This window comes from Nocardioides bizhenqiangii (assembly GCF_034661235.1).
GTDB classification, from domain to species: Bacteria; Actinomycetota; Actinomycetes; order Propionibacteriales; family Nocardioidaceae; genus Nocardioides; species Nocardioides bizhenqiangii.
The window spans coordinates 1,129,312-1,186,982 of record NZ_CP141059.1; the positions used below are offsets into that span (position 1 = coordinate 1,129,312).

At 70.3% G+C, this 57,671-nt stretch carries 46 protein-coding genes and 4 tRNA genes (2 of these 50 only partly in view); 32 read left to right on the forward strand and 18 right to left on the reverse strand.

Annotation, left to right across the window (positions count from 1 at the left end):
• From SHK19_RS05630 to SHK19_RS05655, 6 genes are all read left to right on the forward strand, one after another.
• Positions 1-257: the 3' end of a response regulator gene (locus SHK19_RS05630; protein ID WP_322458250.1), read on the forward strand. The gene continues 433 nt to the left of window position 1, outside the view; the window shows 257 of its 690 coding nt (coding positions 434-690); the start codon falls outside the window, past its left edge; it ends in the stop codon at positions 255-257.
• Complete coding sequence (locus tag SHK19_RS05635; protein WP_322458251.1) at positions 254-829, forward strand: sugar O-acetyltransferase; 576 nt, start codon at positions 254-256, stop codon at positions 827-829. Before SHK19_RS05630 ends, SHK19_RS05635 begins: the two co-directional genes overlap by 4 nt.
• 83 nt (positions 830-912) lie before the next feature.
• A complete protein-coding gene (locus tag SHK19_RS05640) occupies positions 913-1,902 on the forward strand; it encodes an acyl-CoA desaturase (RefSeq protein WP_322458252.1) in 990 nt (329 codons plus the stop codon).
• Between the two features lie 60 nt (positions 1,903-1,962).
• A complete protein-coding gene (locus SHK19_RS05645) occupies positions 1,963-2,415 on the forward strand; it encodes a M67 family metallopeptidase (protein WP_322938072.1) in 453 nt (150 codons plus the stop codon).
• Positions 2,416-2,444: 29 nt separating this feature from the next.
• The gene (locus tag SHK19_RS05650; RefSeq protein WP_322458254.1) at positions 2,445-2,729 is read left to right on the forward strand and encodes a MoaD/ThiS family protein; all 285 of its coding nucleotides are present in this window, start codon (positions 2,445-2,447) and stop codon (positions 2,727-2,729) included.
• Positions 2,730-3,680, forward strand: a complete 951-nt coding sequence (locus SHK19_RS05655) for a PLP-dependent cysteine synthase family protein (RefSeq protein ID WP_322938073.1) — start codon at positions 2,730-2,732, stop codon at positions 3,678-3,680.
• 99 nt (positions 3,681-3,779) lie between these two features.
• Here the strand turns inward: SHK19_RS05655 and SHK19_RS05660 are convergent, their stop codons facing one another.
• Both SHK19_RS05660 and SHK19_RS05665 read right to left on the reverse strand, forming a co-directional pair.
• Entirely contained in the window at positions 3,780-4,076 is a 297-nt protein-coding gene (locus SHK19_RS05660) for a GIY-YIG nuclease family protein (protein ID WP_322938074.1), read from the reverse strand.
• 447 nt (positions 4,077-4,523) lie between these two features.
• Complete coding sequence (locus tag SHK19_RS05665) at positions 4,524-5,582, reverse strand: alkaline phosphatase family protein (RefSeq protein WP_322458256.1); 1,059 nt, start codon at positions 5,580-5,582, stop codon at positions 4,524-4,526.
• Between the two features lie 110 nt (positions 5,583-5,692).
• Here SHK19_RS05665 and murI point away from each other — a divergent pair, with 110 nt between their 5' ends.
• Positions 5,693-6,490, forward strand: coding sequence for a glutamate racemase (murI, locus tag SHK19_RS05670; protein WP_322938673.1), 798 nt, complete (start codon positions 5,693-5,695; stop codon positions 6,488-6,490).
• Positions 6,487-7,284 (forward strand): MBL fold metallo-hydrolase, encoded by a 798-nt coding sequence (locus SHK19_RS05675; RefSeq protein WP_322458257.1) that lies wholly within the window; start codon positions 6,487-6,489, stop codon positions 7,282-7,284. Before murI ends, SHK19_RS05675 begins: the two co-directional genes overlap by 4 nt.
• An 8-nt stretch (positions 7,285-7,292) precedes the next feature.
• Here SHK19_RS05675 and SHK19_RS05680 read toward each other — a convergent pair whose 3' ends face one another.
• Entirely contained in the window at positions 7,293-7,886 is a 594-nt protein-coding gene (locus SHK19_RS05680) for a response regulator (protein ID WP_405030485.1), read from the reverse strand.
• 74 nt (positions 7,887-7,960) lie between these two features.
• Positions 7,961-9,121 (reverse strand): sensor histidine kinase, encoded by a 1,161-nt coding sequence (locus SHK19_RS05685; protein ID WP_322938075.1) that lies wholly within the window; start codon positions 9,119-9,121, stop codon positions 7,961-7,963.
• Between the two features lie 132 nt (positions 9,122-9,253).
• Between SHK19_RS05685 and SHK19_RS05690 the strand changes: the two genes are divergently transcribed.
• The 5 genes from SHK19_RS05690 to rdgB all read left to right on the forward strand — a co-directional run bounded on the left by SHK19_RS05690 (position 9,254) and on the right by rdgB (position 13,383).
• Complete coding sequence (locus SHK19_RS05690; RefSeq protein ID WP_322458260.1) at positions 9,254-10,264, forward strand: ABC transporter ATP-binding protein; 1,011 nt, start codon at positions 9,254-9,256, stop codon at positions 10,262-10,264.
• A complete protein-coding gene (locus SHK19_RS05695) occupies positions 10,261-11,064 on the forward strand; it encodes an ABC transporter permease (RefSeq protein WP_322458261.1) in 804 nt (267 codons plus the stop codon). Before SHK19_RS05690 ends, SHK19_RS05695 begins: the two co-directional genes overlap by 4 nt.
• Positions 11,065-11,156: 92 nt before the next feature.
• Complete coding sequence (locus SHK19_RS05700) at positions 11,157-11,972, forward strand: SGNH/GDSL hydrolase family protein (RefSeq protein ID WP_322938076.1); 816 nt, start codon at positions 11,157-11,159, stop codon at positions 11,970-11,972.
• An 89-nt stretch (positions 11,973-12,061) separates the two neighbouring features.
• Positions 12,062-12,772 carry a ribonuclease PH gene (rph, locus tag SHK19_RS05705; RefSeq protein WP_322938077.1) on the forward strand — a complete coding sequence of 237 codons (711 nt, stop codon included), beginning with the start codon at positions 12,062-12,064 and terminating at the stop codon, positions 12,770-12,772.
• On the forward strand, positions 12,769-13,383 hold the full coding sequence (rdgB, locus tag SHK19_RS05710) for an RdgB/HAM1 family non-canonical purine NTP pyrophosphatase (RefSeq protein WP_322938078.1): 615 nt from the start codon (positions 12,769-12,771) through the stop codon (positions 13,381-13,383). Before rph ends, rdgB begins: the two co-directional genes overlap by 4 nt.
• A gap of 8 nt (positions 13,384-13,391) precedes the next feature.
• Here the strand turns inward: rdgB and SHK19_RS05715 are convergent.
• The 4 genes from SHK19_RS05715 to bcp all read right to left on the reverse strand — a co-directional run bounded on the left by SHK19_RS05715 (position 13,392) and on the right by bcp (position 15,860).
• Positions 13,392-13,473: transfer RNA gene (locus SHK19_RS05715), tRNA-Leu, on the reverse strand.
• Between the two features lie 14 nt (positions 13,474-13,487).
• Positions 13,488-13,997 (reverse strand): HNH endonuclease signature motif containing protein, encoded by a 510-nt coding sequence (locus tag SHK19_RS05720; RefSeq protein ID WP_322938079.1) that lies wholly within the window; start codon positions 13,995-13,997, stop codon positions 13,488-13,490.
• Positions 13,998-14,057: 60 nt separating this feature from the next.
• A complete protein-coding gene (locus tag SHK19_RS05725) occupies positions 14,058-15,350 on the reverse strand; it encodes a hypothetical protein (RefSeq protein WP_322938081.1) in 1,293 nt (430 codons plus the stop codon).
• Positions 15,351-15,377: 27 nt separating this feature from the next.
• Positions 15,378-15,860 carry a thioredoxin-dependent thiol peroxidase gene (gene bcp / locus SHK19_RS05730; protein ID WP_322938082.1) on the reverse strand — a complete coding sequence of 161 codons (483 nt, stop codon included), beginning with the start codon at positions 15,858-15,860 and terminating at the stop codon, positions 15,378-15,380.
• A 63-nt stretch (positions 15,861-15,923) separates the two neighbouring features.
• On the opposite strand from bcp, the gene SHK19_RS05735 reads away from it, so the two are divergent.
• The 7 genes from SHK19_RS05735 (at position 15,924) to SHK19_RS05765 (ending at position 22,610) form a co-directional block, all read left to right on the forward strand.
• On the forward strand, positions 15,924-17,042 hold the full coding sequence (locus tag SHK19_RS05735; RefSeq protein ID WP_322938083.1) for a Nickel transporter NicT: 1,119 nt from the start codon (positions 15,924-15,926) through the stop codon (positions 17,040-17,042).
• On the forward strand, positions 17,039-17,287 hold the full coding sequence (locus tag SHK19_RS05740) for a DUF3618 domain-containing protein (RefSeq protein ID WP_322458269.1): 249 nt from the start codon (positions 17,039-17,041) through the stop codon (positions 17,285-17,287). The genes SHK19_RS05735 and SHK19_RS05740 overlap by 4 nt, the downstream gene beginning before the upstream one ends.
• Before the next feature lie 7 nt (positions 17,288-17,294).
• The gene (locus SHK19_RS05745; RefSeq protein WP_322458270.1) at positions 17,295-17,627 is read left to right on the forward strand and encodes a GroES family chaperonin; all 333 of its coding nucleotides are present in this window, start codon (positions 17,295-17,297) and stop codon (positions 17,625-17,627) included.
• Between the two features lie 48 nt (positions 17,628-17,675).
• The gene (locus SHK19_RS05750) at positions 17,676-20,090 is read left to right on the forward strand and encodes a penicillin acylase family protein (RefSeq protein ID WP_322938084.1); all 2,415 of its coding nucleotides are present in this window, start codon (positions 17,676-17,678) and stop codon (positions 20,088-20,090) included.
• A gap of 149 nt (positions 20,091-20,239) precedes the next feature.
• A complete protein-coding gene (locus SHK19_RS05755) occupies positions 20,240-21,178 on the forward strand; it encodes a helix-turn-helix transcriptional regulator (protein ID WP_322938085.1) in 939 nt (312 codons plus the stop codon).
• Positions 21,179-21,180: 2 nt separating this feature from the next.
• Entirely contained in the window at positions 21,181-22,194 is a 1,014-nt protein-coding gene (locus SHK19_RS05760) for a helix-turn-helix transcriptional regulator (RefSeq protein ID WP_322458273.1), read from the forward strand.
• Positions 22,191-22,610, forward strand: coding sequence for a limonene-1,2-epoxide hydrolase family protein (locus SHK19_RS05765; protein ID WP_322458274.1), 420 nt, complete (start codon positions 22,191-22,193; stop codon positions 22,608-22,610). The genes SHK19_RS05760 and SHK19_RS05765 overlap by 4 nt, the downstream gene beginning before the upstream one ends.
• A gap of 6 nt (positions 22,611-22,616) precedes the next feature.
• On the opposite strand, the gene SHK19_RS05770 is transcribed toward SHK19_RS05765, so the two are convergent.
• Both SHK19_RS05770 and SHK19_RS05775 read right to left on the reverse strand, forming a co-directional pair.
• The gene (locus SHK19_RS05770; protein WP_322458275.1) at positions 22,617-23,912 is read right to left on the reverse strand and encodes a DUF2786 domain-containing protein; all 1,296 of its coding nucleotides are present in this window, start codon (positions 23,910-23,912) and stop codon (positions 22,617-22,619) included.
• Between the two features lie 73 nt (positions 23,913-23,985).
• Entirely contained in the window at positions 23,986-26,652 is a 2,667-nt protein-coding gene (locus SHK19_RS05775) for a DEAD/DEAH box helicase (RefSeq protein ID WP_322938086.1), read from the reverse strand.
• Positions 26,653-26,795: 143 nt separating this feature from the next.
• On the opposite strand from SHK19_RS05775, the gene SHK19_RS05780 reads away from it, so the two are divergent.
• The gene (locus SHK19_RS05780; protein WP_322458277.1) at positions 26,796-27,509 is read left to right on the forward strand and encodes a hypothetical protein; all 714 of its coding nucleotides are present in this window, start codon (positions 26,796-26,798) and stop codon (positions 27,507-27,509) included.
• A 180-nt stretch (positions 27,510-27,689) separates the two neighbouring features.
• Here SHK19_RS05780 and SHK19_RS05785 read toward each other — a convergent pair.
• Both SHK19_RS05785 and SHK19_RS05790 read right to left on the reverse strand, forming a co-directional pair.
• A tRNA-Lys gene (locus SHK19_RS05785) sits at positions 27,690-27,762 on the reverse strand.
• A 100-nt stretch (positions 27,763-27,862) separates the two neighbouring features.
• On the reverse strand, positions 27,863-29,431 hold the full coding sequence (locus SHK19_RS05790) for a phytoene desaturase family protein (protein WP_322938087.1): 1,569 nt from the start codon (positions 29,429-29,431) through the stop codon (positions 27,863-27,865).
• 97 nt (positions 29,432-29,528) lie between these two features.
• Between SHK19_RS05790 and SHK19_RS05795 the strand changes: the two genes are divergently transcribed.
• Together SHK19_RS05795 and SHK19_RS05800 are read left to right on the forward strand one after the other, a co-directional pair.
• A complete protein-coding gene (locus tag SHK19_RS05795) occupies positions 29,529-30,476 on the forward strand; it encodes a pirin family protein (RefSeq protein ID WP_322938088.1) in 948 nt (315 codons plus the stop codon).
• 146 nt (positions 30,477-30,622) lie between these two features.
• Complete coding sequence (locus SHK19_RS05800; RefSeq protein WP_322938089.1) at positions 30,623-32,590, forward strand: penicillin acylase family protein; 1,968 nt, start codon at positions 30,623-30,625, stop codon at positions 32,588-32,590.
• Here SHK19_RS05800 and SHK19_RS05805 read toward each other — a convergent pair.
• From SHK19_RS05805 to orn, 4 genes are all read right to left on the reverse strand, one after another.
• The gene (locus SHK19_RS05805; protein ID WP_322938090.1) at positions 32,571-33,476 is read right to left on the reverse strand and encodes a helix-turn-helix domain-containing GNAT family N-acetyltransferase; all 906 of its coding nucleotides are present in this window, start codon (positions 33,474-33,476) and stop codon (positions 32,571-32,573) included. The two genes, SHK19_RS05800 and SHK19_RS05805, sit on opposite strands and share 20 nt — an antisense overlap.
• A gap of 15 nt (positions 33,477-33,491) precedes the next feature.
• Positions 33,492-34,070 (reverse strand): histone deacetylase, encoded by a 579-nt coding sequence (locus tag SHK19_RS05810; RefSeq protein ID WP_322938091.1) that lies wholly within the window; start codon positions 34,068-34,070, stop codon positions 33,492-33,494.
• A gap of 231 nt (positions 34,071-34,301) precedes the next feature.
• A tRNA-His gene (locus SHK19_RS05815) sits at positions 34,302-34,377 on the reverse strand.
• Positions 34,378-34,412: 35 nt separating this feature from the next.
• Positions 34,413-35,039 (reverse strand): oligoribonuclease, encoded by a 627-nt coding sequence (orn, locus tag SHK19_RS05820; RefSeq protein ID WP_405030486.1) that lies wholly within the window; start codon positions 35,037-35,039, stop codon positions 34,413-34,415.
• 107 nt (positions 35,040-35,146) lie between these two features.
• On the opposite strand from orn, the gene SHK19_RS05825 reads away from it, so the two are divergent.
• The 4 genes from SHK19_RS05825 to SHK19_RS05840 all read left to right on the forward strand — a co-directional run bounded on the left by SHK19_RS05825 (position 35,147) and on the right by SHK19_RS05840 (position 49,073).
• Positions 35,147-35,662: a MauE/DoxX family redox-associated membrane protein gene (locus SHK19_RS05825; RefSeq protein ID WP_322458284.1), complete on the forward strand. Its 516-nt coding sequence runs from the start codon at positions 35,147-35,149 to the stop codon at positions 35,660-35,662.
• Positions 35,663-36,388: a DsbA family protein gene (locus tag SHK19_RS05830; RefSeq protein WP_322458285.1), complete on the forward strand. Its 726-nt coding sequence runs from the start codon at positions 35,663-35,665 to the stop codon at positions 36,386-36,388.
• Positions 36,385-37,416: an adenosine deaminase gene (locus SHK19_RS05835; RefSeq protein WP_322938093.1), complete on the forward strand. Its 1,032-nt coding sequence runs from the start codon at positions 36,385-36,387 to the stop codon at positions 37,414-37,416. The genes SHK19_RS05830 and SHK19_RS05835 overlap by 4 nt, the downstream gene beginning before the upstream one ends.
• Positions 37,417-37,769: 353 nt before the next feature.
• A complete protein-coding gene (locus SHK19_RS05840; RefSeq protein WP_322938094.1) occupies positions 37,770-49,073 on the forward strand; it encodes an Ig-like domain-containing protein in 11,304 nt (3,767 codons plus the stop codon).
• A gap of 266 nt (positions 49,074-49,339) precedes the next feature.
• Here SHK19_RS05840 and SHK19_RS05845 read toward each other — a convergent pair.
• Positions 49,340-49,412: transfer RNA gene (locus SHK19_RS05845), tRNA-Arg, on the reverse strand.
• A 214-nt stretch (positions 49,413-49,626) separates the two neighbouring features.
• Between SHK19_RS05845 and SHK19_RS05850 the strand changes: the two genes are divergently transcribed.
• Both SHK19_RS05850 and SHK19_RS05855 read left to right on the forward strand, forming a co-directional pair.
• Entirely contained in the window at positions 49,627-51,012 is a 1,386-nt protein-coding gene (locus tag SHK19_RS05850) for a serine/threonine-protein kinase (protein WP_322938095.1), read from the forward strand.
• Positions 51,012-52,022: a hypothetical protein gene (locus SHK19_RS05855; RefSeq protein WP_322938096.1), complete on the forward strand. Its 1,011-nt coding sequence runs from the start codon at positions 51,012-51,014 to the stop codon at positions 52,020-52,022. Before SHK19_RS05850 ends, SHK19_RS05855 begins: the two co-directional genes overlap by 1 nt.
• 8 nt (positions 52,023-52,030) lie before the next feature.
• Here SHK19_RS05855 and SHK19_RS05860 read toward each other — a convergent pair whose 3' ends face one another.
• Positions 52,031-53,443, reverse strand: a complete 1,413-nt coding sequence (locus SHK19_RS05860) for an aminopeptidase P family protein (protein ID WP_322458449.1) — start codon at positions 53,441-53,443, stop codon at positions 52,031-52,033.
• 72 nt (positions 53,444-53,515) lie between these two features.
• Here SHK19_RS05860 and SHK19_RS05865 point away from each other — a divergent pair, with 72 nt between their 5' ends.
• The 3 genes in view from SHK19_RS05865 to SHK19_RS05875 are tightly spaced (each overlapping or abutting the next) and all read left to right on the forward strand, a layout consistent with a single transcriptional unit that may run on beyond the window.
• Positions 53,516-54,637, forward strand: coding sequence for a PrsW family intramembrane metalloprotease (locus tag SHK19_RS05865; RefSeq protein ID WP_322458448.1), 1,122 nt, complete (start codon positions 53,516-53,518; stop codon positions 54,635-54,637).
• Positions 54,634-56,379: a dynamin family protein gene (locus SHK19_RS05870; protein WP_322938097.1), complete on the forward strand. Its 1,746-nt coding sequence runs from the start codon at positions 54,634-54,636 to the stop codon at positions 56,377-56,379. The genes SHK19_RS05865 and SHK19_RS05870 overlap by 4 nt, the downstream gene beginning before the upstream one ends.
• A protein-coding gene (locus SHK19_RS05875) for a GTPase (protein ID WP_322938098.1) crosses the window boundary here: on the forward strand, positions 56,376-57,671 show its 5' portion. Its footprint extends 327 nt past the window's final position; 1,296 of the gene's 1,623 nt are visible here — the first part of the coding sequence; the start codon lies at positions 56,376-56,378; its stop codon lies off the right edge, out of view. Before SHK19_RS05870 ends, SHK19_RS05875 begins: the two co-directional genes overlap by 4 nt.

A 57,671-nucleotide genomic window follows, 5' to 3' on the forward strand; every position in this document is an offset into this window, starting at 1 on the left:
GCCGGTCCGCGGTCGACGTACCACCGGTGCTGCCGAAGGGACTCAGCCCCGAGACCGCCGACCTCGTCCTCGCCGCCGCCCGCGCCGCCGAGGAGATCTCCGCGTCCGAGGCCGCGGAGGCGCTCGGGCTCTCGCGGGTCACCGCCCGGCGCTATCTCGAGCACTTCGTCGACACCGGCGCGGCCGAGGTGCGGCTGCAGTACGGCGGGACCGGGCGACCGGAGCGTCGCTACCGTGTCCGGGTGATGACGCGATGACCGCTGCGGGTGACGAGCGCAGCATGAAGGAGCGGATGCTCGCGGGTGACCTCTACATCACCGACGCCGAGATCCTCGCCGACCAGGTCCTGTCGCAGGACCTGATGGCGGCGTACAACGCGACCGCGCCCGGCGAGGGCGACCGTCGCCGGCAGCTGCTCGAGGAGCTGCTCGGTTCGGTGGGGGAGCAGGTCGAGATCCGACCGCCGTTCTACATCGACTACGGCTCCCGGATCACGATCGGCAGCCGTTGCTTCGCCAACTTCGGCCTGACCGCTCTCGACGTCGCACCGATCACGATCGGCGACGACGTCCAGATCGGGCCCTACGTCCAGCTGCTCACGCCGACCCACCCGGTCGACGCCGAGCAGCGGCGCGACAAGTGGGAGAGCGCCCAGCCGATCACGATCGGCGACAACGTGTGGCTCGGCGGCGGAGTGATCGTGCTGCCCGGCGTCACGATCGGCGCCGACACGGTGGTCGGTGCCGGATCCGTCGTGACCAAGGACCTGCCGGCCGGCGTCCTCGCGCTCGGCAACCCCGCGCGAGTGATCCGCTCGCTGGACGACTGATCTGTTCACCAATGGTTACCTCCGGTGGAGGAGGGCGGGGCGTTAGGGTCGGGACATCAGCCGACTGCGTCACCGGGAGAGCCATGAGCGCGATCGACCAGGCAGACCAGGCGGACCGGGCAGACCGGGCAGACCAGAGGGCATCGACAGCCGCCGAGCGGGTGACGCTCGGCGAGGACGTACAGTCGCTGCGCGAGCGGATCGCGCTCGCGTCCTTCATCGGCCTGCCGTTCGTGGCGTTCCTGGTCGCGATCCCCGTCGCCTGGGGCGGGTGGCTCGGCTGGAGCGACGTCGTCATCACCGTCGTGATGTACGGGCTCACCCTGCACGGCGTCACCGTCGGCTACCACCGGCTCTTCACGCACAAGTCGTTCAAGCCCAACCGCCCCGTCAAGGTCGTGCTCGCGGTCCTCGGCTCGATGGCGATCGAAGGTCCCGTCATCCGGTGGGTCGCCGACCACCGCAAGCACCACAAGTTCTCCGACCGCGAGGGTGACCCGCACTCGCCGTGGCGCTACGGCACCTCGTTGCGCGGCCTCACCAAGGGCTTCCTGTGGGCGCACATGGGATGGCTGTTCGACGCCGAGCAGACCCCGATCGACAAGTACGCGCCCGACCTCGCCAAGGACCAGGACCTGGTCCGGATCTCCCGCATGTTCTGGATGTGGGTGATGGTCTCGATCCTGTTGCCGCCGGTCGCCGGCTTCCTGCTGACCTGGTCGTGGCAGGGCGCGGTGACGGCCTTCTTCTGGGGCACGGTGGTCCGGATCGGACTGCTCCACCACGTCACGTGGTCGATCAACTCGATCTGCCACGTCGTCGGCGAGCGGCCGTTCCGCTCACGCGACCGCTCCGGCAACGTCTGGTGGCTCGCGATCCCGTCCGGCGGCGAGTCGTGGCACAACCTCCACCACGCCGACCCCACCAGCGCCCGGCACGGCGTGAAGCGCTGGCAGCTCGACACCTCGGCGCGGATCATCTGGATCCTCGAGAAGCTCGGCTGGGTGCGCGAGGTGCGCTGGCCGTCGCCCGAGCGGCTGGCCGCCAAGGCCGTGCCCCCTCAGACCGGCTGAGCGGCGTCCGAGACCTGGCCGGGTGCCGGGGGCGGTGTCCTGAACACCTACCCTGGACCGGTGCTGACCATCGCCCAGGCGACGTACGACGCCATCGTCGCCCACGCCAAGCGGGACCACCCCGTCGAGGCGTGCGGCATCGTCGCCGGCCCGGAGGGGAGCGACCGGCCGGAGCGCTTCATCGAGATGGTGAACGCCGCCGGCAGCCCGACCTTCTACGAGTACGACTCGACCGACCTGCTCCAGCTCTACCGGGAGATGGACCAGCGCGGTGAGGAGCCGGTGGTGATCTACCACTCGCACTCCGCGACCGAGGCCTACCCGAGCGTCACCGACATCAACCTGGCCAGCGAGCCCGGCGCCCACTATGTGCTCGTCGGCACTCGCGAGCACGGGAATAACGAGGGTCCGGTGGAGTTCAGGTCCTACAGGATCGTCGACGGCCAGGTGACCGAGGAAGAGGTCGCGGTCGTCCCCACGCTCAGCGCCGAGGCCACCGAAGCCGCCGGCTGAGCACCACCAACCGAGGAGAGCTGCACGTCATGGCCATCGAGGTCCGGATCCCGACCATCCTGCGCACCTACACCGGCGGGGAGAAGGCGGTCACCGCCGAAGGTGCCAGCCTGAGCGCGCTGATCGACTCGCTCGAGTCCGACCACCCCGGCATCAAGGACCGGTTGGTCGAAGCCAAGGACGGCGCCGTCGACCTGCGCCGTTTCATCAACGTCTACGTCAACGACGAGGACGTGCGGTTCATCGGCGGTCTGGACGCCGAGATCAGCGACGGCGACCAGGTCGTCGTGCTCCCGGCTGTCGCCGGCGGATAGATGGTCCGCTACGACAGCCTCCTCGCGTCGGTCGGCAACACGCCGCTCGTCGGACTGCCAAGTCTGTCGCCGACCCCCGACGTACGGATCTGGGCCAAGCTCGAGGACCGCAACCCGACCGGATCGATCAAGGACCGCCCGGCCCTGCGCATGGTCGAGGACGCCGAGAAGGCCGGCACCCTCCGCCCCGGCTGCACGATCCTCGAGCCGACGTCCGGCAACACCGGCATCTCGCTGGCGATGGCGGCCAAGCTCAAGGGCTACCGGTGCGTCTTCGTGATGCCCGAGAACACGAGCGAGGAGCGGCGCCAGCTGCTGCGGATGTGGGGCGCGGAGATCGTCTCGAGCCCGGCTGCCGGCGGCTCCAACGAGGCGGTCCGCGTCGCCAAGCAGATCTCGTCGGAACACCCCGACTGGGTGATGCTCTACCAGTACGGCAACGACGCCAACGCGCTCGCGCACGAGGAGGGCACCGGCCCCGAGATCCTCGCCGACCTTCCCTCGATCACCCACTTCGTCGCCGGCCTCGGCACCACCGGCACCCTCATGGGTGTCTCGCGGTTCTTCCGCAAGGCCAAGCCCGAGGTCAAGATCGTCGCCGCCGAGCCGCGGTACGGCGAGCTGGTCTACGGCCTGCGCAACCTCGACGAGGGCTTCGTGCCCGAGCTCTACGACGAGACGCTGATCGACTCCCGGTTCTCGGTCGGACCACGCGACGCCGTACGCCGGGTCCGTGAGCTGCTCGAGCTCGAGGGCATCTTCGCCGGCATCTCGACCGGCGCGATCCTCCATGCCGCGCTCGGCCAGGCCGCCAAGGCGATCAAGGCCGGCGAGTCCGCCGACATCGCGTTCGTGGTCGCCGACGGCGGCTGGAAGTACCTCTCCACCGGCGCCTACGAAGGCACCATCGACGACGCCGAGGACCGGCTCGAGGGCCAGCTCTGGGCGTAGGGCGCCCGCCTGCCGGTACCGCACGCTCGTTTCGCACGCCGAGCTTGTCGAGGCGGTTTCGCACGCCGGTTTCGCACGCCGAGCTTGTCGAGGCGCAGGTCAGGTACGCAGGTCCGGACCGGTGCGGCACCTGGCTAGCTCTGGCAGGTCGCCGAACCGCCCCTCGACGAACGCCTTCTTCTTCGGATGGCTCCAGCCCTGAAGCTTCTTCTCCAGCAGGTAGGCGTCGCGGACGCTCGCGAACTCTGCGAACCAGATCAACCGGACCGGTCTGCGTCGGGCGGTATAGCGGGCTCCGGTGCCTTCGTTGTGCTGGACGAAGCGTCGTTCGAGGTTGAACGTGCTGCCGGTGTAGTAGGTGCCGTCGGAACATTCGAGAATGTAGAGGTAGGGCATGCGCGCAGACTGCGCACGAGCCTGGACACTGGCAGGAGGACGATGAACCCGCCTGTGGAACGCGATGCCGTGTCGAAGCTTTGTGGACGGTAGGTGGCCGTCGCCTCGACAAGCTCGGCGTGCGGGGCTCGCGGACGGTAGGTGGCCGTCGCCTCGACAAGCTCGGCGTGCGGGGCTCGCGGACGGTAGGTGGCCGTCGCCTCGACAAGCTCGGCGTGCGGGGCTCGCGGACGGTGGGCAGGCCGTCGCCTCGACAAGCTCGGCGTGCGGGCTCGTGGACGGTGGGCAGGCTGGCGCCCCGACAGGCTCGGCGTACGAACGGGGCTCGGCGAACGACGCTCGGCGCGTCGGGGTTCAGTGGTGCCAGATCCCGGCCCCCACCACCTTGGTGCCGCCCGCGGGATCCCGCCGACCAGTAGCGCCCACGCCCCGTACCCCCCGGGAAGCTCAGTTGTGCCAGGTCAGCGACTGGTCGAGGCCCCACAGGCTGCCCGGCACCGAGGTGAGGCCGAGCAGGTTGGCGGAGAGGTTCGCGAGGTCGCCGTTGCGGATCGGCTGCGGACTGGCGGCGAAGCCGGGCTGGGTGGTGCCGGGGTCGGCGTACGTGGGGTTCATCGCGTAGAGATCGCCGCGCTCGACGCCGGGGCCCCAGACCAGGAACGGGATACGGAAGTTGGCGTACTTCGTCGCGTCGTCGTGACGGGTCTCGCCAGCGGGACCACCGTGGTCGGCGGTCAGCACGATGGCGAGGTCGTGGAGACGGTTGTGCTCGCGGATGGCCTCGAGGAGGATGCCGAGCTGCGCGTCGACCAGCCTGGCTGCCCGCAGGTACGGACGTGAGAACCAGCCGTGCGCGTGGCCGGCTTCATCCATCGCCCCGAGGTGGAGGAACGTGAACCCCCGGTTGCGCCGCAGCAGGTCGCGGCGGGCGGCCACTGTCACGGCATGGTCGCCGTCCTGCACGATCGTCGACCGGTTGACCGCGCCCGGCCAGGACCGCTTGAAGAGAGAGAACTTCGACTCTGTCGCGAACAGTGCCGTGGTGCGGCCCGCGAGGTGCGCCTGGGTGAAGATCGAGAAGACGTCCTCGCCGGCCGCCGCCTGGATGGTGTCGGGGCGAATAGGCCGGTCGTCGTTCCAGGTGACGCCATGGCCGCCCTCGCCGCCGTCCGCGAAGATCCGTCGACCGGTCAGCTGGCTGGTGTGGTTGGGCAGGGTCACCGTCAGCTCGACCTGGGTACGGGCGTTCTTCGTGCTGGCGCCGTTCCGGAACAGGCGGTGCAGGTTGGGCGCGCCCCTTCTGCCGAGCTTCTTGAGCACATCGACGTTGAAGCCGTCGAGCGAGATCGCGAGCACCTGGCGCACCTCCCCGTGCCGGACCGTGGCGCCCGCGGGGACGGAGAGAGCGTCGGACGCCGGAGCAGGCGTCGGAGCGAACATGGCAGTGAGGGCGAGGCCGACCGAGACAACGGCGAGTCGGCGATCCCTGGGAGCTGAGGAGGTCACGGCGGCACGCTATCGCCGGACGTGACCTCCATCGCGAATCCGGCAAGAAGGGTGGGCGAACGCCTACCCTGTCAGTCGTGCCACCGCTGACCGCGCGCGACCCCGACGTCATGGATGCGCCGATCGGCATCTTCGACTCCGGGTTCGGGGGCCTCACGGTGGCCCGGTCGGTCATCGACCAGCTGCCGCACGAGTCGTTGCTGTACGTCGGCGACACCGCCCGCCAGCCCTACGGACCCAAGCCGATCGGCGAGGTCCGCGAGTATGCCCTCGAGTGCCTCGACCACCTCGTCGAGCAGGGTGTGAAGGCGCTGGTGATCGCCTGCAACTCCGCGAGCGCGGCGATGCTGCGCGACGCGCGCGAGCGGTACGACGTGCCGGTGGTCGAGGTGATCTACCCGGCGACCCGGCGCGCAGTGGCCGCGACCAAGAACGGCCGGATCGGCGTCATCTGCACCCGGTCCACCGCCGAGTCGATGGCCTACGACGACGCGTTCGCGGCGGCGCCGCACCTCGAGCTGACGACGCGGACGTGTCCGAGATTCGTCGACTTCGTCGAGCAGGGCGTCACCGGCGGCGACGAGCTGCTGGCGGTGGCGCACGAGTACCTCGACCCACTGACCGACCTCGGCGTCGACACGCTGATCCTGGGCTGCACCCACTATCCGCTGCTCACCGGCGTCATCTCCTACGTCATGGGTGGCGGGGTGACGCTCGTCAGCAGCGCGGAGGAGTGCGCCAAGGACGTCTACCGGATGCTCGCCGACACCGGCCTGATGCGCGAGGGCGGCGTGCCGTCGTACTCGTTCGTGACGACGGGCTCCCCGGCGGAGTTCGAGACCATCGGGCGGCGGTTCCTCGGTCCGGAGCTGGCAGCTGCTGACCAGTTCGCCGGTGGACTGGCATGATCGGCCAGATGGGGACGACGGCGTTCCGGATGACGGTGGTCGGGTGCTCGGGTTCGTACCCGGGCCCGGACTCGCCCGCGAGCTGCTACCTGGTCCAGGCCGAGGTGGGAGACCGCACCTGGAGCGTGGTGGTCGACCTCGGCAACGGCGCACTGGGCGCGCTGCAGCGGTACGTCGATCCGCTCGAGGTCGATGCCGTGCTCCTCAGTCATCTGCATGCCGACCACTGCGTCGACATGACGAGCTACTACGTGCTCCGGAAGTACCACCCGGTCGGAACCCAGCCGAAGATCCCCGTATGGGGGCCGAGTGGCACCGCGCTCCGGCTGGCCAACGCCTACGACCTGCCCACCTCGCCCGGCATGAGCGAGGAGTTCGAGTTCCACACCTACGACGCGCCGTTCACCGTCGGCCCGTTCGAGATCGAGGCTTTCGCTGTCGACCACCCGGTCGAGGCGTACGGGATGCGAATCTCGGCCACGACCGAGGAGGCGGGGCGTCGGACCCTCGCCTACAGCGGCGACACCGGCCCGACCCCGTCGCTGCTCGAGATCGCGGCCGACGCCGACCTGTTCCTCTGCGAGGCATCGTTTCGCGACGGCGACGACAACCCTCCGGGACTGCACCTCACGGGCGCGGAGTGCGGGGAGACCGCCGCGAAGTGCAAGGTCAAGCGGCTCGTGCTCACCCATGTGCCGCCCTGGCACGACGCCCAGGGGATGCTCGCGGAGTCGCTCGCGGTCTACGACGGACCGACGGAGCTCGCGGCCGCCGGCGCCGTCTACGCGGTCTGACCGCCGGCCTAGGCCAAGCCTGCGTCATGGACGCAGATCGCGATCTGGACCCGGTTGGTGACCGCCAGCTTGTCGAAGAGCCGGGAGACGTGCGCCTTCACGGTCGGGACCGAGAGGTAGAGCTCCGCGGCGATCTCGGCGTTGCTGAGCCCGCGGCCCACGCACAGAGCGACGTCCCGCTCCCGGGCGGTCAGTCCTTCGAGCCGCTCGAGCGCGGCCGACGCCCGGTCGTCGACGCTGCCGGCCCGGACCCGGTCGATCAGGGTGCGGGTGACCGACGGCGAGAGCATCGGGTCGCCGGACGCGACCGCGCGCAGTGCGCTGACGATCTCGGCCGGCGGCGTGTCCTTGAGGAGGAACCCTTCCGCTCCGGCGCCGAGCGCCGCGACCACGTGGTCGTCGGCGTCGAAGGTGGTCAGCACGATGACGCGCGGCGGGGTCGGGTCACTGTGCAGCTCCCGGGTCGCCGCGACTCCGTCGAGCCGCGGCATCCGGATGTCCATCAGCACCACATCGGGCCGGAGGTCGCGCACCATCGCGATCCCGGCGACCCCGTCGCCGGCCTCGCCGACCACCCGCACGTCCGGCTGGCCGCCGAGCATGAGCGTGAGGGCCGAGCGGACCAAGGGGTCGTCGTCGACGATCACGACGTCGATCGTCGTACCGTCGTCGGCGCTCACCCGCTCCACGGTAGCCACGCCCTCAGCACGAAGGTGCCGGACTCGATGCCGTGGGTGAGGCGGCCGCCCGCCAGCTCGGCGCGCTCGGCCAGGCCCACCAGGCCGAGGCCGGCTCCCGGGGTCGCAGTCGGGCCGAAGCCCAGGCCGTTGCGGATCTCGACCTCGACGCCATCGTCGAGGTCGCCGGCGATCCGGATCCGGATGGTCGCGCCGGGCGCGTGCTTGCGGGCGTTCGTCGTGCCCTCCTGGACGATGCGGAAGATGGTCCGGCCGACCGCCTGGGGCACCGCGACGTCCGGCGGGAGATCGCCGTCCACGGTGATCTGGGCTCCCTCGCCGCGGAGCTCCGCGACGAGTGCGCCGACGTCCTCGTACGTGGGCTGCGGGCCGGTCAGGATGGCGCCGGAGCCGTCGCGCAGCACCCCGAGCACGCCGCGCAGGTCGGTGAGGGCCTCGTGTGCCTTCTCCCGGATCACTCCCGCGCTGGCCCGCATCTCGTCGGCGGTGAGGTCGTCGCGGAAGGTCAGCGCGCCCGCGTGCATCGAGATCTGGGAGATCCGGTGGGCGAGCACGTCGTGCATCTCCCGCGCGATCCGCTCACGCTCGTTGGACCGCGCCTGCGATGCCCGGAGGTCGCGCTCGGCCTCGGCCTCCTCGGCGCGCTGCCGCAGGGTCCAGATCAGCTCGCGGCGGGATCCGATGAACATGCCCCAGCCCAGGGATGCTGCAACGGCCAACACGGAGAAGAGACTGACCAGCCACGCGGGGTCCGTGTCGCTCACGGGCTGGACCTGGTAGTACACCCACGTCATCACCAGGCTCAGCACCCCGATGACGACCACCTGCCACCAGCGACGGCGCGTCGCGAGCGACACCGTCGCGAGGGTAATGGCCCCGCCGGCCAGCGAGCTGAGCGGAGTGGCGAGCACGGCGAGAACAGCGATCGTCATGGGCCAACGGCGGCGCCACCACACCAGGACGAAGACGCCGATGCCGAGACCGAGGTCCAGCCAGAAGAGAGCGGGCGCGTCCTCCGACTGCGCCTCCATGACCGGGACCCACACGACGAGGCCGATGCCGACGGCCAGGACGTAGCGCCACAGATGGCTGTACCAGCGCAGCGGCGGCTGGTAGTCGACGGTCGGGGGATGTCCCACGAGTCGCGAGCGTAGGCCCCCGGCACCTCCGTCCGGCAGCGCCGTCGGTCGACAGCACCCCCTACTTTGGTCGGGCCGACCGCTACGCGCGTCCGATGTGCGACCTTGCCCGGATCGGGCAGGCTGGTGCCCATGATCACGGTTGATCGCCTCACCAAGGCCTACGGAAGCTTCCGGGCCGTCGACGACGTCAGCTTCGTGTGCCAGCAGGGACGGGTGACCGGCTTCCTCGGACCCAACGGCGCGGGCAAGACCACGACCATGCGCGTCATGGCCGGTCTCACGAACGCGACGAGCGGACGGGTCACCATCGGCGGTCTCGAGTACGCCGCCATCCCCAACCCCGGGCGGCACGTCGGCGTGCTGCTCGACGCATCCGCACAGCACGGCGGCCGGACCGGTCGCGAGATCCTCGCCCTCGGCGCCCTCGCCATGGGACTGCCCTCGGACCGCGTCGACGAGATGCTCGCCCTGGTCGGTCTCAGCGAGGTCGAGGCCAAGCGCCGGATGCGCAACTACTCGCTCGGCATGAAGCAGCGGCTCGGCATCGCGCACGCGCTGCTGGGCGATCCCGAGGTGCTGATCCTCGACGAGCCGGCCAACGGCCTCGACCCGGCCGGCATCCGCTGGATGCGCGGCCTGCTCAAGTCCTACGCCGACCGCGGCGGCACCGTGCTGCTCTCGAGCCACCTGCTCAACGAGGTCGAGCTGATCGCCGACGAGATGATCCTCATCGGGCACGGAAGGATCGTCGCCCAGGGCGACAAGAAGTCGCTCCTCGCCGGCGCGCAGGGCGCGGCCACGTCGCTGGTGATGTCGCTCGACAACACCGGTCTCGCGACCGAGCTCGCCCAGCGCGGCCACCTCGTCGACCCCGTCGGCGACGGGCTGAAGGTCAACGCGCCGACCGACGAGGTAGGCCGGGCGGCGCTCGCGGCCGGGATCGTGCTAACCGACCTCCGGACCGGCGGTGTCGGCCTCGAGGACCTGTTCCTCGAGCTGACCTCGGCCACGGCACGGGACGGAGCGGGCGCCGTACCACCGCCTCCGCCGCCGGCCACGCCCCACGGCGTGCACGTGCCCCCGACCGCGAACATGCCGCCCGTCGACTCCCCGCTCACTCCCCCCGGAGGACACCGATGACTTCCGCGACCGCCGCTCCCACCCTCGACATCTCGGGCACCCGGCCGATCCCGTTCTGGCGCCTGGTGGTCGTCGAGCTGCGCAAGTCCTACGACACCCGCGCCGGCTTCTGGCTGCTCGCGACGATCGCCATCCTGGTGGCGCTCGTCGAGGGCATCATCATGATCACCGCGCTCGTCAACGACGGCCTGATCTACTTCGAGGACTTCGCGGCCACCGCCGGTGGGATCACCTCGCTGCTGCTGCCGGTCCTCGGCATCGTCCTCGTCACCAGCGAGTGGGGCCAGCGCACCGGCATGGTGACGTTCGCCATCGAGCCGCGGCGGATGCGGGTCGTCATGGCGAAGCTCGTCGTCGGCGTCGTGGCCTCGGTCGCGACCGTCGCGGTGATGCTGGTGATCGGGACCCTCTGCACGCTCGTGTGCGAGCTCGTGCAGCCCGAGCTGACCATCTGGAACATGGAGTGGTGGCTCCCGCTCGCCTTCATCGTCACGATGACCCTGACCATGACCGTCGGGTTCTCGATGGCCGCGCTGCTGCTCAACACCCCCGCGGCGATCGTGGTGTTCTTCATGTACTGGTACGGGCTCGCGATCGTGCTGTTCGTGATCGCCGACCTGATCTCCGGGTTCTCCGACATCGCTCCGTGGATCAACTTCCAGGCCGCGCTCGACCCCGTCTGGAGCTGGTCCCTGGACTCGGCCGAGGAGGTGGGTCAGCTCGTGGTGTCGGCGCTGCTCTGGATCGTGGCGCCGCTGGGCTTCGGGCTGTGGCGGATCCTCTCGGCCGAGGTGAAGTAGGCCGCGCCTCGTCGCCAGCACTTCACCGAGGGTTGCGGAACACGTCATCGTGATGCGGGTCTTCCGTACCGTGATGGGTCAGCGTCAAGGGCGTGACCAGCCAGCGCGGCACCCGGTACCTCCGGTACGCCGCCCTCGGTGACAGCACGACCGTCGGCATCGGCGATCCGGTCCCGGGCATCGACGGGCGCCAGGCCAACCGGCAGCGCGGCGAGTGGCGCGGTTGGGCGAGACTGCTCGCCGAGTCGCTGGCCACGTCGTACGACGTCAGCTTCTGCAACGTCGCGATCTCCGGCGCGACCACCGCGACCGTCCGGGAGGCACAGCTCGCCGACGCGCTCGCGCACCGGCCCCAGCTCGCATCGCTGATCGTCGGAGTCAACGACACCATGCGCTCGACGTGGGACGCAGAGCGGGTGCGCGACGACCTGCTGACGATGGCGTCGCGGCTCGACGCGGTCGGCGCCACGCTGATGACGGTGCGCTTCCACGATCACGGCGCGGTGATCGGGCTGCCGAAGTGGCTCGGCCGCTCGATGGCCGCGCGGATCGACCACGTCAACGCGGTCTACGACGAGATCCACACCCGGTGGGGAGGGATCCAGGTCGACCTGTGCGAGCTCGCCGCGCTGCACCAGAGGGAGTGCTGGTCGATCGACCGCTTCCATCCGTCCGAGATCGGGCACCGTGCGCTTGCCCGGGCCATGGCGACGCGGCTCAACCAGCAGGGCTATGACTTCCCGCTGCCGAGCCCCTCGCCGGCCGGCGGTCTGCCGGCCAGCTGGAAGCGGGACCTGGGCTGGATGGTGGCCGAGGGCGCGCCCTGGATGGGCCGCCGGGCCAAGGACCTCGCTCCCTGGGTCGCGCGGCGGGCATGGGCCGAGGTGAGGGGCGCCCCGGTCGGCTGACTAGAGTCCCCGGACATGAACTCACCCCACGACGTTCTTCGTCTCCCCCGCTTCGCTCCTCCGCCGAACAACGCCGCGGGGACCCCGAGGTGACCCGTGAGGACGGTCGCGCCGACGACGAGCTGCGGTCCATCAAGATCACCCGCGACTGGCTGGACCACCCGGCCGGGTCGGTGCTGATCGAGTTCGGCAGGACCCGGGTCCTGTGCGCGGCGTCGGCCTCGGACGGGGTTCCGCGGTGGCGCAAGGGCAGCGGCCTGGGCTGGGTCACGGCGGAGTACGCCATGCTCCCGGCCTCCACCAACACCCGATCCGACCGTGAGTCGGTCAAGGGCCGGATCGGCGGCCGCACCCACGAGATCAGCCGGCTGATCGGCCGCTCGCTGCGCGCCGTGATCGACTACCAGGCGCTCGGCGAGAAGACGATCCAGCTCGACTGCGACGTGCTCCAGGCCGACGGCGGCACCCGCACCGCGGCGATCACGGGGGCGTACGTCGCTCTCGCCGACGCCTGCGCCCACCTCGGCGTCAACAAGGCGCTCACCGACTCGGTGGCGGCCGTGAGTGTCGGCATCATCGACGGCGTCCCGCGGCTCGACCTGCCCTACGTCGAGGACGTCCGCGCCGAGACCGACATGAACGTGGTCATGACCGGTTCCGGCTCGTTTGTCGAGGTGCAGGGCACCGCCGAGGGCGCGGCGTTCTCCCGCGCGGAGCTCGATGCGCTGCTCGGGCTTGCCGAGAAGGGGTGTGCCGACCTCACCCGCCTGCAGCTGGAGGCGCTCGGAGCAGCTCGGTGACCGAGCCTGTCGAGATCCTCGTCGCGTCCCGCAACGCGAAGAAGCTGGAGGAGATGCAGCGGATCCTCCGCGACCACCTCGACCAGGTCGAGGTTCTCGGCCTCGACGACGTGGCACCGTACGACGAGCCCGTCGAGGACCAGCCCACGTTCGAGGGCAACGCACTGCTCAAGGCCCGGGCGGGCGTCGCCAGCTCGGGACTGCCGACGCTGGCGGACGATTCCGGCCTCTGCGTCGACGCGCTCAACGGGATGCCCGGTGTGCTGTCCGCGCGTTGGAGCGGCCCTCCCAAGTCGGATGAGCGGAACAACAATCTGCTGCTCGCGCAGCTCGCGGACGTGCCCGACGAGCGGCGCACGGCGTACTTCACCTGCGCCGTCGCGCTGGTGCTGCCCGACGGCACCGTCCGGGTCGTCCAGGACCGGATGGACGGCCGGATCACCCGCGAGGTGCGGGGGAGCGGCGGGTTCGGCTACGACGTGCTGTTCGAGGCCGACGACCGGCCGGGTGTCACGACGGCCGAGCTGGATCCTGCCGACAAGGACGCGATCTCCCACCGCGGCAAGGCATTGCGGCAGATCGCGCCGATCGTCGGCGACCTGCTGCGCTGATCAGGCGGTGCCGGAGGCGGGACTCGAACCCGCACACCCAAGGGCACGGCATCCTAAATGCCGCGTGTCTGCCAGTTCCACCACTCCGGCGATGGGCGATGAGTCTAGGCCGATGGCTTCTCGCGGTTCCCTGCCCGGCCCTCGTGGGAGAATCTGCCCTTGCCTCGCCCCGCGAAGTTCGGCGTCAAGCGGTGGCAGTTGGGGCACAGGAATCGCAGGTTCGCGGCCTCGTTGTTGTAGAAGTCCCCGTCGATGTGATCAACCTCGAGTGTTAACGGCAGTCCGCGCCAGGTTCCGGTGTTGCCGCACATGACGCATTGATAGGGAACGCCCGACTCAATGAGCGCGCGTTTGAGCATGTGCGGCTTCTCGCGCTGTCGGCCCGGTTCTCGCCTGACCAGAATCTGCTCGGGAGTCAGGCGCGGTGGCACCGACACTGGGTTGTACCGCTGGAAATGAGAGGTGTCGATCCCGAATGCCTTGATGGTGCGGCTGATGTGCGCATGTGCGCCTCCGTTCGGTCGGAGTCCAAGCATTCGAAGGACGCCAGCAACCGAAGTCGCCTCTGCGACGAGCGGTTCCAGCATCTCCTTCGTGTGCTTCCTCCGGACCACGACCGAAAGTTAAAGCAAACCCTCGACTGATCCGAACTCAGCAGATCTCGTCTGCGGATATCACTCTTCCCAGCCCCACGTGTCCAGGATGGAGTAGTAGGTGTCCTGGAAGGACGAGTCTCCCTGGCGGAAGCTGGCCGTGATGGAGTACTGCTCGTCGCCGGAGATCACCAGGTAGGCGATCTGGTGGACGTCGAAGTCGTTGGCGTTGGTCCACTTGATCTCGACGCCCACGGCTTCCTTGCCGCCGATCGTCCTCGGCTCGAGGTCGACGGGATTGCCACCGGTCGAGCTCTGCAGCACGGTCTTCCACTGGTCCTTGAGGTTGTTGACGTCGGTCTCTCCGAACGCGGAGGACGTCTCGACCAGGATGTTGCCGCGGGCGGTGCCGATGTCGTCACCGGGCGCGGCGATAGTGTCGATCGTGCCGGTGGTGTCGGGGGTGTCCGCCGTGAGGTCCTGCCACTCCTCGCTCGGGAACTGGTAGGTGTAGCCGCTGCCCAGGAGCGTCAGCGCCGGGTCGGTCGTGACCGCGGTGGTGCCGCCGGTCTCGGTGCCGCCGGTCTCGGTGCCGCCGGTCTCGCTGGTCGTCTCACTCGTCTCGCCACCCTCGGCGGAGGGGTCGTCGTCGCCGCCGGACAGCGCGACGATGGTGATGACCGCGATCACGCCGAGCACGACGACGGCGGCGATCGCCCCGATGATCAGGCCGGTCGGGGACTTCTTCTTCGGGGGCGTCCCGTAGCCCGGCGTGGCGGTGTAGCCGTACGGCGACGCCGGGCCGCCGTACGGCCCGCCGGACTGGTGCTGCGCGGCCGGCGGTGCCGACGGCGGCGGCTGGTGCGCGGACGCGGCGGGTGCGCCCGCCGCCGGCCACTGCTGCACGGGTGACTGCTGTGGCGGCGCCGCGACGTCGGTGGGCTGGCTCGGGACGTGCCCGGGCGACACCGCCGGCCGCGCCGCCGTGCTGCCGCTCGAGCCGGACGGGGGCTCGGCGGTGTAGGCATCGGGTCGCAGCCGGGTCGCGAGGCTGACGGGCACCTTGCCGAGCGCGTAGCCGAGCACGGCGCACGCCCACTGGGACCCGGTGACGTCGGCACTGCCGCGGTCGCGCGAGAGCCGCTGGCCGGCGCTCTCGACCGCGTCCTCGACCCCGGCGCCGCTGTCGAGCATGGTCACCATCCCCTGCAGCGCACCGAGCCTCACGGCGTCGGTCAGCAGGTTGATCGTGCCGGTCGACGCGCTGCCCTCGTCGAGGTAGTCGTCGAGTGCCCCACGGAAGGCGTCGGCGTCGGCGAAGAGCGACTCGCCGTGCTCGCGCGCCAGCTGGGCGAGGCTCTCGTGCAGCTCCATCGATGTCCCTTCGTTGCGAGGCCGCCGTCAGGCGACGCTCAGCTCCCTGCGCAGCTTCGCGACGTGGCCCGTCGCCTTCACGTTGTACTGCGCGACCTCAATCTTGCCCTCAGGACCCACCACGAACGTCGACCGGATCACGCCTTCGACGATCTTGCCGTAGAGCTTCTTCTCGCCAAAGGTGCCGTACGCGTGGTGGACGGCGAGTTCGGGGTCCGAGAGCAGAGTGAGGGTGAGCCCGTCGCGCTCCCGGAACTTCGCCAGCTTCGACGGGCTGTCCTTGGAGATGCCGAGCACGGTGTAGCCCGCGCCCTGCAGCGCGTCGAGCGAGTCGGTGAAGTCGCAGGCCTGCGTCGTGCAGCCCGGAGTCATCGCGGCCGGGTAGAAGTAGACGATGACCTTGCGCCCTTCCTCGAGCAGGTCGTAGAGGTTCACCTCGCCCCCGGTGTCGGCGGCGAGGGTGAAGTCGGGGGCGGCGTCGCCGACGGCGAGACGCTGGTCTTCGGGCACGCGGGTTCTCCTGGTTCTGACCGGGGTTCGCTATTGCAAACCGCTTGCAATAAAATCATGCGGGTGCCCCACCATCACATCACCCCGCGACCCTCGACGGTGCACCCGGCTGGCGGCAGAGCAGGCGATCGTCGCGCGCTGATCGGCCTCGTGGCGGCCGTGGTCGGGCTCAACGTCCTCGGCTGGGGTGTGCTGCTGCTCGCGGTCGCGCCGCAGCAGCTCAGCCTGGGCGACTCACGGGTCTTCGGCGTCGGCGTAGGACTGACCGCGTTCCTCCTCGGGGCCCGCCACGCGTTCGACGCCGACCACATCGCGATCATCGACAACACCACGCGCAAGCTCGTCGGCGAGGGCACCCGGTCGCTCGGCACCGGCTTCTGGTTCGCGCTCGGGCACTCGAGCGTGGTCTTCGGGCTGTCGCTGCTGCTCGCCCTCGGCGTACGGGCGCTCGCCGACCCCGTCCAGGACGACGGCTCGACCCTGCAGCAGTCCCTCGGCCTGGTCGGGTCGCTGGCGGCCGGCACCTTCCTCATCCTGATCGGGTTGATGAACATCAGCGCGCTCGTGGGCATCGCGCACGTCTACCGCCACCTCAAGGCGGGCACGTTCGACGAGGACCAGCTGCACCACCACCTCCACAACCGCGGGTTCTTCGCGCGGTTGTTCAAGGGCGCCATCTCCCGCGTGACCAAGCCGTGGCACCTCTACCCGGTGGGCCTGTTGATGGGGCTGGGCTTCGACACGGCCACCCAGGTGGCGCTGCTCGTGCTCGCCGGCGGCACCGCCGCCTACGCGCTGCCCTGGTACGCCGTGCTCGTCCTGCCGATCCTCTTCACCGCTGGGATGACGCTCTTCGACACCCTCGACGGCCTGTTCATGACCCGGGCCTACCGCTGGGCGGTGCTCGACCCCGCCCGCAAGCTCTTCTACAACTTCAGCGTCACTGCCCTCTCCGTCGCGATCGCCCTGTCGATCGGCGGGATCGTGCTCCTCCAGCTGATCGCCGAGGAGTTCGACCCCGCGTCGTTGCGCTGGGTCGCCGGACTCGACCTCAACTACGTCGGATTCCTGCTGGTCGCGGTGTTCGTCGTGGCATGGGTGGCGAGCGTCGGCGCCTTCCAGGTCCTCGGTAGGCGGCGGGCCGCGGCCGCCGGCGTCGGGATTGATAGCCTGCCCCGGTGAGCCAGCAGCCGTCTGACATCGAGCGTGAGATCGAGGAGGCGCGGGAGCGCCTCGCCGGCACCATCGACCAGCTCCTGTACCGCTCGAGCCCCAAGACGATCATCAGTCGTGAGATCGCCCAGGTGAAGGCGCACTACGTCGACGCCGAGACGGGCCAGCCGCGCACCGACAACATCCTCAAGACCGCGGGCGCGGTCGCGGGCGTGATCGCGGTGTTCGTCGTCATCCGCAAGATCGTCCGATGACCGAGCGATGACCCAAGGGTCCGACAAGACCCCGATCAAGATGCTCCACGACCGCATCCTGTGCGAGTCGGACACCGAGGCGGGGGAACGACGCTCGTCGGGCGGGATCGTCATCCCGGCCACCGCAGCCATGGGTGCCCGTCGGCTGGCCTGGTCGAAGGTCGTCGCCGTGGGGCCGCACGCCCGCTCGGTCGAGGCCGGCGACAAGGTGCTCTACGACCCGGAGGACAAGGCCGAGATCGAGGTGTCCGGCGAGCTGTACGTCGTGATGCGCGAGCGGGACGTGCACGCGGTCGCCGCCGGCCGGCTCGCCGACGAGGCCACCGGGCTGTACTTGTAGCCCTTGTAGGTCTCGTGACCCGGAGGCGGCCGGCGCGTTACACCGTCTGTGAGACGCGTCACGCTGACTGTTGCTGCCCTGCTCGTTGCGCCGCTGCTGGCGACCACGCCTGCCGACGCCGGCCCGTCGCCGCAACCGGCCGACCAGGCGCAGCAGGCCGCGCCGGCGTACGACGCGACCGTCCGGATCACGCGGCACGGCATCCCGCACATCGTGGCCGACGACTGGGCGTCGCTCGGCTACGGCAGCGGCTACGCGACGGCCGCGTCGTCGATCTGCAACCTGGCCGACACCCTGTTGACCGCGCGGGGCGAGCGCTCGAAGTACCTCGGGCCGGACGCGCGGTACGACGACCAGGTCACCCTCGACGCGACCAACCTCGAGGTCGACGCGTTCGTGACCGACCTGCACAACCGCCACGTCGTGGAGGACCTGCTCGCGTCGCCGGCCGGACCGACGTCGCGGGCGAAGCAGATGGTGCGCGGCTACGTGGCCGGCATCAACCGGTGGATCCGCGACAACACGATCACCGACCCGGCCTGCGCGGGTGACGCGTGGATCACGCCGACGGCGACGCCGCTCGACCTCTGGTACGGCGTCTACATGGCCAACCTGCTGGCGTCCTCGGGTGTGTTCCTCAAGGAGATCGTCGGCGCCGACCCGGCGACCCTCGACGACCCCGGCCTGCCGGACCTCGGGCTGCCGGCGACCAACGCGGAGGCGCGCGACTACGCCAAGACCGTGGACCGGGACGCGCTGCTGGCCGCGCTCGGCCAGGACAGCGACTTCGGGTCCAACGCGACCGCCATCGGCGGCGACGACAGCTCCACCGGCCGCGGCCTCCTCCTTGGCAACCCGCACTTCCCGTGGGCCGGGCGCTACAAGTTCGCCCAGCAGCACCTCACCATCCCCGGTGAGTACGACGTCGCCGGCGGCTCCCTGATCGGCTCGCCCGTCGTGAACATCGGCTGGAACAAGGACGTCGCGTGGAGCCACACCGTCTCCACGGCGTATCGCTTCACGCCGTACGAGTACGTCACGCCGGTGCCGGGCACGACGTACCTCACGGCCAACGGGCTGCTCAAGACGGCCGAGCACCGGACGGTCGAGGTCGAGGTGCTCCAGGACGACGGCACCCTCGAGACGGTCGAGGAGGACCTCTACCGGGTGCCGCAGGGCTACGTCATCGACGCCCCGGCGATGTTCATGGGCTGGCTGCCGACGAGCTTCTGGGCGATCCGCGACGCCAACGCCGAGCACCTGCGGACGATCGACACCTTCCTGTCGATGGGGGAGGCGACCAGCGTCCGCGACCTGATCGCGAGGCAGGACGCCGGCGGCGGCATGCCCTGGGTCAACACGACCGCGGCCGACCGGCACGGCGACGTGGTGTACGCCGACCACAGCGTCGTGCCGCACGTGACCGACGCGATGGCACGGCGCTGCATGACGCCGATCGGGTTGCTCCTCGACCAGGTCGCCGGTCTACCCGGCCTCAACGGCGCTCTCGCCGGCGGGCTGTGCAAGTGGGGGACCGACGCGGATGCTCAGCGGCCGGGCATCCTCGGCCCCGACAAGCTGCCCGAGGCGTTCAGCCGCGACTGGGTGATGAACGCCAACGACTCCTACTGGACGCCCAACGACACGGTCCGGCTCGAGGGCCACCCGTCGATCATCGGCTGTGAGCGGTGCGTGCGGACGATGCGGACCCGGATGGTGATGCAGTACGTCATCGACCGGCTCGAGGTCGGCAAGGAGACGCCGTTCACCCTCCGCTCGCACCAGCACGACAACCGGGTGCGGGCGGCAGAGGTGATGCGCGACGGCGGCAGGCTCGACCAGGTGTGCGACGCCACCGGCGAGACCGAGGCGTGCGCCGTGCTGAAGGCCTGGGACGGCCACTCGGACGCGACCTCCGTGGGCACGCACATCTTCGAAGCCTTCGTGCGGCGCGCGCCCACCGGCAACGCGCTGTGGACGGTGCCGTTCGACCCGAACGACCCGGTCAACACCCCGCGCGGGCTCAAGACGACGAAGGCGGTCGTCGACGCGATGGCGGCTGCGATCCAGTACGTGCGGGACGACGGCGTCCCCTTCGACGCCCCGTGGGGGACGTTGCAGGTCGCCGGCGACCGAGGCGCCCCGCCCCTCCCGCTCGGAGGCGGCGACGGTGACCTGGCCGGCAACGCCAATGCGCTCGGCTCGCGTGACCCGTTCGCCAACGTCGACCGGTACAAGCCGATCACCTACGGCTCGTCCCACATCCAGGCGGTCTCGTTCCTGGCTGACGGGACGGTCCAGCCGCGGACCATCCTCACCTACAGCCAGTACGAGGACCCGGCGTCGCCCTGGTCGTCGGACCAGACCCGGCTCTTCTCGCAAGAGAGGTGGGTGTCCTTCGCCTGGACGCCCGATCAGATCCAGCAGCAGCTGGTGGACACGATCGATCTGACCGGGCCGTAGTCCTCGGCGAACGCGCCTGTTGATTTAGGGCGATTCGCAGGCGTTCGCGCCCCCGGCGCGAGAAACTGGTGGTCGCACAGGCGCCCACCAGGGGAGGAAAGGCCGTGGCTGGGGCAAAGGGGACACCGGGCCGCGACCAGCGTGCTCCGATGGAGCGGTTGGTCCGGATCGCGGCGACCCTCCGCGAGCGCGGCACGGTCGGCGAGACCGGTGAGCGGCTCGCCGAGATCGCCGGGTTCGAGGGTGAGCGTCCGATGGACCAGCTCAAGCGCGACATCCGCTCCCTGACCGACCAGGGCTGGCAGATCGACAACATCGCCGGGCCGGGCGAGCCCGCCCGCTACCGGATGCGCACCGTCGACAACCGGCTCCGGGTCCGGCTGACTCCGCCCCAGCAGCGGGCGCTCCAGCGCGCCGTGCTCCTTGCCGACCGCAACGACCTGATCGACCGTCTCGGACTGGGCGACTCCGTCGACCCTGGGGGCTCGCCCCACGAAGCCGGCGTCGTGGCCGGTGTCCCCACCACCGGCCACGACGCCCTCCTCGCCACCGTGCTCCAGGCGGTGCGGATGGGAAGCCTGCTGCGATTCACCTACAAGGGCACGCCACGGGTGGTGCACCCGGAGTCGGTGCGGTCCCAGAACGGCACCTGGTACCTCCGCGGGCAGGAGGAAGGCAGTGACGGCCCCTCTGGCGACGACGCGCCGGTCAAGGCTTTCGTCGTCGCGCGGATGAGCGACGTGGCCGCCGACCCGCCGCGGTCCGCCCGGCCGGTCCGCGCTGCCCGCCACCGCGGCCTGCACCCGATGAGCTGGGAGATCGACCCGCCCGTCGAGGTGACGCTGCAGACGACGACCGAGCACCAGCCCGACGTACGACGCTGGCTCGGTGACCCGGCCGCCGAGGAGACCGACCCTTCGACAGGCTCGGGGACCCCGGGGCAGGTGACGATGCGCTACGTCGTCACGCACCGGGCGGCGCTCCGCGCGCGGCTCTACGAGCTCGGCCGGCGGGTCGTCCTCGTCGGGCCGGAGGACGTACGGAGCGAGCTGCTCGCCGAGCTGTACGAGCTGAAGGGAGGCGACTGACAGTGGCGGGCAAGGACACCCCCCGGTACGCCGCCCGGTTCGGACGCCTGCCGGCGGTGTTCGAGATGCTGCTCGCCCATCCCGACGGGGTGCCGCTGGCCACGCTGGCCGACGAGGTCGAGATCCCCGCGGAGGAGCTGCGCGAGGACCTGCTGGCGTTCTACACCGCCGACCCGCTCGAGAACGACCGGATGCTCGGGCTGTGGCGGCCGCCCGTCCTCGAGTTCCTGGGTCCCGACGGCGACGGCGACATCGACCCCCGCGACGCGGAGGTCGTCCGCGCCGTCAACGACCGTCCGACCGAGGAGCTCGGCGTCGAGTACGTCGACGCCTCCGAGCTCGCGCTGGTCCACACCGCGGCGGTCGCGCTGCACGACGTCGAGCCCGACGAGGACCTGGCCGCCGCGATCGACGTCCTCACCGAGACCATGGTCGGCACTCCGGGCGGGCAGCCCGAGCTGCCGGCCTGGAACGAGCCGCTGCGCCCCCTCCAGGAGGCCCAGCGCCACCGGCGTGCCGTCAAGATCGTCTACTCCCGCACCTGGCAGCACGGCGTCTCGACCCGGGTGATCCACCCCTACCGCCTGGTGCAGACGCGGCGGGGGTGGGAGGTCGACGCCGGCCCGCCCGACTCGGCCGGCCAGCTGCGGACCTACCTGCTGTCGGGCATCCGCGACGTGGAGAACCTCGAGCAGACCTTCGAGCTGCCGGAGGGACTGCCCACCATGCTCGACGCGCAGCGCGCCACGACCCCGGTGCGGATGGTGCTGCCGCACGGGTCCCGCTGGGCCGCGGACATGTACGCCGAGACCGTCACCGTCCTGCGCGCGGACGAGGACGACGCCGAGGTCCAGCTCGCCCTGCTGCCGCCGCTGGCCGATCGAGTGGGGATGCTGCTGCTCGCCGCCGGATCGGGCGCGTTCGTCATCGACCCGCCGGACCTCGCGAACGCCGGCGCGGTGCTGGCCGAGGAGCTGCTGGTGCACCACGGGACCCGGCCTATTCTCGAGGCATGACCGCTCCGTCCCATTACGTCACCGCCGATCCCGCCACGACCGTGCAGGCGTTCTTCGCTGCGCTCGAGGACCGCTCGGTGAAGCAGGCACTGGCGCTGGCCGACGACAAGATCGTCTGGCGCAACAGCTCGCTGCCGACGGTGCGCGGCAAGCTGGTGGGCCGGATCCTGCGCGGTCTCGATCGCGACTGGATGGGCGTCCGGGCCGACTTCCACCACGTGGCCGCCTCCGGCAACGTGGTGCTGACCGAGCGCACCGACTACCTGCGCCTCGGACCGCTGGAGATCGACTTCTGGGTGTGCGGCACCTTCCAGCTCGAGAACGACCGGATCGTGCTCTGGCACGACCACTTCAGCTGGGGCAACGTCCTCGGCGGGGTGGTTCGCGGCGTGCTGCGGATGGGCCGCGGTCGCTGAGCGGCCTCAGCCTGCTTCGCCCAGCGCCTTGTCGTCGCTGAGCCGGGCGCGGTCGGCAGCGCGGAGGCCCTCCTCCGCGGCGCGCGGGGCGTCGTTGACCTTGGTGCGGCGGTCGGCCGCCCAGGTGCCGCGGATGTTGTTGCGGCGCAGCGCCTCGGCGAAGAAGTCGTGGACGTCGAGCTCCTTCTGGCGCAGGGCGAGAGCGGTCTCGCTCGACTGGTCGTGCTCGACGCGGACGACGGCCTCGCGGACCTCGTCGAGCCGCTCGCCGATCCGCCACGCGTACGCCTCGTAGAAGGCAAGGCGAGCGGTGATGGTGGCGACCGGACGGGCGACGTAGCGTCGGCGCGACGAGTCCCAGACCGTCCGCTCGTCGCGCGCGCCCGAGGCGAGGTGGCGCTCGCAGTCGGCGACCATCTGGACCAGGAGCGACTCGTACATCGCCTTGGTCACCGCGATGTCGGACGGGAAGCCGTGCAGCGTGACGGCGGTCGAGTCGTGGCTGATCGTGCAGCGGATGTCGTTGGCGTGGGCGACGTTGAGCAGCAGCCGGACGTAACGGGCGAGACCCCGCTTGCCGCGCGCGCCGATCCGGTAGTTCTCGGCGACCGGCTGCTCGCGGCCCTCCTCCTTCGCCGTGTGGGCGCGGGCCACGGCCAGCGCGACGGAGTGGCGGGTGGCGAGCGCCTGCGCCTTCGACAGGTAGGCCGCGCGCTCGTGCTCGTTGGTCGCCCGCTCGGCTTGGCGCAGCAGCTTGGCCAGCCGGGCGAGGGTGCCGTCGTCGATCGAGTGCGTCACCTGCTCCAGTCCCTCGGCGGCGTAGGCAAGCTGCATCAGCTGGGCGGTGACGGGGAGACCGGCGTCCTCCAGCAACCGGAGGAACGTCGCGCGCCACAGCGGACTGTGCGCCTGCTCGCCGGAGAGGTGGTGGGTCAGCTCGTGCAGGACGACGGTCGCGCGCAGCGCCCAGCGCCCGCCGACCTCGAACGGGGGCAGCGCGATCGTCCGCGTCGACGGCTCGTAGACCGCCATCCGGGCTCCTGCACGGGGCCGCACGGTGACCTGTTCGAGCTCGCGGCCCTCGTAGTCCTTGCCGGCTTCGCGCAGACGCTCGAGGACTGCGTCGACGTAGGCCGTCGCTGCGGCGGGCTCGGTGAACCTCAGGTCGGGCCCCGGCTCGTAGGTCTGTCCGTCGACCGTCACCGTCGGCCGCTCCGGCGTCGTGGAGTCGAGCCACGCCGCCAGCCGGTCCTCAGCGGCGTAGACCGCGCGCTGGTCGGGGTCTCTGCTCCTGGCGGTCATGGTCCGAGTCTGCCCGACGACCCCGACACTCCTGGGAGAGCCGCGCTGGCCGCCTGTGGACAGGGCGTGTCGCTCAGGCGTCGTCGGGGGCGGGCGCCGCGGGAGGCTCGTAGAGCAGCCGCTCCCGCTCCGCGGCCAGGACCTGGCGGGCGATCTCGGCGTCGGTCGCCTCGGGGGCGGCGTCTGCCGTGGCGCTGGTGCCGGCGTACTCCTCGAACAGCTGGCGTTTGTGCGCGAGCAGCTCGTGGATCCGCTCGTCGACCGCGTCCTCGGACAGCAGCCGGTGGACCTGCACCGACTGCAGCTGCCCCATCCGGTGGGCGCGGGCCACGGCCTGCGCCTCGAGCGCTGGGTTGAGCTGCGGCTCGCACAGGACGACGACCGAGGCCGACTGGATGTTCAGCCCGACGCCGCCCGTGGTGACCTGCGCCAGCAGCGCGGCACCGCCCTCGGCCGCGGAGAACTCGTCCACCAGGCGCTGCCGCGCACCCGCCGCGACCGAGCCGTCCAGCGGGCCGAAGACCGGGCCGCTGAGCACCTTGTGCACCTCCGCGAGCACGTCGTTGAAGAACGAGTAGACGATCACCCGGCGGCCGTTGTCCTCGGCCTCCTCGACGATCTCGACGAGCCGGTCGACCTTCGGGGAGTCGAGTCCGTGCATCATCGCCGCGCGGCGCATCCGCATCAGGTTCCCGGCGGCGACGGCTTCCCGGTAGGTCGCGACGTCCTCGGGACCGAGGGGCAGCCACTCCTCGACCTCCACCAGGCCGGGCAGCTCGGCAAGGACGTCCTCCTGGTTGCGGCGGAGGTACGCCGGAGCGACCGCCCGCCGGAAGAGCCGCGGCGCGAGCTCCTCCTTCCCGGCCACCAGTCCGGGCTGCAGGTAGGAGATCAGCGTCCGGAACTCGCCGACGTGGTTCTGCATCGGGGTGCCGGTGAGCAGGATGGCGCGCTCGACACCGGCGACCAGCGCCGCCGTACGCCGCGACCGCTGTGCCTCGGGGTTCTTCACGTACTGCGCCTCGTCGACCACCACGCACGCGATGGTGGGTCCGCGGGCCCAGGCACCGGACTCCATCCAGGTGGTGTCGTACGTCGTCACCGCGATCCCGCCGCCGGACACCCACGCGGCAGCGGCGTCCTGCCACTCGGGCCCGTGGATGCGGTGCGCGTCCAGGGTCGACCGCGCCGCGATCTCGCGCAGCCAGTTCACGAGCACGCCGGGCGGGCAGACGACGAGGAAGTGCGTGGCACCGGTCGCCCACAGGTGCGCGAGCACCGCGAGCGCCTCGATCGTCTTGCCGAGCCCCATCTCGTCGCCGAGGATCACCTTGCGCTGCACCAGCGCGAACCGCGCGCCGAAGCTCTGGTAGCCGCGCAGCGCCACGGTCAGCGCCTCGGTGCGCAGCGCCTGCTCGCGCACCGACTCGACCAGGCCGGCGGGGAGCTCGCCGTGGCTCGCCTCCTCGTCCTCGGTCAGGTAGCCGAGCTCTCCCAGCATCGCGTAGTAGTCCGCCGGCCGGGAGGCGAAGTCGGCCCGGGCGTCGGACGGCACGCCGCGGGCCGAGGTCGCGGTCACGACGTCGGCCCGTCGCACCACCGTGACGATCGCGTCCGCGACCCCGGTTGCGGGCACGTTGCGCACGGGCAGCACCAGCAGCCGGTGGACGCGGTCGTCGAGCACCGCGGCGAGCGGGCGGAGGTCGTCGGCGACGGCGAGGTCGCTGCCTGCGCCGCGGGTGCGACGCACGCCGTCCCAGGCAGCGAGCGCGAGGACCGCCGCCTCGGAGACGGGGTCGAGTGTCCCTGCGAGCCGGACCGGCTGTTCGTCGGCGGTGATCTGCGCCAGCGTCTCGGCCGCGGCGACGAGGTTGTCGCGGAAGCCGCTTCCGATGCCCGGCAGCAGGTGCAGCTCGCGCCGCCGGTCGAGCACCTCCTGCACCGAGGTGATGCCGGCCGTGAGCAGCGGCGTCAGGCGCAGCGACCCCGTCGTGGCCTCCTTGAGCGTCTCCAGCGGCATCCTCGCGAGCGCCGCGTGCACGGCCGGACTCCGGTACGCGGCGACCGCCCTGACGACGGCGTCCCGGGCGCTGCGCTCCTCCTCCGCCGCCGCCCGGAGGTCGGCCATCGCACGGGGCAGCTCGCCGAAGCGAGTGGCGTCCAAGAGGCTGGGCGGAGCCGTCGCGCCGGTCGCGGCCGCGAGGCCCAGCCGCGGGTCGAGGAGATCGTCGGCCGACAGCTGCGCCGGGTCGAGCTCCCCGGTCGGCTTCGCCAGCCGGTCGAGGACCTCGGTGATCCCGGCCTGCAGCCCCCACGCGAAGAGCTCGCGCAGGTAGCTCGCGTGCGGGACGATCTGCTCGCGGCGCCTGCGGGACGCGAACATCCACCGGACCGGGGAGAGCGTCCGCGCCGCGTCCACCGCGGCCGGTGCGCGATCAGTGAGCTGCGTCAGCGCGGTGGCCTCCTGCGGAGCTGGCTGCGGGAGGTCCGCTCGGGCCACCAGCGCGCGGAGCAGCGACTCTGCGTCGTCCTTGGACAGGAGCAGCACCCGCCACGCCACCTCGCTCGCGCGCGCGACCGGGACTGCGGCCGAGGCGAGCTCCGCGAGCCGGCGGCGTACGTCCTCGTGGGTCGCGGCCTGCCGCTCCTGCACCCGGCGCGCCTGGGAGATCCACGCTGCCACCGCTCGGGCGGCGTCGCGGGTCTCGCGTCGCTCCTGCTTGTCCAAGTGCCGCGGCACGCCGGAACCGTACCGGGACGCGTGGGGCACGGTCCTGGTTCCTTCGGACTAAGGCGAGATCTTCCGGTTCGACCTCCGTTCCGGCCACTGCCGCGGGCACCCCGGAGGCGCTAGGTTCTCGGCAAGTCACGGAGGGGGAAGGCATGGTTGTGGGGAGCTGGGGAGAGGCGTATCTCACGCGGCTGCGCGGGTGCGCGGTGCGGATGGGGCGCGAGCTGGTGGAGATCAGTGCTCGCGATCGCGCGGTCAGGCTGGTCGAGGCCGAGGCGCGGACGGTCGAGGAAGGGTTCGGCGCGGGGCTGCTGGCGCTGGAGTCCTCCAGCCGGGTCCGGACCCTCGACCCGCTCCAGGGAGCCGCCTGGCTGGTCGCCGGCGAACCGCCACGAGCGCGGTGGGAGTCGCTGCCGCAGCTGGCGGCGTACGTCGAGCTGCTCCGGGCGGGGTATCCGGAGGCCGCGGTGCGGTTCGAGACGCCCGCAACCGAGCTGGGGCTCGATCTCGCGGCGGTGAACGACGACGGGCAGGTGCTCCTGCTCGGCGTCGCGCGCGCGGAGCCGCTGGAGCTCGCGAAGCTCGAGGCGCTGGTGCCGACCTTCGACGGCGAGGATGCGCGGTCGGTGCGGGACGTCCCGGGCAGGGAGGCGCAACGCCTCGCCTACCAGCTGTGGAGCACCCGCGCGCCGTACCTCTGGATGGTCGCGGCCGGTGACCGGCGACTGTTCCGGGTGGGGTACGGCCGCACCATCACCCTCACCCGGGGTCGGGTGCTGCCGATGCCCGAGGAGCTCTGGCCGTTCGGGTTCGACGGTCCCACGCCGCGGGTCGCGTTCGTGGGCGCGACGGCCGTCGCCGGCTGACGGCCAGAAAAATGTAAGACGCCCGCAAGTGTCTCGGGTCACCTGCGGGCGTTGCAGGAATTATGCACCCCGGGCCGCTGGTTGTCGCCGGGTTGTCGGCGATCGGCGAAGATTTTGCCTGGACTTACCCGACCAGAGAACGCGAGAGCCCGGGTGGTGGACACCCGGGCTCTCGATCTGTACACCCCCTCGGACTCGAACCGAGAACCCGCTGATTAAGAGTCAGCTGCTCTGCCAATTGAGCTAGGGGTGCTGGCGGTGAAGCGACGGCAAACGTTACCAGCGGGCGAGGGCCGCGGAAAAATCGGAAACCACCCTGACGACCATGCCGACAGCCGGGGTGAGGCCGGAAGTCACCGCGACTCGAGAACGGCCTGTGCGGCGTTGTGCCCGCCGATGCCGGAGACGGCACCACCGCGGCGCGCGCCCGAGCCGCAGAGGAGCACGGAGCCGTAGCTCGTCTGCACGCCCCACCGCTCCGCCGGCGTCTCGAGCCGCGCCCGGTCGGGGGCCCACGGCCACTCGAGGTCGCCGTGGAAGATGTGGCCGCCGGGCATCGCCAGGTCGCGCTCGATGTCCTGGGGGATCTTCGCCTCGATGCACGGGTCGCCGTTCGCGTCCCGCGCGACGCAGGTCTCGATGGGCTCGACGAGGTGGGCGTCGAGAGAGGCGATCGCGCGGCGTACCGCCTCCGCCTTGGTGCCCTCGGGGTCCGCCTCGAAGAGCGCGGGCGGGGTGTGGAGCCCGAAGTAGGTCAGGGTGTGCATGCCGCCGGGCACGTCGCCGAGGATGCTGGGGTCGGTCAGCGAGTGGCAGTAGACCTCGCCCGGCAACGGGTCCGGCAGTCGGCCGGAGACCGCCGCTCCGTAGGCCGCCAACAGCTCGCCGTAGCCCTCGGAGAGGTGCAGCGTGCCCGCGAAGGCGACCTCGGGGTCAACACCCGACTTGAGCCGTGGCAGCCGGTCGAGCAGGAAGTTGACCTTGAGCTGCGCGCCCTGCGGCTTCGTGGTCTCGTCGTGCGGCTCGCCGAGGAGCAGCCCGAGCACCCACGGCGCGACGTTGGCGAGGACGACGCCCGCCTGCAACCCGTGCTCGACGTGGCCGTCGTGCCAGCGGACGTCGGTGACTCCGTCGCCGGGCCGGATCGCGCTCACCCCGGCGCCGGTGACGATCTCGGCGCCGGCGTCCGCGGCCGCCTTCGTCAGCGCCTCCGTCACCGCACCCACGCCGCCGACCGGCACCCGCCAGTCGCCCGTGCCGTTGCCGATCAGGTGGTAGAGGAAGCATCGGTTCTGGACCAGCGAGGGGTCGTGCAGCGAGGCGAACGTGCCGATCAGGGCATCGGTGGCGACCACGCCGCGCACGGTGTCGTCGGAGAACCGACGCTCGATCGTCTCGCCCAGCGGGGAGTCGACGATCTCGTCCCAGATGGTCGCGGGGACCTGGGAGCGGATCCTGCTCGCGCGGGGCAGCGGCTGGAGCAGCGTCGGCGCCACCGCCCAGCCGAGACGGGCCACCTCGGTGTAGAACGCCCGCCAAGCGTCGTACTCGTCGTCGGTGCCGGTGAGCTGCCGGAACGACTCCCGCGTCGCGTCGCCCTCGATCCGCTCGATGAGGAGCCCGCCGGGCTTGCCGTCGCGGACCACGGGTGTGTAGGACGCCGTCTGGCGCGAGACCAGCTCGATGTCCAGACCGAGCTCGCGCACGACCTGGTCGGGCATCAGCGAGACCAGTTCGGAGTAGCGGGAGAGCCGGGTCGGGCGACCGGGGAACGCCTCGCCGCTGACCGCGGCGCCGCCGACATGGCCGAGGCGCTCGAGAACGACGACCGACAACCCTGCCTTCGCGAGGTAGGCCGCGGCGGTGAGGCCGTTGTGTCCGCCGCCGACGATCGCGACGTCGTACCTGGTACGGGAAGTCACTTGCCGACACTATCGGTCGGTCGTCCCGGGAATGCGCCAGGGAGGGATATAGTTGACTTGGCAACTACCACTGCCGAACCCCCTGGAGGTGGGCGAGATGCCCGCGATCACCGTCGACGACCTCACCGTGCTCGATCGGGTCACGAAGCCCGGGCTGGGCGACCAGCCGCGGCCGGTCTGGCAGGTCACCACCGCGCCGGAGGGCTACGAGGGCGAGGGCTTCCCCGTACGGCGTGCGTTCGCCGGCATCGACCTCCGCCAGCTGGACCCGTTCGTCATGATGGACCAGATGGGCGAGGTGGACTACGCGCCGGGCGAGCCGAAGGGCACGCCCTGGCACCCGCACCGCGGCTTCGAGACCGTCACCTACATCATCGACGGCGTCTTCGACCACCACGACTCCCACGGCGGCGGCGGCAGCATCACCGACGGCGACACCCAGTGGATGACCGCCGGCAGCGGCTTGCTGCACATCGAGGCGCCGCCGGAGTGGCTGGTCGAGAAGGGCGGCCTCTTCCACGGCATCCAGCTCTGGGTCAACCTGCCGCGCGACGCCAAGATGAACGACCCCCGCTACCAGGACATCCGCTCCGGCCAGGTCGCGCTGCTGACCACACCCGACGCCGGCGCCCTGGTGCGCGTGATCGCCGGCTCGGTCGACGGCCACGCCGGTCCCGGCTCGACCTTCACCCCGATGTCGCTCGTGCACGCGACCATCGAGCCCGGCGCGCGGCTCGACCTGCCGTGGGCCGCCGACTACAACGCCCTCGTCTACGTCCTCAACGGACGCGGGACGGTGGGCGTGGAGGGCCGACCGATCCGGATGGGTCAGTCGGCGGTGCTCGGCTCCGGTGACTATCTGACCGTCACCGCCGACCGCACCCAGGAAGGCCGATCGCCGCAGCTCGACGTCATCGTCGTCGGCGGCCGGCCGATCAAGGAGCCGATCGCGTGGGCCGGTCCCTTCGTGATGAACACCAAGTCCGAGGTGCTGGACGCCTACACCGACTTCCAGAAGGGCCGGTTCGGACACATTCCAGCGTGAGATCGTCGCCGCTGGTTGAGGTGCGAGGCCGCCCGCGGCCGAGCCTCGAAACCACCGGCGGCCTTGGTTTCGAGGCTCCTGCCTGAGACGCCCATCGGCGACCGCGTGCGGGTCGCACCTCAACCAGCGGCATAGGCTCCCACGGCATGGCCTGCCTCTACCGCGACGCGTTCGGCATCCCGCACCTGAGGGCGGACTCGATCCTCGACCTCGCGCACGCCCAGGGACGGGTGACCGTCGCCGATCGGGCCTGGCAGCTCGAGTGGCTGCGGCGCCGCGCGAACGGCACGACCGCGGAGGTCGCGGGCGAGCCCGGACTGTCCTGGGACCGGTTCTCGCGGCGGATGCGCACGGTCGAGACGGCGCAGCGGGCGTTCGCGGCGTGCACCGAGGAGACGCAGCGGTTCGTGTCGGCGTACGTCGACGGGGTCAACGAGGCGCTCGCGGAGCTGGACCCGGGGACGGTGCCGGAGCTGAGCAGGCTCCGGATCGCACCAGGGGAGTGGGAGCCGTGGATGCCGCTGGCGACCTTTCTCGCCCAGCACCTGCTCTTCGCCAACATCGGCGGCCTCCTCTGGAAGCGTCTCGCAGCCGACGTGCTCGGCGACGACGTGCGCTTCCTCTCGCACCAGGACCCCACCGCCTCCGGCAGCAACGCGTGGGCGGCCGGTGGCGAGCGGACGGCGAGCGGGCTGCCGCTCATCGGCGGTGACCCGCACCGGATCATCGAGCAACCCGGCGTCTACCAGCAGGTGCGGCTCGCTTGCGAGGACCCGGTCGATCGTTTCGACGTGGTGGGCTACACGTTCGTCGGGGTGCCCGGGGTGCAGCACTTCGCGCACGCGGGCGAGGTGGCCTGGGCGATCACGAACGCCTGCGCCGACTACCAGTACGTGACCGACGACGACGGGTCGGACGTCGTCGAGCGGCACACCGAGACGATCCGCGTGCTCGGAGCCGACCCGGTGGAGATCGACGTCGTCGCGACCGCCCGTGGGCTGGTCTTCGAGGACGGCCTGGCGGTCCGCACCAGCTCGTGGGAGCTCGGCGAGCTCGGCTTCGACGCGATCCTCGGGCTGCTGCGGGCGCGGACGGTTGACGACGTCGACCGCGCGCTCGACAGTTGGGTGGAGCCGGTCAACAACGCCGTCATCGCCGACCGCGCGGGTGCGGTGCGCTACCGGATCGCCGGCCGGGTCCCGGTGCGCGACGGCTCGGGGGCCTGGGCCGGGTGGCTCACCGAGCCGAACCGGGCCGACGTCCCCCGCGACGGCCACGTGGTCACGGCCAACGAGTGGCGCGGACCCGAGTCCGATGCGATCGGCACCGTCTTCGCGGCGCCGTACCGGGCCGACCGGCTGCATGCCCTCCTGGACGGCCGCAGCGGACTCACCCGGGACGACTACGTCGCGTTCCACAACGACGCGCTCCTGCAGACGGTGCCGATGGTGACCGCGCTGGTGCCGGGAGCGTTCGACGACTTCGACGGCGTGATGGACAGCGGCTCGGCAGGGGCCGCGCGCTACGCGGCCTTCCGCAGCGCACTCGTCCGGCGCCTCTGCGACGAGCCGGTCTTCGCGAAGCTCTTCGACCCGCCCGCGGACCACCAGCACGAGGAGATCTTCGCGCCGTGGCTCAACGCGGCGTACCGGATCGGGCTCGCGCTCCCGCGTCTCGCCAACGAGACGACGGCCGGGCACCGGCCGTTCGGGATCGACCTCGTCGCGCACGCGCAGGCCGCCCTCGCCGAGGTCGACGCCGCCGGCACCCCGGCGACGTGGGGCGACACCCACGTCACCGACCCGGTGCACTGGTTCGCACTGCTGACCGGCCACGACTACGACGCGCTCCCACGGCTGCCGCTGTCCGGCGACGCCGACTGCGTGCGGTGCTGCGTGTCCTACCCAGCGATCACCGACGAGTGCAGCCGCGGCTCGGTGGCCCGCTACGTCTGGGACCTCGCCGACCGCACCGTCGGCGGCTGGGTCGTCCCCACCGGAGCCGACGGGCGACCCGGCGACGCCCACCACCACGACCAGCTCCCGTTGTGGGCGGCCGGCGAGCTCGCGCCGATCGTCGACGACTGGGACGTCCTCACCGAGGTCGGTCGGTGACGTCCTTCTCGAAGAAGTGGGTGGCGTGCGGGTCGCTACCGGGATACCGCGGCACCGCCCGATAGCCCGAGCGTTCGTACATCGCGATCGCCTCGGCGAGCACCTCGTTGGTGTCCAGCACCAGGCGGGTGCAGCCGCGCTCCCGAGCGAGCGCCTCGAGGTGGCGCAGCATCCGCGACCCCAGGCCGGCGCCCCGCCAGTCGGGATGGACCCACATCCGCTTGATCTCGATGGCGTGCTCGTCCACTGCCGGTGCCGGGCGGATGCCGCCGTACGCCACCGGCTCACCGTCGCTGCTGGCGAGGACGTACGTCGAACCGGGCCCTGACGCTGCTGCTGCGACCGGATCGCCGGGCGCGTAGCCGGTGGGGAACCGCTCGTCGATCTCGGCGAGGTAGCGCCCCAGCGCCACTCGCGCGCCAGGATCGTCGGCCGCCACCTCCCGCAGCCGCACGGTCGCCGCGCGGACCAGCAGGTCGGCCGTCGCGAGCGCCTCGGCCAGCCGTTCGCGCTGGCGGTCCGTGAGCGGAGCGACGATCCGCGTGGCCAGCTCCTCGGACCGGTCGTCCAGCTCCTGGCGGGCGCCCCGCCCCGCGTCCGTGAGGAGGACGACGCGCCGGCGCTGGTCGTCCGGGTCCGGGCGGGTGGTGACCAGGCCCTCCGCCTCCAGGCTGCGCAGCATCCGGGAGAGGTGACCGCTGTCGAGGTCGAGCCGCTCCCGCAGGTCGCGCACGGTGACGCCGTCGACCGGATCGCCGGCGCCGATCTCGAAGAGCAACCTGCTGACCGCGAGCGGCCGGCCGGTGCCGAGGAACGACTCCTCGAGCACGCCGATCCGCTGGGTGTAGGTCCGGTTGAAGCGGCGCAGGACTGCCGTCGTACTCACAATGTCTGACCTTAGTCAGAGAACAGGCTGCGGGGAAGCGTGGCCGTGACCGACCTGGGCGAGACCGGCAGCGATGGTCGCCTGGTAGCGGAGGCTCGGCGCCCTCCGCTCGCGGCGGTGGTGAGCCCGGCGAGCGGTGAAGGTGACGACCGGGGTGCCGTCGAGGCTCCGGGTGGTCACCAGCGTCTCGTAGCGCCCGCTGCCGAGCGAGTGGCTGCCGTCACCCGACCGACTGACGATGGTGCGGATCCGGTGCTCGAGGTCGGGGCGGTTGCCCGGCTCGTCGTGCATCTCCTGGGTGATCAGGTCGGCCAGCTGCTGCACGGTGATCAGCCATCCCCGGGCGGCCACCGGGCCCGGAGTCGCGGGGTCGTAGAACGCCATCCCCCCGCCCCAGACGGTCGACATCCCCGCGAAGTAGACGCTGCCGGGCAGCCAGAGGGGCTTGGTGGCGGCCGGTGGGGTGGTGTCGCGGCAGCCGGGATGGGTGCGCGTCCCGCCCTCGGGGCAGCCGCCGCGCAGGTAGCAGCCGAACCTCGCCGCATCGGTGTTCGAGCCGTACGCGGCGTACCACACGGGTCTGGTCGGGGTCATGTCGATCTGTACGAGGCTAGTGTCCCGGACTTGAAATCCGCACCGTATCTCGCGCCCCGAGCACGCACCTCTGCGTTGGCCTCGCTCGGAAGACGCCCAGTCTGCCGTCGCGACGCCGCCTTGCGATGCACGCACTCGGACCACGATCTACGGCACGGATTTCGCGCCCGGGACACTGGCGCCGAAAAAGCACGAGGGCCGGATCCGTGGGAATCCGGCCCGCGTGGGGTCTGGGGTGAGTAACGGGACTTGAACCCGCGACATCCGCGACCACAACGCGGCGCTCTACCAGCTGAGCTATACCCACCATGGGCCTGTCGGCCGGGGACGAGTGTAGTGGTCTCAGGCCGTCCCGGCAGAATCGGCATCCGGCTGCGGGCCGGGGCGATCGGCACCGAGCCCGGTGATCGACCCGCCATGCCGCTGCGCGGCGACCGTGGCGGCATCGCTGTCGGGACCGGGCAGCGGCACGAAGACTGTGTCGCGGTAGTAACGGAGCTCCTCGATGCTCTCCTGGATGTCGGCGAGGGCGCGGTGGTTGCCGCGCTTCGGCGGGGCGCCGAAGTAGGCCCGGGGGTACCACCGCCGGGCGAGCTCCTTGATCGAGCTGACGTCGACGATCCGGTAGTGCAGGAACCCGTCGAGCACCGGCATGTCGCGGGCGACGAAGGCACGGTCGGTCGCCACCGAGTTGCCGGCGAGCGGTGGCCGGCTCTCCGCGGGACAGTGCTCCGCGAGGTAGGCCATCACCTGCTCCTCGGCCTCGGCCAGGGTGACCCCGCCCGCCAGCTCGTCGAGGAGGCCCGAGGTCTCGTGCATGGTGCGCACGAAGTCGATCATCTGGTCGAGGGCCTCGGCAGGCGGCTTGACGACGATGTCGATGCCGTCGCCGAGCACGTTGAGGTCGAAGTCGGTGACCAGGGCCGCGACCTCGATCAGCGCGTCGGCGCGGAGGTCGAGCCCAGTCATCTCGCAGTCGATCCAGACCAGTCGCTCATTCACGGGGGGAACCCTACGCGGTGCGCCTCACCGTCTCCTCAGGCTCGGCTCAGGCCAGTGTCCTACGCTCACGGTCCATGGAAGGCAGGGCGCACGCGTGGCTGGGGCTGATCGCCCGGCTGCTCACCGGTGGCGTCTGGATCGTCGCCGGGGCCCTCAAGGTCACCGACCCGGCGGCCAGCATCGCCGCCGTCCGCGCGTACGAGCTGTTGCCGGGTTCGCTGGTCGAGCCGGTGGGCTACGCCCTCCCCGCCGTCGAGCTCGTCGTCGGCGTCGCCCTCGTCCTCGGGGCGTTCACCCGCGGTGCGGCAGTCGTCTCGGCGCTGCTGTTCGTCGCGTTCATCATCGGGATCGCCTCGGTCTGGGCGCGCGGCATCGAGATCGACTGCGGCTGCTTCGGCGGTGGTGGCCCCAAGGAGGACGCCGCGTCGTCGTACCCCTGGGAGATCGCGCGTGACGTCGCCCTGCTGATCGCCTCCCTCTACCTCGTCGTCGTCCGGCGGACCCGTCTCGCCGTCGACAACCTGCTCTTCCCGACCCGCGCCACCGGCGCCGAGGTCCCCGATCCCGACCCCGTCGAACAAGGAAGCTGAATGTCCTCGAAGTCGTCCAACACGTCCAAGGCCGCGGCCCGCACCGCCAAGGCAGCCGAGCTGCGGGCCGAGCAGGAGCGGGCCGAGAAGCGCCGCCGGCTGCTCATGATCGGTGGCGTCGTCGCGCTCTTCGTCCTGATCGTCGGCGGCGCCATCGTGGTGACCGTCCTCAGCAAGGAGGACGTCGAGGCGCCCGCAGCTGGTGAGAGCGAGTACGGCGTCACCATCGGAGATCCCGAGGCTCCGCACGACGTCGTGGTCTACGAGGACTTCCTCTGTTCGCACTGCGCGAAGTTCGAGGAAGCGTCGCACCAGGAGCTTGCCGACCTCGCAGCGGAGGGCAAGGTCTTCGTCGAGTACCGGCCGTTCAACCTGCTCGGTGACAACACCCTTCCCAATGCGTTCGCCGTGGTGTTGGACGAGTCCGGAGCGGAGGTCGCCAAGGAGTTCCACGACCTGTTGTACGCGAACTACGCGGACCACGCAGAGGCGCTCCCGGACGCCGACGAGCTCGTCGACCTGGCCGTCGAGGCGGGTGCTGACGCCGACGCCGTCCGTCCAGGCATCGAGGACCTCGCGCGCGCCGGCTGGGTCGAGGAGGCGACCGAGGAGGCCGCTGACGCAGGGGTCTCGAGCACGCCGACGGTCGTGCTCGACGGCGAGGTGGTCTCCGACTGGTCGAGCGAGCAGGACCTCGCCGACAAGGTCATCGAGGCCGTCGAATGACCGGCCTGCGGGAGGGCTTCGTTGCAGGCCTGCCCAAGGCCGAGCTGCACGTCCACCACGTCGGCTCGGCCTCGCCGCGGATCGTGAGCGAGCTCGCCGCGCGGCACCCCGGCACGGTGCCGAGCGACCTGGAGGAGCTCCGCCGGTTCTTCGAGTTCCGCGACTTCGGGCACTTCGTCGAGGTGTACCTGGCGGTCGTCGACCTGGTGAAGACACCGGAGGACATCCGCTACCTGACCTACGAGGTCGCCCGCGAGCTCGCGGAGGCACAATCGGTCCGCTACGCGGAGCTGACCTGCACGCCGTACACCTCGGTGCTGCCGCACGAGCCCGAACGCGGCATGCCGATCGAGGCCTACACGGAGGCGATCGAGGACGCGCGCGTGGCCGCGGAGCGCGACTTCGGGCTCGTGCTGCGCTGGATCTACGACATCCCGGGGGAGTTCGGGCTGCCTGCCGCCGAGGAGACGGTGCGGTTCGCGGTCGACCACGGGCCGGCCGCGCTGGTCGGGTTCGGGCTCGGCGGCCCGGAGGTCGGGGTCGATCGGCCGCAGTTCAAGCCGCACTTCGACGCCGCGCGCGCCGCCGGGCTGCACTCGGTGCCGCACGCCGGTGAGACCACGGGCCCGGAGACGGTCTGGTCGGCGCTGCGGGACCTGGGCGCCGAGCGTATCGGTCACGGCACCTCTGCTGCCCAGGACCCGGCGCTGCTCGCCCATCTCGCGACGGAGGGCATCCCGCTCGAGGTGTGCCCGTCGTCCAACGTCGCCACTCGTGCCGTCCCCTCGCTGGCGGAGCACCCGCTGCCGGCGTTCGTCGCGGCCGGCGTCGTGGTGACCATCAACTCCGACGACCCCCCGATGTTCGGGACCACCCTCAACCAGGAGTACGGCGTCGCCGCCGACCTGCTGGGCCTCGACGAGGCAGGCGTCGCCGATCTGGCCCGGACGGCGGTGCGGTCCTCGTGGGCGCCGGACGACGTACGACGCCGGATCCTCGACGAGATCGACACCTACTCCGGCGGCTGACGGTCCCGAAAAAGCTCTCGGCCCCAGGGCTCGTACGCTCCGAGCCTGCCGGTCCGCCGGCCTGTCTGCCGAGGTCAAGGGCGAGATAGACCGCCGCCGCGCCGCCACTCGTGGCGCCGCCTAGACCGAGCAGGTGGTCGGTCGGACACGAGGCTTATCCCATCTGATCACTTCCTGGGTTATGCCCAGAGGTGTGCAGGGGACGTGCATAGTGAGATCCACTTCCGAATACGTCGGAAGCGTTGCGCGGTGGCAGGTCCCGGGCGACGGGGGAATGTTCCACGGGGGAGTTTCGAATGACCAGCCATCACGCGACCTTGTCGCGCCTTTCTGCAGGAGTTTTTGCCAGAGTGGTGAGCCTCGCGCTCGCCGGGCTGGTCGTGGTGGCCGGACAGAGCGCAGCGGCCGCGCAAACGCTGACCGATCCCGAACCCCGCTCCGACTACCTGGTCTCGTTCGCGAGCGGCGTGGCCCCCGATGCCAGTGCCAGCACCCTTGCCTCGGCGGAGGCGGTCGTCTCGACAGCGATCCCCGCCCTCCGCCTGTACGGGGTCTCGCTCACTGATGCCGGAGCCCAGGCGCTGCGCGCGGACGAGTCCGTCACGCGGGTCGAGGCCGACCTGGTCCGCGAGGTCCAGGGTGTGCCTGACGACCCGGCGTACGGCGACCAGTGGGCCTTGCCGCAGATCGGCTGGGACGCGGCGTACGGCTCGATCACCCCGAGCGGTTCCGCAACGGTCGCCGTCCTGGACACCGGCGTGAACCCCACCGACGACCTCGCCGGCCAGCTCGTCCCCGGAGCCTCGATGCTCGCGGGCGTCGAGGGGACCAACGACCCGAACGGCCACGGCACCGCGATGGCGAGCATCGTCGCCGCCGGCGTCGACAACGGCACGGGCATCGCGGGCGTCGGCTACCGCGGGGTGTCCGTCATGCCCGTGAAGGTCCTCGACTCCGACGGTCTCGGCCAGGACTCGGCCATCGTCGAAGGTGTCGTGTACGCGGCTGACCACGGCGCCGACGTCATCCTGATGGCCTTCTCCAACCCAGGCCGCAGTGAAGCGCTCCAGGCCGCCGCCGACTACGCCTGGTCGAAGGGCGCGGTGCTGGTCGCCGCTAGCGGCAACGACGGCTCGACCGCGAACACTTTCCCCGCCGGTCTCGCCAAGGTGGTCGGCGTCTCCGCCACCACCCGCGACGACACCCTGTGGAGCGGCTCCAGCTCCGGGGACGGCACCTTCCTCGCCGCCCCCGGTGTGGACATCTCCTCCGGCTCGGGCTCGCTGACCGGCACGTCGGCCTCGGCCGCGATTGCCGCAGGTGCTGCGGCGCTCGTGAAGGCCAACGACCCCTCCGCCTCGAACGGCGTCGTCGTCGGTCGGTTGGCCCGCAACGCCGACCCCGCCGGCACAGTCTCGGACTCCGGCAACGGCCGGGTTAACCTGGCGCGCGCTCTCGAGGACAGCTCCACCGAAGCCGTCGTCCCTGCCGGCGTCGCCGGCGACGGCGGTCCGATTGTGGGGCCGTATGTCGCGGCGGCGCTCGGCGTGACCGCCACCTATTCGTCGACCACGAGCACAATCACGACGACGATAACGGGCGCGGCCGCGAACAAGCGGTACGACATCACATACACGCCCCCCTCAGCCTCGGGCCAGCCACCGCGGGTCTTCTCGTGTGTAGAGCCGGGGGGCAGCGGTGGCAATATCACATTCAGCCACTCGTATGCCTTGCCATCAGGCTTCGCCTCCGGCACGTGGACCATAACGGTCGACGAGTACAACAGCGGTCAAGGTTGCGCGGGCACCAGCAACAGGACCGCGTCCGTCAGCACGACGGCAGTTGTGCTCGCCCCAGCCACCATCTCCGGCGTCGTGTTCAACGACGCGAACAACAACGGCACCCTCGATTCGGGCGAGGCCCTGTCCGGTGCTGTTTTGTCGCTGTTCAAGGACAGCAACGCGAACGGGGCTTTCGACGTCGGCAGTGACACGGCGGTTTCTACGCAAAACAGCACTGGTACTGGCACTTGGTCCTTCGGGTCGCTCGGGCTCAGCACGACGTACTTCGTGCTACGGACCAATCCAACCGGCTATACGTCGTCGAACGCGGTCCCGGGCACGGATTCGAACACGACGACCACCAAGGTGACCAACGATCAGTTGAAGGTGATCGTCAGTGGTAACTCAGGCGCCAGCAGCACCAGCAACAAGTTCGTGGCCAGGATCACCAGCAGGGCTCCGGTGGCGGTCGACGACGCCGCTTCCACGACTGAGGACACCGCGGCGGCGTTCAATGTGATCGGCAACGACACTGACGCTGATGGGGACGCGTTGACGGTGAAGGCGGGTTCGATCTCGGCCCCGGCGCATGGCACCGCCATGTTGGTGACCAGTGGTGCGGACGCCGGGAAGATCCTCTACACCCCGAACGCGAACTATGTCGGTCCGGATTCCTTCACCTACCGGGCCACCGATGGTGGTCTGGACTCGAACGTCGCGACGGTCAGTGTCACGGTCTCGGGGGTCAACGACGCCCCGGTGGCGGTCGATGACGCCGCGGAGACCGCTGAGGACACCTCGGTGGCGAAGAACGTGATCGCCAACGACACCGATGTGGACAACACCACCGCGCAGCTGTCGGTGAAGCCGGGCTCGCTGTCGGCGACCAACGGCACCGCGACCCTGGACGCCGATGGGGTGACCATCCACTTCACCCCGGACGCCGACCTCAACAACGGCAACGTCGACGGGGACGGGTTCACCGTGACCTATCGGGCCACTGACGGCACCGCGGACTCGAACGTGGCCACGCTGAGGATCAGCGTCACCGGTGTCAACGACGCCCCGGTGGCGGTCGATGACGCCGCGGAGACCGCTGAGGACACCTCGGTGGCGAAGAACGTGATCGCCAACGACACCGATGTGGACAACACCACCGCGCAGCTGTCGGTGAAGCCGGGCTCGCTGTCGGCGACCAACGGCACCGCGACCCTGGACGCCGATGGGGTGACCATCCACTTCACCCCGGACGCCGACCTCAACAACGGCAACGTCGACGGGGACGGGTTCACCGTGACCTATCGGGCCACTGACGGCACCGCGGACTCGAACGTGGCCACGCTGAGGATCAGCGTCACCGGTGTCAACGACGCCCCGGTGGCGGTCGATGACGCCGCGGAGACCGCTGAGGACACCTCGGTGGCGAAGAACGTGATCGCCAACGACACCGATGTGGACAACACCACCGCGCAGCTGTCGGTGAAGCCGGGCTCGCTGTCGGCGACCAACGGCACCGCGACCCTGGACGCCGATGGGGTGACCATCCACTTCACCCCGGACGCCGACCTCAACAACGGCAACGTCGACGGGGACGGGTTCACCGTGACCTATCGGGCCACTGACGGCACCGCGGACTCGAACGTGGCCACGCTGAGGATCAGCGTCACCGGTGTCAACGACGCCCCGGTGGCGGTCGATGACGCCGCGGAGACCGCTGAGGACACCTCGGTGGCGAAGAACGTGATCGCCAACGACACCGATGTGGACAACACCACCGCGCAGCTGTCGGTGAAGCCGGGCTCGCTGTCGGCGACCAACGGCACCGCGACCCTGGACGCCGATGGGGTGACCATCCACTTCACCCCGGACGCCGACCTCAACAACGGCAACGTCGACGGGGACGGGTTCACCGTGACCTATCGGGCCACTGACGGCACCGCGGACTCGAACGTGGCCACGCTGAGGATCAGCGTCACCGGTGTCAACGACGCCCCGGTGGCGGTCGATGACGCCGCGGAGACCGCTGAGGACACCTCGGTGGCGAAGAACGTGATCGCCAACGACACCGATGTGGACAACACCACCGCGCAGCTGTCGGTGAAGCCGGGCTCGCTGTCGGCGACCAACGGCACCGCGACCCTGGACGCCGATGGGGTGACCATCCACTTCACCCCGGACGCCGACCTCAACAACGGCAACGTCGACGGGGACGGGTTCACCGTGACCTATCGGGCCACTGACGGCACCGCGGACTCGAACGTGGCCACGCTGAGGATCAGCGTCACCGGTGTCAACGACGCCCCGGTGGCGGTCGATGACGCCGCGGAGACCGCTGAGGACACCTCGGTGGCGAAGAACGTGATCGCCAACGACACCGATGTGGACAACACCACCGCGCAGCTGTCGGTGAAGCCGGGCTCGCTGTCGGCGACCAACGGCACCGCGACCCTGGACGCCGATGGGGTGACCATCCACTTCACCCCGGACGCCGACCTCAACAACGGCAACGTCGACGGGGACGGGTTCACCGTGACCTATCGGGCCACTGACGGCACCGCGGACTCGAACGTGGCCACGCTGAGGATCAGCGTCACCGGTGTCAACGACGCCCCGGTGGCGGTCGATGACGCCGCGGAGACCGCTGAGGACACCTCGGTGGCGAAGAACGTGATCGCCAACGACACCGATGTGGACAACACCACCGCGCAGCTGTCGGTGAAGCCGGGCTCGCTGTCGGCGACCAACGGCACCGCGACCCTGGACGCCGATGGGGTGACCATCCACTTCACCCCGGACGCCGACCTCAACAACGGCAACGTCGACGGGGACGGGTTCACCGTGACCTATCGGGCCACTGACGGCACCGCGGACTCGAACGTGGCCACGCTGAGGATCAGCGTCACCGGTGTCAACGACGCCCCGGTGGCGGTCGATGACGCCGCGGAGACCGCTGAGGACACCTCGGTGGCGAAGAACGTGATCGCCAACGACACCGATGTGGACAACACCACCGCGCAGCTGTCGGTGAAGCCGGGCTCGCTGTCGGCGACCAACGGCACCGCGACCCTGGACGCCGATGGGGTGACCATCCACTTCACCCCGGACGCCGACCTCAACAACGGCAACGTCGACGGGGACGGGTTCACCGTGACCTATCGGGCCACTGACGGCACCGCGGACTCGAACGTGGCCACGCTGAGGATCAGCGTCACCGGTGTCAACGACGCCCCGGTGGCGGTCGATGACGCCGCGGAGACCGCTGAGGACACCTCGGTGGCGAAGAACGTGATCGCCAACGACACCGATGTGGACAACACCACCGCGCAGCTGTCGGTGAAGCCGGGCTCGCTGTCGGCGACCAACGGCACCGCGACCCTGGACGCCGATGGGGTGACCATCCACTTCACCCCGGACGCCGACCTCAACAACGGCAACGTCGACGGGGACGGGTTCACCGTGACCTATCGGGCCACTGACGGCACCGCGGACTCGAACGTGGCCACGCTGAGGATCAGCGTCACCGGTGTCAACGACGCCCCGGTGGCGGTCGATGACGCCGCGGAGACCGCTGAGGACACCTCGGTGGCGAAGAACGTGATCGCCAACGACACCGATGTGGACAACACCACCGCGCAGCTGTCGGTGAAGCCGGGCTCGCTGTCGGCGACCAACGGCACCGCGACCCTGGACGCCGATGGGGTGACCATCCACTTCACCCCGGACGCCGACCTCAACAACGGCAACGTCGACGGGGACGGGTTCACCGTGACCTATCGGGCCACTGACGGCACCGCGGACTCGAACGTGGCCACGCTGAGGATCAGCGTCACCGGTGTCAACGACGCCCCGGTGGCGGTCGATGACGCCGCGGAGACCGCTGAGGACACCTCGGTGGCGAAGAACGTGATCGCCAACGACACCGATGTGGACAACACCACCGCGCAGCTGTCGGTGAAGCCGGGCTCGCTGTCGGCGACCAACGGCACCGCGACCCTGGACGCCGATGGGGTGACCATCCACTTCACCCCGGACGCCGACCTCAACAACGGCAACGTCGACGGGGACGGGTTCACCGTGACCTATCGGGCCACTGACGGCACCGCGGACTCGAACGTGGCCACGCTGAGGATCAGCGTCACCGGTGTCAACGACGCCCCGGTGGCGGTCGATGACGCCGCGGAGACCGCTGAGGACACCTCGGTGGCGAAGAACGTGATCGCCAACGACACCGATGTGGACAACACCACCGCGCAGCTGTCGGTGAAGCCGGGCTCGCTGTCGGCGACCAACGGCACCGCGACCCTGGACGCCGATGGGGTGACCATCCACTTCACCCCGGACGCCGACCTCAACAACGGCAACGTCGACGGGGACGGGTTCACCGTGACCTATCGGGCCACTGACGGCACCGCGGACTCGAACGTGGCCACGCTGAGGATCAGCGTCACCGGTGTCAACGACGCCCCGGTGGCGGTCGATGACGCCGCGGAGACCGCTGAGGACACCTCGGTGGCGAAGAACGTGATCGCCAACGACACCGATGTGGACAACACCACCGCGCAGCTGTCGGTGAAGCCGGGCTCGCTGTCGGCGACCAACGGCACCGCGACCCTGGACGCCGATGGGGTGACCATCCACTTCACCCCGGACGCCGACCTCAACAACGGCAACGTCGACGGGGACGGGTTCACCGTGACCTATCGGGCCACTGACGGCACCGCGGACTCGAACGTGGCCACGCTGAGGATCAGCGTCACCGGTGTCAACGACGCCCCGGTGGCGGTCGATGACGCCGCGGAGACCGCTGAGGACACCTCGGTGGCGAAGAACGTGATCGCCAACGACACCGATGTGGACAACACCACCGCGCAGCTGTCGGTGAAGCCGGGCTCGCTGTCGGCGACCAACGGCACCGCGACCCTGGACGCCGATGGGGTGACCATCCACTTCACCCCGGACGCCGACCTCAACAACGGCAACGTCGACGGGGACGGGTTCACCGTGACCTATCGGGCCACTGACGGCACCGCGGACTCGAACGTGGCCACGCTGAGGATCAGCGTCACCGGTGTCAACGACGCCCCGGTGGCGGTCGATGACGCCGCGGAGACCGCTGAGGACACCTCGGTGGCGAAGAACGTGATCGCCAACGACACCGATGTGGACAACACCACCGCGCAGCTGTCGGTGAAGCCGGGCTCGCTGTCGGCGACCAACGGCACCGCGACCCTGGACGCCGATGGGGTGACCATCCACTTCACCCCGGACGCCGACCTCAACAACGGCAACGTCGACGGGGACGGGTTCACCGTGACCTATCGGGCCACTGACGGCACCGCGGACTCGAACGTGGCCACGCTGAGGATCAGCGTCACCGGTGTCAACGACGCCCCGGTGGCGGTCGATGACGCCGCGGAGACCGCTGAGGACACCTCGGTGGCGAAGAACGTGATCGCCAACGACACCGATGTGGACAACACCACCGCGCAGCTGTCGGTGAAGCCGGGCTCGCTGTCGGCGACCAACGGCACCGCGACCCTGGACGCCGATGGGGTGACCATCCACTTCACCCCGGACGCCGACCTCAACAACGGCAACGTCGACGGGGACGGGTTCACCGTGACCTATCGGGCCACTGACGGCACCGCGGACTCGAACGTGGCCACGCTGAGGATCAGCGTCACCGGTGTCAACGACGCCCCGGTGGCGGTCGATGACGCCGCGGAGACCGCTGAGGACACCTCGGTGGCGAAGAACGTGATCGCCAACGACACCGATGTGGACAACACCACCGCGCAGCTGTCGGTGAAGCCGGGCTCGCTGTCGGCGACCAACGGCACCGCGACCCTGGACGCCGATGGGGTGACCATCCACTTCACCCCGGACGCCGACCTCAACAACGGCAACGTCGACGGGGACGGGTTCACCGTGACCTATCGGGCCACTGACGGCACCGCGGACTCGAACGTGGCCACGCTGAGGATCAGCGTCACCGGTGTCAACGACGCCCCGGTGGCGGTCGATGACGCCGCGGAGACCGCTGAGGACACCTCGGTGGCGAAGAACGTGATCGCCAACGACACCGATGTGGACAACACCACCGCGCAGCTGTCGGTGAAGCCGGGCTCGCTGTCGGCGACCAACGGCACCGCGACCCTGGACGCCGATGGGGTGACCATCCACTTCACCCCGGACGCCGACCTCAACAACGGCAACGTCGACGGGGACGGGTTCACCGTGACCTATCGGGCCACTGACGGCACCGCGGACTCGAACGTGGCCACGCTGAGGATCAGCGTCACCGGTGTCAACGACGCCCCGGTGGCGGTCGATGACGCCGCGGAGACCGCTGAGGACACCTCGGTGGCGAAGAACGTGATCGCCAACGACACCGATGTGGACAACACCACCGCGCAGCTGTCGGTGAAGCCGGGCTCGCTGTCGGCGACCAACGGCACCGCGACCCTGGACGCCGATGGGGTGACCATCCACTTCACCCCGGACGCCGACCTCAACAACGGCAACGTCGACGGGGACGGGTTCACCGTGACCTATCGGGCCACTGACGGCACCGCGGACTCGAACGTGGCCACGCTGAGGATCAGCGTCACCGGTGTCAACGACGCCCCGGTGGCGGTCGATGACGCCGCGGAGACCGCTGAGGACACCTCGGTGGCGAAGAACGTGATCGCCAACGACACCGATGTGGACAACACCACCGCGCAGCTGTCGGTGAAGCCGGGCTCGCTGTCGGCGACCAACGGCACCGCGACCCTGGACGCCGATGGGGTGACCATCCACTTCACCCCGGACGCCGACCTCAACAACGGCAACGTCGACGGGGACGGGTTCACCGTGACCTATCGGGCCACTGACGGCACCGCGGACTCGAACGTGGCCACGCTGAGGATCAGCGTCACCGGCGTCAACGACGCCCCGGTGGCGGTCGATGACGCCGCGGAGACCGCTGAGGACACCTCGGTGGCGAAGAACGTGATCGCCAACGACACCGATGTGGACAACACCACCGCGCAGCTGTCGGTGAAGCCGGGCTCGCTGTCGGCGACCAACGGCACCGCGACCCTGGACGCCGATGGGGTGACCATCCACTTCACCCCGGACGCCGACCTCAACAACGGCAACGTCGACGGGGACGGGTTCACCGTGACCTATCGGGCCACTGACGGCACCGCGGACTCGAACGTGGCCACGCTGAGGATCAGCGTCACCGGCGTCAACGACGCCCCGGTGGTGACCCTCTCGGCTGGCAACGACCTGACGGTCAGCGAGGGTACCCAGCACAGCTACGCGTTCTCGGTGACCGATGTCGACAGCACCTCGTTCTCGGTGGTGGCTGTCTCCTGTGGCGCCAACGGCTCCCAGGTCGGCACCACGACCACCACGGCCTCCGGTGGCAGCTTCACCTGCCGGTTCCCCGACGGCCCGGCCTCCTCGACCGTCTCGGTGCAGGTCAAGGACTCCGACAACACCAACAGCAACACCGCCACCCAGACGGTGAACGTGACCAACGACGCCCCGGTGGTGACCCTGGCGGCCGGCAACGACCTGACGGTCAGCGAGGGCACCCAGCACAGCTACGCGTTCTCGGTGACCGACACCGGTCAGGACACCTTCACGGTGGTGGCTGTCTCCTGTGGCGCCAACGGCTCCCAGGTCGGCACCACGACCACCACGGCCTCCGGTGGCAGCTTCACCTGCCGGTTCCCCGACGGCCCGGCCTCCTCGACCGTCTCGGTGCAGGTCAAGGACTCCGACAACACCAACAGCAACACCGCCACCCAGACGGTGAACGTGACCAACGACGCCCCGGTGGTGACCCTGGCGGCCGGCAACGACCTGACGGTCAGCGAGGGCACCCAGCACAGCTACGCGTTCTCGGTGACCGACACCGGTCAGGACACCTTCACGGTGGTGGCTGTCTCCTGTGGCGCCAACGGCTCCCAGGTCGGCACCACGACCACCACGGCCTCCGGTGGCAGCTTCACCTGCCGGTTCCCCGACGGCCCGGCCTCCTCGACCGTCTCGGTGCAGGTCAAGGACTCCGACAACACCAACAGCAACACCGCCACCCAGACGGTGAACGTGACCAACGACGCCCCGGTGGTGACCCTGGCGGCCGGCAACGACCTGACGGTCAGCGAGGGCACCCAGCACAGCTACGCGTTCTCGGTGACCGACACCGGTCAGGACACCTTCACGGTGGTGGCTGTCTCCTGTGGCGCCAACGGCTCCCAGGTCGGCACCACGACCACCACGGCCTCCGGTGGCAGCTTCACCTGCCGGTTCCCCGACGGCCCGGCCTCCTCGACCGTCTCGGTGCAGGTCAAGGACTCCGACAACACCAACAGCAACACCGCCACCCAGACGGTGAGCGTGACCAACGGAGCGCCGACGGCGTACGCAGGCGGTCCCTACAGCGGTCCATGGGGCAGTCCGATCACGTTCAACGGGAACGCGACTGACCCGGGTGGTAGCAACGACACGTTGACGTACGAATGGGACTTCGACTACACCGCTGGCAGCTTCACGACCGATGTGTCGGGTGTGGACTTGAAGACTCCGAGCCACAGCTACAACTCCCCTGGCACCTACACCGTAGGTCTGCGGGTGTCGGACGAGGACGGGGCAACCAGTTCCGTCTCCACCGCTCAGGTCACCGTTGGGAAGCGCACGACGACGCTGGCCTACACCGGTGACACCTCGAAGCAGTACACCGATCGCGCGACTGTTTCTGCGAGCCTGACCGACGCCGGTGACGGGACTGGTCTCGCCGGCAAGACCATCACGTTCACGATCGGGACGGGTGGGACGGCTCAGACCGTCTCCGCTGTGACCGATGCGAGCGGAGTCGCAAGTGCAAGCATCCAGCTGAACCAGCAGGCGGTGTCGACGACCGTGACGGCGACGTACGCCGGCGACGCTCGGTACACGGCGAAGTCCGACAGCAAGGGGTTCATTGTCTCGCAGGAGGACGCGTCACTCGAGTACACCGGCGACACGATCGGCGCGACCGGCACCAACCTCACACTCGAGGCGACGGTCAAGGACAGCGCGGCTGGCAGCTACGTGGGCACGGGTGCTGAGCCCGGTGGGACGATCGGCGACATCACCAAGATGTGGATCCGCTTCGATGTCTACTCCCAGACCGCTTGTGGCACCGGGACACCCCTCGCGTCCAAGTTCGCGCAGGTCGTGGACACGGGCACATCAGGAGACGGAGTTGGCTCCGCGCGTACGACGTACACCTCCAGCTCAGAGGCCTCCTACTGCGTGGTCGCCAAGCTCGTGGCTTCCGCCAGCGGAGGGGTCAACGCCTGGTACACCGCGCCCAGTGCCCAGCACGCAGTCGTCACCTTCTACAACAACACCGGTCAGTTCGTGACCGGGGGCGGCTGGATCACGGACCCGAACACCAACCGCGGAAACTTCGGGTTCAATGCGAGGTACCTCAAGAACGGCTCCGCCCAGGGCCAGATGGTCTACGTATACCGAGACTCCTACTCGGGTCCGTGCACGATCAACGGAGTGGCGCAGACGTGCACCAACGTGCCGGCCACCTACGTGATCAAGAGCAACTCGATCACGGCCCTCGGGTTCACCGGGACGGCCTATCCCATCAAGGCGAACCTCCGGGGCAAGGCCACGATCCAGGTCAACCGGGCCAGTGACGGTGCGTCGCTGTGGAGCGAGGGCAACGCCTCGTTCGACGCGACGACCACTGACACCGGCAGGAGCTCGGGGATCGGCAGCGATGAGTACTCGCTCACCGTCATGCGCAACGGAGGGACGAGCCCGTTCAAGTACGTGCCGCCGTCGCTCCTGAAGGGTGGCAACGTGGTGATTCACGTCAAGTGAGCCACTGTCACCCTCGTGTCGCACGGGGCCGTTTCAGTCGTCCTTCGTGTGTCCTCGAGGTCGGAGCGACGGATCCACAAGTAGCGCTGATCAGGGCCGGGACGTCTTGAAACAGGTCTTCCCAACCAGTAGCGCTCAGGGGCGTTGCAGCGGACGAGCTTGAAAAAGCTCTGGGCCCCGGGGGCTCATACTCCCCGGGGCCGGTTCATTTCTAACCCGACCTCGGGGTCGATCGCGGGAGGCGCGCCGCTGCGCCGTTGTGGCGGCGCCCCCGGCAGGAGTCGAACCCGCAACCGTTGGAGTAGAAATCCACTGCGCTATCCATTGCGCCACGGGGGCTTAGTCGGCGTCGAGTATCCCACCCCGGCACCCGTCCGCGCCGCGCCACCGCCGCGCACGCATCTGCGTCGGACGGATGGACAAGGACGCGATCGGCCAAGTACCGGGTATCCCATCCGAGATCGGCGCACCCTCAGATGCGGCCGATTCATCCTCATGGCACCCGGCTGTCGTCTTAAACTGACCGCGGCTCAGCGTTCCTAGGGAGTTGGCCATGCGCGCGTTCCCCGTGCCCGGCGATGTGTTCGGCAACTACGTGATCGAGCGCGAGCTCGGACGTGGAGCCATGGGGATCGTCTACCTGGCACGGCAACCCAGCCTGGAGCGTCGCGTTGCGCTGAAGCTATTGAGCCCGGTGCTGGACGAGCCGTCGTTCCGCAGGCGGTTCGAACGTGAGGCTCGGACCCTGGCTAAGCTGCAGTCGCCGTACGTGGTGGCGGTTCACGACTTCGGGGAGCACGACGGCTGGCTGTACCTGACCAACCCGTACTTGTCGGACGGCGACCTGCAGGCGCGGATCGACGTGCGTCCTTTCGATCCCGGCACGGCGCTGCGGCTCCTCGGGCAGCTCGCGACGGGTCTGTCCGCGGCGCATCAGGCCGGCATCATCCATCGCGACATCAAGCCGTCCAACATCCTTCTCGCCGAGGACCCCGACGGGCTGCGGTTGCTGCTGTCCGACTTCGGCATCGCCCGCGAGATGAGTGCCGGCGTACTGACCACGACGGCCGTTGCGGTCGGGACCCTGCCCTACATGCCGCCCGAGCGTCATGAAGGCAGCGACGCCTCGCCTGCCGGCGACGTCTATGCGCTCGGCTGCGTGCTGTGGGCGATGCTGCACGGTCGACCCCCGTTCCTCAACGACAAGGGCATCTTGCAGCTCAAGGATGTGTTCACCGCGCCTCCTCCGGCGTTCGTCGGCCCACTCGCCCACCACGTCAACGGCATCCTGCTCAGGTGCCTGGCAAAGGATCCTGAGGACCGGTTCACGGACGCACTTCAGCTGCGAGCAGCCCTCGCGGCTGGAAGAGAAGCCGTCGAGAACCGCCATCGGGACGGAGCCGACGGGAAGGCGGCCGACGAGCGAGAGGCCGACGGGGGTGGTGGGCGTGGGCCTGACGAGGCTGACCGGCGAATCGAGCCCGCTCGAACCACGGTGATAGGTCCTCCAGAAAGAGGTTCCACAGGGACTGACGAACGCCCTTCGAAGCGACCTCGACGCATCGCGATGCTCGTCGGCGGGGTGGCCATCGGCGCTCTTGTCCTCGGCGGCATCGGACTCCTGGTCGCGACGACGGGTGACTGGCCGGATGACGCACGAGCGAGCGACTTCTGCGAGGTCCTCGACAAACAAGATGGCCGCGTGTGGGACGACTCTGACCGCACGATCGAGGGCGTGCGCGAGGGCATGGGCGCCATCGCGGAAGTGGGCACGCCGAGCGACGCGCCCGACGGTCTCCGGGCGTTCCTGATGGACCTCGAGAAGGCTGCCGACGAAGCTTCCGACGTCGAGGAATTCGACCGGCGTGCCGAGGAGCTGGAGCCGTCTGACGCGGAAGACGACGAATGGGAGGCGTGGATTGACGACACCTGTTCCTGATGGTCTCGTTCCGGCGCGCATCGCATATAGCTACGCGCGGGGACGAGGGCTCACGCACGTCTGAAACCGGAGCTGTCGCAATGTCGTTGTTCAAGAGGAAGTCCCGCGGTGAGGCTCCTGCCTCCCACGTAACCTCCGGTCTCGCTACCGGGCGAGCGGCCGGCCCCCCGGCGTACTCCGCCTGGCAAAGCGAACATCCCTTGGCGCCAGAGCCCAACCGGCTGGCCTGGATGCAGCCCGTCCTCCTCGACGAGGTGGCCCGGGGGACGGAGTTCGACGGGCTCGTCGGTCGTCACGTCGTCGGCATCGCCGAGTCCTCGGACGCGAGCCTGCCGTACGTGACCGTGGCGATAGACGACCACGATGGCATTGAGGTCGTCATGGTGTGCCAGCGCGGAGGGCGCGACCTTGACCACGTGCTCATCATCGACTCTTCCGGCGGGACCTCTACCCAGGGGCCGCTCCCGTCGGCCGGGTCGCTCGACCAGTGGGCCAGCAAGACCGTCCACGTGCTTCTCTCGTACTTCAGCGGCCCCGGGCGGAACAGGCCCGGTGAAGGCGACAGGGCAGAACAGGCCGCGGCTGATCGTCCGGTGGCCGGGCCGGGCGCGCGCGTCCACACCGCCGAGAGCCCGGCGTACCGCGAATTCGCCACCAGAAGCGCGTCGCCCAGCATCGACTCGTACGTCGTCGGTCAGGTCGTTCACCGGACAGAGCCGCCGGGAGGCCGGATCGAGATCTGGTCCGCCCTCGTCGACCGGTCGCTAGGGCAGGACGCGGTCAATCCGATCCACACTTCCCACGCTGCCGCGGCGTTCGACCGGAACGGCCGACTGGTCGCGATCTACACCGTCGAGACGTCGACGCTGCACGACGAGGTGTTCGCCGTCGTCTACGACGGCAGTCCCGCCCGCCAGTACCAGGACGCACGGAACGACGTCCTCGGTCCCGAGGGGTTCGAGCGCGCCGCGGTCCCCGTCCTCTGCCGGCTCATGGACGACGGCAACTAGTCCGACTCTCACCCGCGCAGGCGGGCCATCCACTCCTCGACGGCGTCGGGCTCTCTCGGCAGCGCGGCAGAGAGGTTGCGGACGCCGTCCGCGGTGACGACGACGTCGTCCTCGATCCGGATGCCGATCCCGCGCAGCTCCTCGGGGACGAGCAGGTCGTCCTCCTGGAAGTAGAGGCCGGGCTCCACGGTCAGCACCATGCCCTCGGCGAGGATGCCGTCGCGGTAGGACTCGGGCGCGGCGCGACCGCAGTCGTGGACGTCCATGCCGAGCATGTGGCTGGTGCCGTGCAGGGTCCAGCGCGAGTAGACCTTGGACTCCGGGTCGAGCGCCTCCTCGACCGGCACCGGCAGCAACCCGAGGTCGTCGAGACCGTGCGCCAGCACCGTCATCGCCGCGTCGTGGCCGGCGAGGAAGGGTACGTCGGGCCGGAGCGCGGCGATGCCGGCCTCCTGGGCCCTCAGCACGAGGGTGTAGAGGTCGCGCTGCAACGGGCTGAAGGTGCCGCTGACCGGCAGCGTCCTGGTGACGTCGGCGGTGTAGAGGTTGTGGCCCTCCACGCCCATGTCGAGCAGCACCAACTGGCCGGGCACGATCGGGCCCGAGTTCTCGATCCAGTGCAGCGTGGTCGCGTGCGCGCCTCCGGCAACGATGGAGTCGTAGCCGATGTCGTTGCCCATCGTGCGGGCGCGGCGGAAGAACGTGCCCTCGAGCCAGCGCTCGCCGTACTCGAGCACCTTGTCCCACTCTGCCGCGGAGTCCTCGAAGCCCAGGGTGGTGGCGTCGCAGGCGGCCTGGAGCTCGCCGAGCTCCCACGCGTCCTTGACCAGCCGCATCTCCGAGACGACTCGCGCCAGGTCGGTGTCGAGCGACTCGTCGGCCGGGACCAGCGAGTCGACCGCGTCGGAGACACCGCGGTGGACGCGGGTCTTCGCCGACTTCGCCAGGGCGTCCGGGAGGTCGTCGACGTGCTTGACCGTCAGGCCGAGCGCGGCCTCGATCTCACCCAGTGACGGGCGACGGCCCGCCCAGAGCGCGCCGTACTGCCGGTCGCGGAAGAACTCGTCGCTCTCACGTCCGGACCGGGGCCGGGCGTAGAGCACCGACGACCCGTCCGGCTCGATCACCAGCGTGGCGTCCGAAGTCTGGTTGCCGCAGAAGTAGGCGTGCGCCGTGTCGGACCGGAACCGGTAGTCGGTGTCGGCCGCCCGCACCTTGAACGTGCCGGCCGGTAGCACCAGCCGCTCGCCCGGGAAGGTCGCCGCCAGCCGGGCCCGCCGCTCGGCGGCCCACGGGGCGATCGGGTGCGGCTCGACCTCGCGCTCGCGGTCGTCCCAGCCGGTCCGCATGAAGGCGGCGTAGGCCTCAGGGACGGCGGGATCGTGCGACTCGGTCTTCGGCTCCTTGGCGACGTGATTCACGTCTCTAACTGTAACTTCCGCGTGTTCGTGCCGGACCGGGCGCAGGGATGCCGCCCCGATAGGCTTCCGCCCGTGTCAGGAGCCCGCCGCGACAGTGTCGCCTTCACGGTCGTCGTGACCGTGGCGGTGGTCATCGGCGCGCTGTTGATGCTCGTGATTCTCGCCCTCTCCGGCGCGCCCGGGATCATGCTCCTGGCCACCGCGCTGGCCGCGCTGCCGGTCGGACCGGTCGTCGCCGTCTACCTCTGGCTCGACCGCTACGAGCCCGAACCCAAGCACCTCCTCGTCTACGCCCTACTCTGGGGTGCGTTCGTCGCCACCATCGCCGCGCTCGTCGTGCAGGGGATCGGCGGATTCGTCGTGGGAGTCACCGACACCGTGTCGCTCGCGGTGGTCGCCCCCGTGACCGAGGAGGCGAGCAAGGGTCTCTTCCTGTTGCTGCTGCTCTGGTGGCGGCGCGCCGAGCTCGACGGCGTCCTCGACGGTCTGGTGTACGCCGGTCTGGTCGGTGTGGGGTTCGCCTTCACCGAGAACATCCTCTACCTGGCGGCGGCGTACGGCGGGACGGACGGCACCGGTCCCGGCGGGGTCGCCGGCGTGACCACGATCTTCGTGATCCGCTGCATCTTCAGCCCGTTCGCCCACCCGCTGTTCACCGCGTTCATCGGCGTCGGGCTGGGTCTCGCCGTGATGTCGACCCGCCGGTCGGTCCGGATCCTCGCGCCGATCGGGGGGTACCTCTGTGCGGTGGCCGCGCACGCACTGTGGAACGGGTCGACCGTCTTCGGGTTCGGCAGCTTCGTCCTCGCCTACGTCGTGCTCATGGTGCCGGCGTTCGTCGGCATGATCGGCCTCGGGGTCTGGGCGCGCACCAAGGAGCGGCAGATGCTGACGATGGCCCTCGGCGACGCGGCGGCGCGCGGCCTGATCCCGGCGACCGACATCGGGTGGATCGTCGACCTGCGGGCCCGGAGGATCGCACGGCGACACGCCCGGATCGAGGGCGGTGACCGCGCCGCTCAAGCGATGCGGGACTATCAGCAGGCCGCGATCGAACTCGGGTTCTTACACCATCGCCTGCTGCGCGGCACGGCACCGAAGGACTGGCAGGCGCGTGGCCAGGACTTCCTGGTGCGCATCCAGGCGTCCCGTCCGGGGTTCGCCTTCCCCGGACAGGTGGTACCCCTACGATGACCGCGTCCCACAGGGGGCAGAGCGACGAGATCGCTGGCAGCCAGATGCTGACCGAGATGGTCCGGCTCCGCGGTGCCCTGCAGACCGCGGCGCTGCCCCTCGACCTCCCCGGCGTCGCGGCTCTCCGCGAGCACCGGCAGGAGGTCATCGACCAGCTCGAGGACTACGTGATACCGCGGCTGATGTCGATGGACGCGCCGCTGCTGGCGGTCGTCGGCGGGTCGACCGGCGCCGGCAAGTCGACGCTCGTCAACACGCTCGTCGGGCACCGGGTGACCACGCCCGGCGTGCTCCGTCCGACGACGCGATCGCCCGTCCTGGTCCACCACCCCGACGAGGGCCAGTGGTTCGGCCAGGACCGGATGCTGCCCGACCTGAAGCGGGTCAGCCACCCGACCAACGACCACGACTGCATCCAGCTGGTCCCGACCGACTCGGTCCCGAAGGGCGTCGCGATCCTCGACGCCCCTGACGTCGACTCCGTGGAGGAGCGCAACCGGATCCTCGCCGGGCAGCTCCTCTCCGCCGCCGACCTGTGGCTCTTCGTGACGTCGGCCGCGCGCTACAGCGACCAGGTCCCGTGGGAGTACCTGAAGCAGGCCGCCGAGCGCTCCACCGCGGTGGCGATCGTGCTCGATCGCACTCCGCCCGACGTCGTCGAGACCGTCTCCGGCCACCTCGCCCGGATGATGGCGGCCCGTGGGCTCAAGGACTCGCCGCTGTTCGGTGTCGCCGAGGGACCGGTCACCGACGACGGACTGCTGCCGCTCGCCCACGTCGCCGAGATCCGGGGGTGGCTCGAGGCGCTCGCCGCCGACACCGTCGCCCGCAGCGCGATCGTGCAGCAGACCGTCGGCGGCTCGATCCGGATCCTGACCCGACGCGTCTACCCGATCGCCGACGCCGCCGAGGAGCAGCTGATCGCCATCGGCGACCTCGCCACGCTCGTCGAGCGGCAGTACGAAATCGTGAGCAAGCAGCAGCTCACGACGACGAGCGACGGCACCCTGCTCCGCGGGGACCTGCTCACCCGCTGGCAGGAGTTCGTCGGCAGCGGCGAGCTGATCCGCTCCCTCGAGGCAAAGGTCGGCTTCGTCCGCGAGCGGCTGGTCAACGCGATCAAGGGCAAGCCGCAGCAGGCGGAGCGCGTCGCGGTCGCCATCGAGACCGGTCTGGAGACCCTCGTCGTCGAGCACGGTGAGCAGGCGGCCGCCCGGGCCGCCGCGGCCTGGCGGGCGACGCCGTACGGCGCCCAGCTGGTCGAGGTCGCGACCGAGGATCTCTCGCGCGCGACGCGCGACCTGCGCCGTCGCGCCGACGCCGAGATCCAAGCCTGGCAGGCCGAGCTGCAGGAGCTGGTACGCAGCGAGAGCGGCGAGGCCCGGACCTCTACCCGTTTCCTGGCCGTCGGGGTCCGCGGGCTCGCGGTCACGCTGGCGGTCGTCGTCCTCGGTGGTGAGCAGCCGCCGGCCGCGGCCGCCGACTCGCTCCGTCTCGGCGCGCGGCTGCTCGAGACGGTGGTCGGTCCGGGCACTGCCGGGATGCTCCGCCACCGGGCCCGGGAGTCGCTGGAGGACCGGATCCGCGCTTTGCTCGCCGGGGAGCGCAACCGTTACGTTGCACCGGCCGACCAGTGGCAGCTGGCGCCGGACGCGGGGGAGCAGCTGAGGGCGGCCGCCCGGCGGGTCGACGACCTGCGGTACGCCGCCACGATGCAGAAGGGCACTGGAGGACACCTGTGACTCAACCGGATGGGGAGACGCGCGCGCTGCGCGAGCTCGCCACCCGCGGGACGACGATCGGCGCGCGCCTGCAGGGACTCGAGCAGGCGGTGTCGGCGGCGCGCGGGCGGCTCGACGACGCCCTTCTCGACGAGACCGAGGCGACCGTCGAGCGGGCGGCCGGCCGGCTGAGGCTGTCTGCCCACCACACGGTGGTCGCGATCGCGGGGGCGACGGGATCGGGAAAGTCGTCGACGTTCAACGCGCTCACCGGGCTCGAGCTCTCGTCCACCGGCGTCCGTCGGCCGACGACGTCCTGGGCGACCGCATGCGTCTGGGGGAACGAGGGCGCCGCAGAGGTGCTCGAGTGGCTCGGCATCCCGCCGCGGCACCAGACGATGCGCGACTCGATGCTCGACACCAAGGTCGATGACAAGGCGCTCGAGGGCGTCGTCCTGATGGACCTGCCCGACCACGACTCGACCGAGGTCTCCCACCACCTCGAGGTCGACCGGCTGGTCGAGCTCGCGGACCTGCTGGTCTGGGTCCTCGACCCTCAGAAGTACGCCGACGCCGCCCTCCACGACCGCTACCTCGCGCCGTACGCGACCCATGCGGACGTGATGCTGATCGTCCTCAACCACATCGACACGATCGCTCCCGAGAAGCGGCAGGGCATGGTCGACGACGTCAAGCGCCTGCTCGCGCTCGACGGGCTCGCCTCGGTGAAGGTCATCCCGGTCAGCGCCCGTGAGGGCATCGGTGTCGAGGAGCTCCGGCAGGAGATCGCGTCCCGCGTCGAGCACAAGCGCAGCACGACCGCCCGCGTGGAAGCCGACGTCGCCGCCGCCGCCGGCCGGCTCGACCGCGCCGGTGGCGACGCCCCGCCCCGGGATGTCTCCGCCCAGCAGGCTCGGGCACTCGAGGAACGCGTCGCCGAGGCCGCCGGTGTGCCGACCATCGCCGGCGCTGTCGAGCGGACGATCCGGAGCCGTGCTGCCAGGGCGGTGGCGTGGCCACCGGCGGTGCTGGTCGCCGGTCTCCGTCGTCGACGTGAGGACGAGCTGCTCGCGGGCTACCACGCCGGCTCGCAGCCGCAGGCCGTCGCCGTCCAGCGGGCGTCCGTCGACAACGCGGTCCGTGAGCTCGCCGACGAGACGGCACAAGGCCTCGGTACGCCGTGGGCGGACGCCGTCCGCCAGGCCGCAACGGCGCGGCTCGAGGAGACCGATGACGCGCTCGACCGAGGGCTGAGCTCCGTGGACCTGGGCGTCGGTCGGCTGCCCGGTTGGGTCGGCCTGGTGCGCGTGCTG

Excerpts from the sequence above, each read along its gene's own strand:
- SHK19_RS05635 (WP_322458251.1), top strand. The coding sequence starts at position 254 with ATGACCGCTGCGGGTGACGAGCGCAGCATGAAGGAGCGGATGCTCGCG.
- SHK19_RS05640 (WP_322458252.1), top strand. The coding sequence starts at position 913 with ATGAGCGCGATCGACCAGGCAGACCAGGCGGACCGGGCAGACCGGGCA.
- SHK19_RS05650 (WP_322458254.1), top strand. The coding sequence starts at position 2,445 with ATGGCCATCGAGGTCCGGATCCCGACCATCCTGCGCACCTACACCGGC.
- SHK19_RS05655 (WP_322938073.1), top strand. The coding sequence starts at position 2,730 with ATGGTCCGCTACGACAGCCTCCTCGCGTCGGTCGGCAACACGCCGCTC.
- SHK19_RS05660 (WP_322938074.1), bottom strand. The coding sequence starts at position 4,076 with ATGCCCTACCTCTACATTCTCGAATGTTCCGACGGCACCTACTACACC.
- murI (WP_322938673.1), top strand. The coding sequence starts at position 5,693 with ATGGATGCGCCGATCGGCATCTTCGACTCCGGGTTCGGGGGCCTCACG.
- SHK19_RS05675 (WP_322458257.1), top strand. The coding sequence starts at position 6,487 with ATGATCGGCCAGATGGGGACGACGGCGTTCCGGATGACGGTGGTCGGG.
- SHK19_RS05680 (WP_405030485.1), bottom strand. The coding sequence starts at position 7,886 with ATGCTCGGCGGCCAGCCGGACGTGCGGGTGGTCGGCGAGGCCGGCGAC.
- SHK19_RS05690 (WP_322458260.1), top strand. The coding sequence starts at position 9,254 with ATGATCACGGTTGATCGCCTCACCAAGGCCTACGGAAGCTTCCGGGCC.
- SHK19_RS05695 (WP_322458261.1), top strand. The coding sequence starts at position 10,261 with ATGACTTCCGCGACCGCCGCTCCCACCCTCGACATCTCGGGCACCCGG.
- SHK19_RS05725 (WP_322938081.1), bottom strand. The coding sequence starts at position 15,350 with ATGGAGCTGCACGAGAGCCTCGCCCAGCTGGCGCGCGAGCACGGCGAG.
- SHK19_RS05745 (WP_322458270.1), top strand. The coding sequence starts at position 17,295 with ATGACCCAAGGGTCCGACAAGACCCCGATCAAGATGCTCCACGACCGC.
- SHK19_RS05755 (WP_322938085.1), top strand. The coding sequence starts at position 20,240 with ATGGAGCGGTTGGTCCGGATCGCGGCGACCCTCCGCGAGCGCGGCACG.
- SHK19_RS05765 (WP_322458274.1), top strand. The coding sequence starts at position 22,191 with ATGACCGCTCCGTCCCATTACGTCACCGCCGATCCCGCCACGACCGTG.
- SHK19_RS05770 (WP_322458275.1), bottom strand. The coding sequence starts at position 23,912 with ATGACCGCCAGGAGCAGAGACCCCGACCAGCGCGCGGTCTACGCCGCT.
- SHK19_RS05780 (WP_322458277.1), top strand. The coding sequence starts at position 26,796 with ATGGTTGTGGGGAGCTGGGGAGAGGCGTATCTCACGCGGCTGCGCGGG.
- SHK19_RS05795 (WP_322938088.1), top strand. The coding sequence starts at position 29,529 with ATGCCCGCGATCACCGTCGACGACCTCACCGTGCTCGATCGGGTCACG.
- SHK19_RS05800 (WP_322938089.1), top strand. The coding sequence starts at position 30,623 with ATGGCCTGCCTCTACCGCGACGCGTTCGGCATCCCGCACCTGAGGGCG.
- SHK19_RS05810 (WP_322938091.1), bottom strand. The coding sequence starts at position 34,070 with ATGACCCCGACCAGACCCGTGTGGTACGCCGCGTACGGCTCGAACACC.
- orn (WP_405030486.1), bottom strand. The coding sequence starts at position 35,039 with ATGACTGGGCTCGACCTCCGCGCCGACGCGCTGATCGAGGTCGCGGCC.
- SHK19_RS05825 (WP_322458284.1), top strand. The coding sequence starts at position 35,147 with ATGGAAGGCAGGGCGCACGCGTGGCTGGGGCTGATCGCCCGGCTGCTC.
- SHK19_RS05830 (WP_322458285.1), top strand. The coding sequence starts at position 35,663 with ATGTCCTCGAAGTCGTCCAACACGTCCAAGGCCGCGGCCCGCACCGCC.
- SHK19_RS05835 (WP_322938093.1), top strand. The coding sequence starts at position 36,385 with ATGACCGGCCTGCGGGAGGGCTTCGTTGCAGGCCTGCCCAAGGCCGAG.
- SHK19_RS05850 (WP_322938095.1), top strand. The coding sequence starts at position 49,627 with ATGCGCGCGTTCCCCGTGCCCGGCGATGTGTTCGGCAACTACGTGATC.
- SHK19_RS05855 (WP_322938096.1), top strand. The coding sequence starts at position 51,012 with ATGGTCTCGTTCCGGCGCGCATCGCATATAGCTACGCGCGGGGACGAG.
- SHK19_RS05870 (WP_322938097.1), top strand. The coding sequence starts at position 54,634 with ATGACCGCGTCCCACAGGGGGCAGAGCGACGAGATCGCTGGCAGCCAG.